Origin of the sequence: Rahnella sp. AA (genome assembly GCF_002834385.1) — a bacterium.
Taxonomy (GTDB): Bacteria; Pseudomonadota; Gammaproteobacteria; order Enterobacterales; family Enterobacteriaceae; genus Rahnella.
This window is the reverse complement of record NZ_PITQ01000006.1, coordinates 288358-344792: the sequence shown is the minus strand read 5'-3', so window position 1 is coordinate 344792 and position 56435 is coordinate 288358. Positions and strand designations below refer to the sequence as shown.

Below are 56435 nucleotides of genomic sequence, written 5' to 3'. Positions count from 1 at the left end.
TCGCCTGGCGAACAGCTGGTGTCAGCAAAATCATCAGAAAGACTTCCACGCGCTCTCCGATCAGGACAAAGACAACGCCCTGTCGCAGCTCCAGAAAAACGGCATCCGTTTTGCCGATATGGGCGAAGAGAACCTGGTCGCGTCGCAATTCTTCGGTGAGCTGCTTTCCGATACCAAACACGGTTATCTGGCAGACCCGATCTATGGCGGTAACAAAGGGATGAAGGCATGGATTGCCATCGGATTCCCCGGTGCACGCGCCAGTTTCACTGAATGGGTGAAACAGCACAACGTCCCGTATCCGCTTGGGCCTGTGAGCCTGCAGGGCGCACGTGCCTGAGTGCCGCGCCCTATTACCGTTTCTGATGAATGACAGGATAAAAGATGGCACAAGTAATTAAACCAGAAGTCGACGTTGTCGTCGTCGGCCTCGGCTGGGCGGGCTCTCTGATGAGCATCGAGCTGGCAATGGCCGGTCTGACCGTGCGCGCACTTGAGCGTGGCGGTGATCGCGGGTATGAAGAATTCGCATACCCGAAACCGGCGGATGAATACGCCTACGCCGTACGCAACAAAGTGATGGCGACGCCGGCAGAAGCCGCCGTGACCGTACGCTACAACATGAGCGAAACCGCGCTGCCGACCCGTAAATGGGGCGCATTTGCGCCGGGTACGGGCGTTGGCGGTTCCGGTCTGCACTGGACAGCCGTGCTTATCCGCCCTACGCCGACCGATTTAAAGCTCAAAACGTATGCCGATGAAGCCTACAAACCGGGCATTTTGCAGGAAGACATGCGGATCATGGATTTCCCGTTCACCTGGGATGAAATCGAACCGTATTACACCAAGTTTGAGCACATCTGCGGGCAGTCGGGCAAAACCGGTAACCTGCGCGGCCAGATTATGGAAGGCGGCGATCCGTTTGAAGGGCCACGATCCGAGCCTTATCCGTTGCCTGCGCTGGAAGACACGCTCAACAGCAGCATGTTTGCCGAAGTAACGAAAAAAATGGGTTATCACCCGTTCCCGAACCCGTCGGCCTGCGTGTCCCGCGCCTGGACTAACCCGTACGGCAACCAGATCGCGCCGTGCAACTACTGCGGTTATTGCAGTAAATATCCGTGCCTGAACTACTCGAAAGCCTCGCCGCAGACTGCCGTCATGGACGCGCTGAAACGCATGGATAACTTCTCTTATGAAGTCCACGCCAACGTGCTGAAAGTCGAATTGCATGACGACAAAAAAACCGCCAAAGGCGTGATCTACATGGATGCGCAGGGCAACGAGTGCTTCCAGCCTGCGAAAATCGTGGTGCTGAGCAGCTTCCAGTTCTGTAACGTCCGCCTGATGCTGCTTTCCGGGATCGGCAAACCTTACAACCCGATCACCGAAGAAGGCGTGATTGGCCGTAACTACGCGTTCCTGAGCAACGGCGGCTCAACGCTGTTCTTCAAAGATAAAAACTTTAATCCGTTCGCCACTGCAGGCGCAACCGGCCAGATGATCAACGACATCTCTCCGGGCAATTTCGACGGCCCTGCTCTGGGCTTTATCGGCGGTGCGAAAATCCACAGCTCTCAGGCCACCGGCACACCAATCAGCACGTCCCTGCCGAAAGGCACACCGGCGTGGGGCACGGGCTGGAAAGAAGGCATGGAAGAGTGGTACGGCCATTCGATGAAAATCAGTATCACTACGACCTGCCAGTCTTATCGCGATATTTATCTGGATCTCGATCCGAACTACAAAGATGAATACGGCTATCCGCTGCTGCGTATGACCTTCGACTGGAAACAGAACGAACTCAAACTTCAGCAGTACCTGAAAGGGATCGTGGGCAATATCACCAAAGAGCTGAACCCGGACAGCTACAGCGAAAGCTTCCTGCCGATGGACGCGCATTTTGACCTGACCAAATACGTTTCGACGCACAACGTCGGCGGCGCGGTCATGGGCGATAACCCGAAAACCTCCGCGCTGAACAAGTTCCTGCAAAGCTGGGATGTGCATAACGTCTTTGTGCCGGGCGGCAATGCCTTCCCGCAGAACTTCCAGGCGAACCCGACGGACACCATCGGGGCAATCACGCTGATGGCCGCGCAGGCGATTAAAGATCAGTATCTGAAAAATCCTGGTCCACTGGTTCAGGCATAAGCGGAGATGAACAGGATGAAACTCAAAAGTTTATTTATCGCGAACGCCATGCTGCTGGGCGCCGGGCTGATGGCAAATGCGCAGGCTGATGACGCCAATAACGCGCAACTCATCAAACAGGGCGAATACGTCGCTCGCCTCGGTGACTGCGGTGCGTGCCATACGGTGGCGGGTAAACCGGCGTTCTCCGGCGGTCTGGCGATTAACTCGAATCTGGGCACTATTTATTCGACCAATATCACGCCGGATAAAAACCACGGGATCGGCGGTTACACGGAAGCGCAATTTTCCGATGCCGTGCGTAAAGGCGTGCTGCCGGATGGCACCCGCTTGTACCCGGCGATGCCGTATCCGGACTACGCCAAAATCAACGATGAAGATATGCACGCGCTCTACGTTTACTTCATGCAGGGCGTGAAGCCGAGCGCGGAACAACCACCGGAAACTGACCTGAGCTTCCCGTTCAGCCAGCGCTGGGGGATGCGTTTCTGGAACTGGGCGTTCGCGTCGGATAAGCCATTCCAGCCGATCGGCGGTGCATCTGAACAGGTGAACCGTGGTGCGTATCTGGTGGAAAGCCTCGGCCACTGCGGCAGTTGCCACACGCCTCGCGGTCTGGGGATGAACGAGAAAGCGCTGGACAGCAGCGATTCTGATTTCCTCGCAGGCGGCAGTCTGAATCACTGGGATGTTCCGTCGCTGCGCGGCGTGGCGCACTGGAATGAACAGGAAATCGTCGATTATCTGGGTAAAGGGCGTAACGACAAAGCCGCCGTTGGCGGTGAAATGACGTCGGTGGTGGAGAACAGCACGGCGCACATGACCGATGAAGATCTGAAGGCCATTGCTGCGTACATCAAATTCCTGGGCGGCAACCCGCCGGTACCGGCTCCGGACACGCAGAAAGCCAGCGCAACCGAAGCCAAACTGACGGCAGCTAAAAACCTCAGCGAAGGCGAACGTTTGTATCTGGATAACTGCGGTGCCTGCCACTTTGTCACAGGTAAAGGTGCACCAGGCGTGTTCCCGCAGCTGGATCAGGCAACGATTGTAAACTCTCAGGATCCAACCGGGTTAATCCACACGATCCTCGCCGGTGCCCAGCAGCCGTCAACCGCACGCGCTCCTTCAACGCTGGTAATGCCAGGGTTTGCTGCCCGCCTGACGGATGATGAGGCTGCACAACTGGCAACGTTCATCCGCCAGGGCTGGAGCAACAACGCCCCGGCGGTGACGGCAAAAGAAGTGGGTGAAGTCAGAAAAACGCTGACGCACTGATTTCGTTACAAACCAAGAACCGCGTTCCAAAACAAAACGGCTTTCCTGCGGGAGGGCCGTTTTTTTGTGTCTGAAATATGTGATTTACATCACGGAAAAGTGATCTGGTTTTGAACACCAAAACTGTGACTCCCTCCCATCCCCTCTTCCTAAAAATTCCCTATCATTAACGCCATGTTGTACATGATTGTCTATAGACAACTCTAAACGTTCAGGTGCGCGCCATGAAAATGTTGAGTAAAAATTCGCAAACGCCGTTGTACCAGCAGGTTGTGGAGTGGATTAGAGAAAGCATTTATAGCGGTGAGCTGGTCGAAGATGACCGGATCCCCTCTGAGTACCAGATCATGGATATGCTGGAGGTAAGCCGCGGAACCGTTAAGAAAGCCGTTAATCAGTTAGTTCGGGAAGGCATTTTAGTGCAGGTTCAGGGCAAAGGAACTTTCGTGAAAAAGGAAAATGTTGCCTACCCGTTAGGTGAAGGGTTGCTCTCTTTTGCGGAAGCGCTGGCAAGCCAGAAAATAAACTTCACCACCAGCGTCATCACCTCCCGGCTGGAGCCGGCTAACCGCTTCGTGGCAGAAAAACTGCATATCAAACCGGGGCAGGACATCTTATTTCTTGAACGTCTTCGCTCAATCGGCGATGAAAAAGTCATGCTGATTGAAAACCGTATTAACGTTGAGCTTTGCCCCGGTATTATTGACATTGATTTCACAAAAGAAAATTTATTCCCATCTATTGAAAGATTGTCTGGTAAAAAAATAAGTTTTTCTGAAAGTCGCTATGCTGCCAGATTAATTGGTAAAGAAAGGGGCCATTATCTTGATATTGGCGAAGACGCTCCCGTTCTGCATCTGGAACAACTGGTATTTTTCTCAAGAGGGTTACCCGTTGAGTTCGGTAATGTTTGGTTAAAAGGCAATAAATATTATCTTGGCACTATTTTGCAGCGCCGGGAAGCAAACTAGAAAAGGGGAAATTATGCAGAATATTAATTTTCACCGTCATTATGTTCAACGCCTTTCAAGAGAGGTGAGTCAAAATGACATTATCAGGGCTCTTGCCAGTCCGTTAATTAACGATGAGAGGGTCGTCCCTGACTTTGCAGAACAGGTCATTGCACGGGAACAGGTTTTTCCGACGGGGTTACCGGTCGAACCTGTCGGGGTCGCCATTCCACATACTGACCATAAACATGTTCGTCAGAACGCAATCAGTATCGGAATACTGGCAGAACCCGTCAATTTCCAGGACATGGGCGGAGAGCCGGTTCCTGTTCCTGTCAGAGTCGTGTTCCTGCTTGCTTTAAGTGAAAGCAATAAACAACTCAATATCCTTGGTTGGGTTATGGACATCATACAGGACGGGCATTTTATGCAGGAACTGCTTGTCATGAATGATGATGATATCTTTCAGTCTATTTACAAAAAATTATCTGACAGAGGTGAATTATGAGTCAAATGATATTGTTCGTTTGTGCAACAGGTATTGCAACCTCCACAGCTGTAGCAGAAAAAGTCATGGAGTATTGTAAGGAGAACGGGCTTAACGTTAATTATTCTCAAACAAATGTCGCTTCACTGCCGAATAATACAGACGGAGCCACGCTAATTGTTTCAACAACCAAAGTCCCTTATGAACTGGATATTCCTGTCGTCAATGGCTTACCGATAATTACCGGCGTGGGTGAAGATAAAGTCCTTGAAAGAATTGTTTCTATTCTTAAAGACCTAGCCTGATTTTATAAAAATAATCCAGACAGATATTCCCAGGCGCTAACGCGAGGTCTGGTTATGTCGAAAGAAGAGGTAAAATATGAATGATATCGCGCATACTCTCTATACCGTTGTGCAATATGTATTAGGTTTTGGTCCAACAGTATTATTACCACTGGTTCTGTTTTTCCTGGCCTTATTCTTCAAAGTTAAGCCTGCAAAAGCACTCCGGTCTTCGTTAATTGTCGGAATAGGTTTTGTCGGGATTTATGCCATCTTTGACATTCTTACCAGCAACGTAGGACCGGCGGCACAGGCCATGGTTGAACGAACCGGTATCAGCCTTCCGGTGGTCGATTTGGGCTGGCCGCCACTGGCTGCAATTACCTGGGGGTCTCCAATCGCTCCCTTTGTCATTCCACTGACGATGCTGATTAACGTCGCCATGTTGGCACTGAACAAGACCCGGACTGTCGATGTGGACATGTGGAATTACTGGCACTTTGCTTTGGCAGGAACGCTGGTTTACTACAGCACAGGGAGTTTTGTGCTTGGGTTGTCTGCCGCTGGCATTGCAGCGATCGTGGTCCTCAAACTGGCCGACTGGTCCGCGCCATTGGTGGCTAAGTACTTTGGCCTGGAAGGCATTTCACTTCCAACCCTGTCATCCGTTGTCTTCTTTCCCGTGGGGCTGCTGTTTGACAAAATTATTGACAAGATCCCGGGGCTGAACCGCATTCACATTGATCCTGAGAACGTGCAGAAAAAGCTGGGTATCTTTGGTGAACCCATGATGGTTGGAACCATCCTGGGCCTCCTGCTGGGTATTATCGCCGGTTATGACTTTAAGCATGTCCTGCTTCTGGGTATCAGTATCGGCGGTGTCATGTTCATTCTTCCGCGTATGGTACGCATTCTGATGGAAGGCTTGTTACCGCTGTCCGAAGCTATCAAGAAATACCTGAATGCCCGATATCCGGGGCGCGACGATCTGTTTATCGGGCTGGATATTGCGGTAGCAGTCGGCAATCCGGCAATTATTTCCACTGCCCTGATCTTAACGCCAATATCAGTCTTTATCGCATTCCTTCTTCCGGGGAACAAAGTTCTTCCGCTGGGCGACCTCGCAAATCTGGCTGTAATGGCTTCGATGATTGTACTGGCTTGCCGTGGCAACATTTTCCGGGCGGTGATTACTGCCATTCCGGTCATCATTGCCGATTTGTGGATTGCGACCCAAATTGCGCCATTTATTACGGGCATGGCAAAAGACGTCAATTTCAAAATGGCAGAAGGGTCGAGTGGGCAGGTATCAAGCTTCCTTGACGGGGGCAATCCCTTCCGTTTCTGGCTGCTTGAGATCTTCAACGGAAACATGATTGCGATTGGTCTGGTCCCGGTCGTTGCACTGCTTATTTACGGCGTCTTTCGTCTGACAAAAGGAACGGTCTATGCCTGATTACTGCGCAGCGCTGGTCATCGATATTGGCACAACCAACTGCAAAGTCAGCTGTTACTCCTGCAATGACGCATCAGTACTGGAAGCCCGCAAATTCCCTACCCCTAAGAATGAATCGCAAACAGGGGAAGTCGATTTTGATATCGAAGCGTTGTGGCTTGCCTTGCGACGGGTAATAGCAGAGCTGGTATCTTCCTCGCCATATCCGGTGACAAATATCAGCATTGCAAGTTTTGGTGAGTCGGGTGTGTTTGTGGATAAAAAAGGAACCCTCCTGACCCCAATGCTTGCCTGGTATGACCGCCGTGGTGAATCCTACCTCTCATCGTTGAATGAGCAGGAAACTGCGGAGTTGTACGCAATCACAGGGTTACCCCCTCACAGCAATTACTCAGCGTTCAAAATGCGCTGGTTACTTGATAAGTATTCATTACATGAACGCAAAGACATCTGCTGGTTACACGCACCAGAAATCTTGTTGTTATGGCTGACGGGTGAGAGAAAAACGGAAGTCTCTCTGGCAAGCAGGACATTATGTCTGGACGTAACCCGTTGCACCTGGTCGCGCAAAGCTGCGGCGATACTCGGCATCCCTTTCACTGTCCTGGCTCCGTTGATTACGCCGGATGAAGTGGCCGGATGGGTTACGCCAGCGATCAGAAATGAGCTGGGGATGTCTCATGAAGTAAAAGTCACACTCGCGGGACACGATCACATGGTGGGAGCCCGTGCATTGCAGATGCAGCCCGGTGATGTTTTAAACTCCACAGGGACAACAGAGGGCATTCTGCTGCTAAATACCCAACCGACTCTTCATTCACACGCGAGAAGGGATAAGCTGGCTAATGGTTGTTATTCGACTGGCAGAACCTTTACGCTTTTCGCTTCTCTGCCGGTTGGTGGCTATGCGTTCGAATGGGTACAAAAAACGTTTCGTTTAACAGATGAGGAAACGCGCAATGCCCTGGAAAAGGCAATGGATAATTACCTTCAGCCCTCCTGGTCTGCTGATCAAGTCCCCGTGTTTATTCCCCATTTACGGGGCTCTGGCTCGCCAAATAAAAATCGTCATGCACGAGGCCTGATGTATGGCCTGACAGATTCATTGCCACCGGAAACTCTCCTCGAGAGCGTGTTTATCGGCCTGGTAATGGAGTTCGCACATTGCTACGAGTGCTTTAACATACCGGCAGGTAAACCCGTCAAAGTTATTGGCCCTGCTGTAAAAAACCCCTACTGGCTGCAATTGAAAGCTGACATGTTGCAGTGTCCGGTTGAGGCGATTGCTTTTGATGAAGCCGTATCCGTCGGTGCATTATTGATAGCGTGTCCGGAGGTGGAACTTCCGCCAATAAAACTAACCGCTCGTTATATTCCTGATCCGAATCGCTCGGCTGAGTTAAAAATATTTCAGCGGCAATGGTTGTCTTTTTATCGTTTTAAATTACAGCATGAGGGAGTTAATACTGAACACCCCTGAGATAAAGAAGTTGCTCGGTAATTAATTCATTCATATTTCCAAATAATCAGGAGTTAATATGCCTTTAGTTAATGGTAGGACCTTACTCAATTGTATTCATGAAAAACATGTTCTGGCTGGCGCATTTAATACGACAAATCTGGAAACAACAATTTCCATTCTTAATGCGATAGAACGTTCCGGATTGCCTAATTTCATTCAGATCGCACCAACTAATGCTCAGCTTTCCGGTTATGACTATATTTATGAAATCGTTAAGCGATATGCAGATAAAATGGATGTTCCTGTCAGTCTGCATCTGGATCACGGAAAAACGCTTGAGGATGTTAAGCAAGCTGTCAGAGCGGGCTTTACCTCGGTAATGATTGATGGTGCGGCGCTTCCTTTCGAAGAGAATATTGCGTTTACCCGTGAAGCTGTCGATTTTTGTAAATTATTTGGTGTACCGGTTGAAGCAGAATTGGGGGCTATTCTGGGTAAGGAAGATGATCATGTGAGCGAGGCTGATTGCAAAACCGAACCCGGGAAAGTTCTGCGTTTTGTCGAGGAAACAGGTTGCGACATGCTGGCCATCTCGATCGGCAATGTCCACGGGCTTGAAGATGTACCACGCATTGATATCCCGCTGTTACAACGTATCGCATCTGTGAGCCCGGTTCCTCTGGTTATACATGGTGGCTCAGGTATTGATGCAGATATTCTGAGAAGCTTTATTAATTATAAAGTTTCTAAGGTTAATATTGCGAGTGACTTACGAAAAGCCTTTATAACCTCTGTCGGCAAAGCCTGGGAAAGTAACAATAATGAGGCCAATCTGGCTGGCGTAATGGCTAAGGCTAAACAGGCTGTTGAGAATGATGTTTACTCTAAAATCCAGATGATGAATAAGCACCATCCGGCGTTGCGGAAAGTATCTTAAGGAGAAGATATGATCAGACAAAAAGTACGTGTTGTTAACAGTACGGGTTTGCATGCCCGCCCGGCTGCCACCCTGACAAAAATCGTCAAAAAATACCAGTCATCGCTGACACTGGTGAGTAATGATAAAGAAATTCCGATTAAAGGAATGATGAGTATTCTGGGCGCGGGCGTGAAGGGAAATACGATAATTGATTTAATTTGTGATGGCCAGGATGAACTGGCCTTTATGAATGAATTAAAAATCGCTTTCGCTGAAGGCTTTGGTGAACCCGGTTAATCAGATGAAAGATTTATAAGCGATACGGGAGATAATAAATAATTCCCGTATCGCTTATTACTGATGCTTAACACACGAGGACTCACCATCTTATAAAGATGAAATCCTGTGCATTTTGCCAGTTTGCCATTGAAATCAGCCCGCCGCCGTTTCATGCAGATGTCGCCACAGGATTTTGCCCTGCCCGTCCGCGCTGAATACCACCGTCGAATAGCGTAACGTCGCCGTCTGTCCCGGCAATTGCTGACGCTCCTGATACGTCACCACGGCGGATGATTCGCTTTCCGCAATCACAACCGGCTGCTCAATCTGGATCTCCAGACCGGATTTCGCGCCGTGCTGAGCCGTGAAAAATGCGCACAATGCTGCATAATCCAGCCGGTGACCGGTAAGCGTCACCATCGAATATTCCGCGTCAAACCTCGCCAGCAGTGCATCACAAATTGCCTGTGGCGAATGCGCATCGCCCAGCCACTGCCGGATAAGCTCATGCGCATCAAACACTTCTTTCACAAAACGATTCATCTTTCCTCCTGTTGTGTTTATCCCTTCACCACCGCCCCGCGCGGTAATCTCAGGCAAAATATGACCGGAACCAGCACGCTGGCCGCCGCCAGCCCGAAGCTCACTCCGTAGGCAAATTGCGGCATATGTGCCTGCAACAGATTAAGCAGAACGCTGATGACCGTCACGCCAAGGCAAAAACTCAGCTGACGGTTGATGTTCCATAACGCGCTGGCGTCGGCCAGCTGCGGCGCGGCGATATGTAAAAATGCGCAGCTCTGCGCCGTACTGCTACACAAACTGCTGCCAAACCCCATCAGCACGAACGCCATCACCGCCAGCCACGGCTGTTGATAAATAGTCATGAGGCTCAAAAGTGCAATACCGCCGCCCTGAACCAGACAGCCGGGGATAAACAACGCGCGCGGGCCGGTGCGGTTAAACATTTTTCCGGTTAAGCCGATAGCCGCAAACGACGCCACCGACCACGGCACCATCAGGCCGCCCGCCTGCGCGGCAGAAAACTGCATTTCATCCTGCAAAAACAGCATCGCAATCAGGCTCACGCCAGTAAAAATACCGGGAATGCACTGGTAAATTATCATCGCGGTGCGCAGCAGCGGTTCCCTGGTCAGTCGCAGATCCAGCAGCGGATTGTGTCGCCTGCGGGCATTACGCACAAAAGCGTAAAAACACGCCGCGCCCGCTAGCAGTAACGCGCTGCCCGCGGGCAATCCGCTGTATTCCCCCAGATGGGTCAGGCCGGATAAAACCAGCGTCAGCCCGAGGCTGGCGAGCAAAAAACCGCGCAGGTCAAAGCGTACCGCAGGTTCAGCCGGAACCTCGCGCAGCCAGCACAACGCCAGAATCCACGCGAGCAGCGCCAGCGGTAAACTGGCGACAAAAACCCAGCGCCAGTTCAGGTGATCCACAATGATGCCGCCTGCCACCGGCGACAGCGCCGGTGCCAGCAGTCCAACCAGCATAATCACCGCTGAAAGCCGCGCGCGCTCGTGGCTACGGTAAAGCGCGTACGCCAGCGTTTGCCCGACGGGGATCAGCAATCCGCCGCCCAGCCCCTGCACAATCCGCCAGGCCGTCAGCGACGCCAGGCTTTGCGCACCCGCCGCGCCGAGCGACGCCAGCATAAAAATCGCCAGCGACACGGTGAATACGCGACGGCCACCCAGCCGCGAAGCCAGCCAGCGGCTGGGCGGGATCACCAGCGTCAGCCCGAGAATATACCCGGAGCTGACCCAGGCCAGCGCACTGACCGGCGCGCCAAAATGCCGTGCGATGCCGGGATACGCCACGTTGGCGATAAACATGTTGATCAGATCAACAAAAAATCCCAGCAGATACACAATGGCTACACGCGTACGGTACTGCATTTGATTCTCTCCTTTATTCTGAATGGCGGGAATGTAACGGAGAAATAGCGGCTGATATACGGGCGGGTTGCCGTTACACTGTCAAAATAATTTTGACAATAAAAGGCTTCGGGATGCTGAATTTACAACGTCTGGAGATTTTCGTGGCGGTGGTGACAGCGGGGAGTTTCACCGCCGCAGCGGTAACGCTCGGGCTGACCAAAGCGGTGGTGAGCTTTAACGTTAAACAGCTGGAAGCTGAAACCGGCGTCGCACTGCTGACCCGCAGCACGCGGCGTCTGGCGCTGACTGATTCCGGCGAACGCTTTTACGAACGTTGCCGGATTTTATTACAGGACGCGGAATCAGTGCTCGACGATGTGCGGCGCGATCACGGCGGGCTGAGTGGTCAGTTGCGGATCACCAGTACGCCGGAATACGGCGCGCGCGTGGTCGTTCCGGCCCTGGCGGCGTTTGCGGCGCTACATCCGCAATTGCGCATTCAGCATGTGGCGTCATCGCATCACGATGATCTGATTTCAGGCCGGTTCGATCTGGCGATCCGCCTTGGTCAGCTGGCAGATTCCAGCCATCACGCCGCCACGCTGGGCAGTTTTGGCATACTGCCTGTGGCGTCTCCGGCGTTTTTACGCGGGCACGGCGACATCAGTAATCTGCAACAACTGGCCCAAACAAAGTGGATTGCCCACAGCCGCCTGCCCTTACCGGTAAGCTGGCCCGTGACGTCTCCGCAGGGAGAACAAACGCTTTTTCGCGTCACCACACCGCCGCTCGTGACCGCCGATAACGCATCATCGTTGCTGGCGTTCGCCCTGCACGGTGCCGGTGTCGCGCTGCTGCCGGACTGGCTGGTTCAGCCGGAAATCGAGGCGGGCCGCCTGCGCCATTTGCTGCCCGACCACCGTTTCCCGCCGCAGGGGATTTTTGCGCTCTACCCCAACACGCGACACATTCCCGAGAAAGTACGGCGGTTTATTGATTTTTTGAAGGGTCAGATAAATCCAGCATAAGTGAAAGAAATCTCTGATAATTTCCCCGCAGGATTAACTTACATTCTGTTCAGGATTAGAATCCGCTTCCGCCGTAAACCGGTTGCCTTTGCTCATTGTCAGACCGGTTCGGAATAGCATTCCCGCAGGGAAGGATGTTTCGCCCCTTCATCTGTAACCCGCGTATTACCATGACCTTGTTATTGGGAGATAATAATAAGGTCAGTTTGGTAGAGTTCCATTGTGCAGACTATGGAAATTCGCCAGCACTAATATGGCGTGACGCTATTATCGTTTGTTGTCATCAACTCGATAAGTTTCGGATGGACATACAGTTTTTCCCGCCCGACAGAAACCTCGTATAAAACACCGATATCGCAAAGCTGTTTAAGATAAACAGAGGCTGTCTGGCGTCGGGCTATGCCCAACTCAATCAGATTCGAAATCCGACAATAGGGCTGCTCAAAGATAATTTTCACCAACTCATAGCTATAAATTTTTGGCAGTGATTCACGGATATAGCCGGTGGTCATCTCAATGAGAATGCGGACAGCGGCGATTTTATCTGTCGTCCATTTAGCTGTTTGTTCAACCGCTGCGAGCATGAATAATATCCACGCCTCCCACTCACCCGATGCAGTCACACCACGAAGTAGCTGATAGTAATCATTTTTATTTGCGACAATGTACTGACTCAGGTACAAAATCGGTAAAGTCAGCAAATCTTTCTCCAGCAGGAACAAGATATTTAGAATGCGCCCTGTACGGCCATTACCATCTGAGAACGGGTGGATAGCTTCAAACTGGTAATGTGTAATTGCCATTTTCACCAGAGGATCCAATTCGTCTTCTGTATGAATAAATTTTTCCCAATTACTCAGCAAATCACGTATGACATTTTCACCAGCCGGAGGCGTGTAAACTACGCGTCGGTCATGACTTGTCAGGGCAGTGCCCGTAACCTTGCGGATATCCATTTCGCTATTTTTTAATGTGCTACAAATCCCAATCGCGGTTGATATACACAATGGCTTTTTTTTCAGAGACTTGAAAGCATCGTGCAGGGCTTTCCGATAACGTAACGCTTCTTTCGTCGCAGGGTCTGCCTGACTATCTTCCTGAGAAAACTGAAATAAACGATCGGTCGTCGTGACGATATTTTCGATTTCTGAAGAATCTTTCGCTTCAAGCAAAGGGAGCAGATTTATCAATATTCCCTGATTGGGTAATAAATTACCCGCCTGCTTCAATTCAGCCAGAGCCGCACGCGCTCTGATACATGCCTTTAATACAGGCACAGTTTCCACCTGGATATTTTCAGGCGGCAGAAGAGGAAGTTGGTTGAAAGGCTTTGCAGGATCCCATGACATAAGTTCATTTATCTCGTTTTTATCGACACGTTTTCAGGATATGTCGATACGATAAATACTTTTTGCTGATATGTCGATAAATTACGATTTTATAAATATATCACTGCATCATGTCGATGGCATGAACACATTCTCTTTTATTTTAAAGACCGTTTATTCCTTACAAACAGTGGCAGAGTTCTCCGCTCAGGCTAAGATTTATTTCAGCTAACGGGAGGAAAACGTTCACTATGCTCATCGAAACATCGCGGTTATTGCTCCGGCCGGTTGAGGCCAATGATGTCCATTCCCTTTTCGCGATCTATGGCGACCCGCAGACTAATCAGTTCAACCCGCGCGGCCCCTATCCTGACCTTGAATTTGCCCGTGAAAAACTGAACGGCTGGCTGCGCGAATGGCCCGATTATGGGTTCGGACACTGGGCTGTCGCGCTGAATACGCAGCCGGACAACATTATCGGGTTCGGCGGGCTAAGCATTCGTGAAGGCTACGAAAATCACCGGGTGTTTCTCGGCTACCGGTTCGCCACGTCTGCGTGGGGAAAAGGGCTGGCGACCGAATTTGCCAGTGCGGCGCTGAATTCCGGCTTTGAGCATTTTGGGATCCCGCAGATTTCCGCCACCGTGCGTGAAAATCATCTGGCGTCACAGCGCGTTCTGGAAAAAATCGGTATGCAGAAAGTCGGTTTTCAGGGCGATCCGGTTCACAGTATCGGCAGTTATATTTTCCGGCAAACCAACCCGCGCGCACATTAGCGACACCTTATCAAGCCGCCGGGATCGCCATATCAAGATATGCAGTGACTGCGTTACTGGGTTCTGTTACGCGGCTGATGATCACCAGATTCGCCATCATCTCAGGCGCATCCAGACGGCGGTAGAGCAGACCGGGAATGTTCACCTGCTGAACCGGCGCGGGGATCAGCGCCAGCCCAAGCCCGGCGGCGGCAATCGCCAGTACGCTCAGGGTGCTGGCGGAACGGTGTGCAACGCGGAATTGGTCGCCCAACCTCTGCGCAAACATCAGATAAACATGCTCATGAGTGTCGTGGGCGTCGTACAAAATCAGCGGCTGCTCCGCGAGCATCTCAAGGGTGATGCAGGCGTGCGCCGCCAGCGGATGATCGTCCGTCAGCGCCACCATAATTTCCCAGCTTCCGGCCTTTTGCACCCGGATGGCAGCGACGGACGTCGTGCTGTTATCCGGCGTGTAACCAATATCCAGTTGCCCGGCGAGGATCGCTTCCACCTGCTTTTGCGGCGCGACTTCCTGAATCACAATCTCCGCGTCGGGATACGCTTTATGGAAACGACGTAAATCGCGGGTCATTTTACCGCTGAAAATGGCATTGCCCGCGAAACCTACCCTAACACGCCCGGTTTCCCCGCGCAGGGAACGTTCAACGGCCAGACGGGTATGCTCCACCTGATCCAGCGTGCGCTGCGCTTCGGCCTGCAGGAGAATTCCGGCTTCTGTGAGTTCAACGTGACGGCTGGTGCGGATAAATAATGCGCCGCCCAGTTCGGCTTCCAGCGCTTTGATTTGCATACTTAACGCGGGCTGAACGATGTTAAGCCGCTCAGCCGCACGCCCGAAATGCCGTTCTTCGGCGACGGCCAGAAAATACCGCAGATGACGCAAATCCATAATCGCCCCATCAATCATTAAAAGTGATTGTTCAGTCAGATCTATATATTTGAGTTTAACGCCTCCCACGACCAAACTGAACACCGTCAACCTACAGGAGTCACCGAAATGCAAAATCAGCTTGAAGACCGTCAGCAACTTAATGATCTGATGAATGGCTGGATGCACCGCGACCTGGGTAACTGGGACGGGCTGCGGAATTTATTCCACCCGGACGGCACGATTGAAATCACCTGGTTTGAAGGGCTGGCGAGCGATTTTGTCGATGGCTCAATGCGTATGGGCGCGTCGGATTTGCGCACTAAACACCTTATAGGCTCCCCAGCCGTCACGTTTAATGCCAGCGGAAACAAAGCGATTCTGGAAACCAACGCGATGATCATCGGCGAGAACGTTAAACTGAATCTGGGCTGTGAATGCCATAACCGTTTTTACGATCTGGCCGAAAAGCGCGACGGCGTCTGGAAACTGTTCCACCGACAGAGTGTTTACGATATGGGAACGTTCACTTTCCCGCTGGGTCCGGTGGAAATAGACCAGAGCATCGTGACGAAGTATCCGCGTGAATATGCCGCACTGGCTTATCTGCTGGCACAGAGCGGCTTCCCGCTGAGCCGCATCTTTGCCACACGCGGCAGCGAACTGGAACAAAAAATGAAAACCAGCGCGCAGATCTGGCTGAACGCTGAATGATCACTATGGGTAATGGTGCCGGAATCATTTTGGGGGATAATAGCGGATATTCGATTCACTATTAGAGGAAACCAGGGATGACTCAGCCCATTGCGCACGAAGATTATTACACCGAAAAATACGGCCTGACCCGCACGCACTCTGAAATCATCAACGCCGCAAACTATGTTCAGCCGGGCAAAGCGCTGGATTTAGGCTGCGGCAGCGGGCGTAACTCGCTTTATCTTAACCTGAAAGGTTTCGACGTCACCGGGTGGGATCACAACGCGATGAGCGTCGCGAAAGTGAATGAAATCATCGCTGCGGAATCACTGAAAAACATCGCAATCAGCGAGGCGGATCTCAATTCACACCGTTTCAGCGGCGAGTATGATTTCATTTTCTCCACCGTGGTGATGATGTTCCTGCAACGCGACAGCATCCCGCACATCATCGAAGACATGCACGCGGCGACCAAGCCCGGCGGCTATAACCTGATCGTCGCTGCCATGGACAGCCCGGATTATCCGTGTCCGTTGCCTTTCCCGTTTACCTTTAAACCGGAAGAGTTGCGTAATTATTACGAAGGCTGGGAAATCGTTAAATACAACGAAGACGTCGGCGAACTGCATAAACGTGACGAAAACGGCAACCGCTACAAACTACGTTTTGCCACGCTGCTGGCGAGAAAGCGTTAATTAAGCATTAAAACGTTTATTGCGAAAAAAGAGCCGGCAGAGAAATCTCCGGTTCTTTTTTATTTCCGTTTACGCCCGGCAATTTAGGATTTCCTTTAACCTGTTTCACTCTTCCAACAGCGTGAACAATCTTGCCAGAATGTCGAAGTGTGTGTGATAATACGCCGCGTTATTTACGACAAAAACAGCGTAAAATCAGATTGTTAGGGTTTTGACGGCTATTGGGCGATGTGTAACAAAGCATCCGGAGATGGCTTCTATCTATCGTTTACTGCCGCTGCGGCAACATTCAGAGACATCTATGAACTGGGACGTAATGAAGTGGTTGATTGGTATTTATCTGGGCTGTTTTTTGGGTCTTCTCAAAATGGCCTATTCAGATCCCAAGTTCTACCTTGATTATATTGATAAAAAATTCTCGTACGTCTGTTATACCTGTTTCATTATCTGCGGCGCGCTATGGGCCGGGCTCTTTTTGTCCCGGGGTTATGTCATGGACAACATTGATTTAATTTCAGAACAGCAGACATTAATAGATAAAGAATATAATTACGTCACTTCTTATCTGCTTTCTTTAATCATTGGTTCTGGAATTTCGTTCGCGGCCAGCATTCTGTTTATCGACATTGCCCGCAAAAAGAGCGCGACGTCCGGCGAAGCGTAACGACCGCACGGCAGCTTCGGGAATAGATTCAATAATATGAGCTATCATTAGGGTTTAACTGATGAGGGCTCATACATGACTTCAGTTGCCAGTCTGACCGGCGGGATAATATTCATACTCATCGCGATTGTGATGATCTGGATACTGTTCCGAAACCACCGAAGCAAAACCAACAGCAAGTTGCTGACCCCCGGCAACTGCTTACTCGCTGCCCTGACGGTCGTCTCGTTCATTATCGCCATCATATTCCTGAGCAGTTCATCGTAGACTCCGCTTCAGAAACGCTAAAAGGCCGCCCGATGGCGGCCTTCTGCATTTGAACAATCAACGCCTTCTTAGTGTTTTATCATCACATGCCTGATCGCCGTGTAATCCTCCAGCCCGTACACCGACATGTCTTTGCCATAACCGGATTGTTTCTGGCCGCCGTGTGGCATTTCGCTGACCAGCATGAAGTGCGTATTCACCCAGGTGCAGCCGTATTGCAGGCGGGCGCTGAGGCGGTGCGCGCGGCCGATGTTTTGCGTCCAGACTGACGAAGCCAGCCCGTAGTTTGACTCGTTGGCCCAGTCGAGAACCTGCTCTTCGGTATCGAACTCCGTCACGCTGACGACGGGGCCGAACACTTCGCTCTGAACGATTTCATCTTCCTGCCGTGCGCCTGCCAGCACCGTGGGCTGGAAGTAATACCCTTCGCCGGAGACGCGCTCGCCGCCGGTCACGACCTCAATATTCGGCACCTGTTTTGCGCGCTGCACAAAACCTTCTACACGTTCGAGATGCGCCGCAGAAACCAGCGGGCCCATTTCACTGTTTTCATCGGTGCCTAATTTCAGGGTGGAAACCGCATCGCCCAGTGCTGCGACCAGCCGCGCATAAACGCCTTTTTGCGCGTAAATGCGGCAGGCGGCGGTACAGTCTTGCCCGGCGTTGTAGAAGCCAAACGTGCGCACGCCTTCCACCACCTGGTCGATATCCGCGTCATCAAATACAATCACCGGCGCTTTGCCGCCGAGTTCCATGTGGGTACGTTTGATGCCACTGGTGGCCTGCGCAACAATTTTTTCGCCCGTTGCGACCGAACCGGTCAGGGAAATCATGCGGACTTTATCGTGATGCGTCAGCGCGTTACCCACCGTCTGACCGTCGCCAAACAGCACGTTCAGCACGCCAGCCGGGAAGAGATCCTGTGCCAGTTCGCCCAGCTTCAGCGCCGTCAGTGGCGTGATTTCGGAAGGTTTGATCACCACGCAGTTGCCCGCCGCCAGTGCGGGCGCGATTTTCCACGCCGCCATCATCAGCGGATAGTTCCACGGCGCGATAGACGCCACCACGCCCAGCGGATCGCGGCGGATCATCGACGTATGTCCGGCCAGATATTCCCCGCTGGCTAAGCCGTTCAGGCAACGGCTGGCACCGGCGAAATAGCGAAACACATCGGCCACCGCCGGGATCTCATCGCCCAGCGCCAGATGATACGGTTTCCCGCAGTTCAGGGACTCGAGTTTCGCCAGCGCTTCGGCGTTGGCTTCGATGCGGTCGGCCAGCGCTAGCAGCAGTTCGGCGCGGGTTTTCGGCGTGGTTTGTCCCCACTGCGTGAATGCGCGATGCGCCAGATCGACGGCCTGTCTGGTCTGCTGCTCGCTGGCCTGCGCCAGACGCACAATTTCCTGTCCGTTATGCGGGTTGAAAACCGGCAATGACGCCCCTTCTCCGGCAACCAGCTCACCATTAATCAGCATGTTCGTTTGCATCATTTTTCCTTATTATTTGCCGTCACCGGCCACATCAGACCCGTTTCTTGTCAGATACCACGCCCCTAAAATCGGGAACATGGTCAGTACCATCAGGCTCAGCACGACGACGTTCGTCACCGGCACTTCACGCGGCCTGCCCAGCTGATTGAGCAGCCAGATCGGCAATGTCCGTTCGTGCCCGGCGGTGAATGTCGTCACTATGATTTCATCGAAAGACAGCGCGAACGCCAGCATTCCGCCCGCCAGCAGCGCCGTGCTGAGGTTGGGCAAAATGATGTAGCGGAAGGTCTGCCAGCCGTCCGCCCCGAGATCCATCGACGCCTCAATCAGGCTGTGCGTAATCCGCCGGAAGCGCGCAATCACGTTGTTATAAACAATCACCATGCAAAACGTGGCGTGGCCGATAACAATCGTCAGCATGCCCGGTTCGATCTGCGCGGCGTGAAAGGCGTTGAGCAGCGCCAGCCCGGTGATGATCCCCGGCAGCGCGATCGGCAACATGAACAATAATGTGATGCTGTTTTTGCCGTAGAAATTCCGGCGATACAGCGCCGCAGCCGCCAGCGTGCCCAGCACCATCGCGATAATCGTGGCGTAGCAGGCGATTTGTACCGAGAGCCAGACGGCGTCGAGAATGTCGTGACGCCCGGCTGCCACGGCGAACCAGTGCAGCGTGAAGCCTTTCGGTGGAAAACTGAACGCTGCGTCTTCGGTGTTAAAGGCGTAGACGGCAATAATCAGCAGCGGGAAATGCAGGAAAACCAGCCCGCCCCACGCGGAAAGTTTCAGTAACCAGGGTGCGCGTTTAGAGTGCATCGAAAGCCCCCAATCGTTTAACCATCGACAGATAAAGCGCGATCAGCACGATAGGCACCAGCGTAAACGCCGCAGCCATCGGCATATTGCCGATCGAACCTTGTTGTGAATACACCATGTTGCCGATGTAATACCCCGGCGGCCCCACCAGTTGCGGGATGATGTAATCGCCCAGCGTCAGCGAGAAAGTGAAAATCGACCCGGCGGCAATGCCCGGCACCGCCAGCGGAAAAATCACGTAGCGCAGCGTCTGCCACGGCTTAGCGCCTAAATCTTCCGATGCCTGGATCAGCGACAGCGGCAGGCGTTCCAGCGCGGCCTGAATCGGCAAAATCATAAACGGCAACCAGATGTAGACGAAGACCCAGAAGCGGCCAATCCCGGACGTCGATAACGTGTTACCGCCAATCCCCGGCAGGCTCAGCACCGCCGTCAGCAGGGGTTCCAGCCCGAGATGCTCCAGGAACCATTGCAGCACGCCGCCTTTGGAAAGCAGCAGCGTCCACGCATAGGCTTTGACGATATAGCTCGCCCACATCGGCATCATGATGGCGATATAAAAGAACGCCTTTTTCTTGCCGGTGATGTAGCGCGCCATGTAATACGCAATCGGAAACGCCAGCACCGCGCTGAAAAATGACACCAGCAGCGCCATCGTCACGGTGCGGATAATGATGTCGGCATTCACCGGATCAAACAACGCCTGCAGGTTGACCAGCGTCAGCGTATTGGACACCGTCATGGTGAAGTCATCGAAGGTATAAAAACCCTGCCACAACAACGCAAACAGCGAGCCTAAATACACCGCGCCGAACCACAGCAGCGGCGGCACCAGCAGCAGCGCCAGATAAAATCCGGGGCGACGATGCAGGAATGTCACCAGCGCCCGGCAACGCCGCGATCGCTTCTCATAAGGAGTCATACTGATATCCATCGTTTAACCCTCAAGCAGCGCCACCATGGCATCTTTGTCCCAACAGGCCACCACCGGCTGTCCCTGATGGAAGGTGTTTTTCGCGCTGACCGCAAGGTTATTTGCCTCACTGACAAACAGCTTTTCACCGCCTTCGAGCGCCAGCTCGTAGCGCGTTGCGGCGCCCTGGAAATGAATATCTTTGAGAATGGCGCTGACCTGCACCGTGTCCGTTCCGGCCACCGGTTGCGGCGTCAGGCGGATATGTTCCGGGCGGATGGAACGGCTGCCTGAAAGGCCGGTGAGTTTGAGGGAGAGATCGGAAGTGAGCACGTTCGCGGTGCCGACAAACTGCGCGACAAACGCGGTACGCGGGTTGAGATACAGCTCGCGCGGCGTATCGACCTGCTCGATGCGGCCATTGTTGAACACCGCGACGCGATCCGACATCGACAGCGCTTCGCTCTGATCGTGGGTAACAAAAATAAAGGTGATGCCCAGTTCACGTTGCAGCTTTTTCAGCTCGCCCTGCATCTGCTCCCGCAGTTTGAGATCAAGCGCGCCGAGCGGTTCATCGAGCAACAACACGCCCGGCTGATTCACCAGCGCCCGTGCCAGCGCCACACGCTGACGCTGGCCGCCGGACAAAAATGCCGGTTTACGGGCGGCGGTAAAGCCCAGCGCCACGCGTTCCAGCGCTTCCATCGCCTTGTGCGTTCGCTCCTTTTTCCCCACGCCTTTGACCATCAGGCCATAAGCGACGTTATCAAGCACCGTCATGTGCGGAAACAGCGCGTAATCCTGAAAAACGGTGTTCACGTCGCGCTCATATGGCGCAAGCTGCGACGCTTCCTGCCCGTGAATGCGGATGGACCCTGATGTCAGCGTTTCAAAACCTGCGATCAGACGCAGGCAGGTTGTTTTCCCCGAGCCCGACGGCCCGAGCATAGAAAAAAACTCGCCGTCCTGAATATCAATCGACACATTATCGACGGCTTTCACATCCCCGAATAAACGGGAAACATTGATGAACTGTACGGCAGGCATAAAGTGCTCCTGGATTTTTTCACCGAAACCAAACGCAAAATCATTTGAGTTGTATCAAGGCGGCAACTGAGTGAATCCCCGGGAGCTTACTGAAGTAAGTGACCGGGGTTCGCGAACGCAGCCAACGCAGAGACGGCTCAAAGGATGAAGCGGATTATCTGCCGCCCATGATGGCGATATAGTCTTGCGTCCAGCGGCTGTAAGGAACGAACTTCCCGCCTTCGGCCTGCGGCGTTTTCCAGAAGGAAATGGACGCAAACTTATTGAAACCGTTGGTTTCGCAGCCTTCCGCGCCTAAGAGCGGGCTGGCTTTGCATCCGGCCGGAACCGCAGGCACGGAGCCAAACCAGGCGGCAACGTCGCCCTGTACTTTTGGCTCAAGCGACCAGTTCATCCACTGATACGCACAGTTCGGATGCTCAGAATCAGCTGCTAACATGGTGGTATCCGCCCAGCCGGTGACGCCCTCTTTCGGGAACACGGTGGCAATCGGCTGTTTCTCGCCTTTCAGCGCATTGGCCTGATACGGCCAGGAAGAGCTGGCCACCACGCCTTCGTTTTTGAAATCACTCATCTGCACCGACGCATCGTGCCAGTAGCGGTGGATCAGCGGATGTTGTGCGCGCAGCAGTTTCAGCACAGCGGCATACTGGGTTTCATTGAGCTGGTACGGATCATCGATTTTCAGATCCGGCTGGGTGCTTTTCAGATACAGCGCGGCATCCGCGATGGCGATCGGGCCGTCATACGCCTGCACCCGTCCCTGATTCGGTTTGCCGTCCGGCAGATTTTGCGGGACGAAAATGACCGCCCAGCTGTCCGGCGCGGTCGGGAAAGTTTTGGTGTTATACATCAGCAGGTTTGGCCCCCACTGATACGGCGTGCCGTACACTTTCCCGCCAACGTTAAACCATGCGCCCTTCGTCAGACGCGGGTCGATACTCTTCCAGTTGGGGATCAGCGCCGGATTGATTGGCTGGACGCGTTTACCGTAAATCAGACGTAACGACGCATCACCGGACGCCGTCACCAGGTCATAGCCGCCTTTCGCCATCAGGCTGACCATTTCATCGGACGTCGCCGCGGTTTTCACATTCACCTTGCAGCTGGTTTGCTTTTCAAACCGGGTCACCCAGTCGTAATTTTTGTCGCTTTCACCGCGCTCGATATACCCCGGCCAGGCCACAATATTTAACTGGCCTTCGCTTTTACCCAAACTTGCCGGTGTTTCCGCGGCCAGAGCGGTATTTAAAAAACTCAGCAGGCCCAAACAAATAGCAGATAGCTTTTTCATCGGTTACTCCTGTCCTGTCGTCGTAGATATGTTTTTAGAATTGTGGTTTGAACTTCGCCATGATGTGTCTGACTACGCTGTAATCCTGTAATGAATAACTGGAAAGATCGTTGCCGTACCCGGAGCGTTTTAATCCGCCGTGGGGCATTTCGCTGACTAAAGAAAAGTGGGTGTTAATCCAGGTGGTGCCGTATTGCAGGTGGGAAGAGATTTGCATTGCAAGGTCGATATTTTGCGTCCAGACCGACGACGCCAGCCCGTATTCTGATTCGTTTGCCCAGCTGACAACCTGGGCAATAGTATCGAACCGCGTCACGCTCACGACCGGCCCGAACACTTCGCGCTGGACGATTTCATCACTTTGCAGACAGCCCGCCAACAGCGTCGGCTGGTAATAAAAACCAGGGCCGGAATGCGACGCTGCGCCGGTAATACGCTCGATGTGCGGCTGGCTCAGCGCCCGCTCTACAAAGCTCGACACGCGATCCCGCTGGCGGCTGCTGATGAGCGGCCCCATAAAGTTTTCGCTGTCGTTTTTGCGCGCGAAAGATAACTGCGAGACCGCCTCGCCGAGTTTTTCTACCAGACGCTCATAAATCCCGGCCTGCGCATACACGCGGCAGGCGGACGTACAGTCCTGCCCCGCGTTGTAATATCCCCACTGACTGACCGCCTCCACCACATCGTCAATATCGGCGTCATTGCACACAATCACCGGCGCTTTACCGCCCAGTTCCAGATGCGTGCGTTTCACGGTTTTGACCGCAGCCTGAAGAATGCGCTGGCCGGTGACGATATCGCCGGTCAGGGAAATCAGACGTACGTGCGGATGGCTGACCAGCGCATTACCGACGCCCTCGCCGCTGCCGGTGATCACGTTCAGCACGCCGGGCGGCAGGATTTCCTGTAACGCAGGCAGCAGCGCAAGAATGGTCAGCGGTGTGTGTTCGGAAGGTTTAAAAACCACGGTATTTCCCGCGGCCAGCGCCGGTGCAATTTTCCACGCCGACATCATCAGCGGGTAATTCCACGGCGCAATAGACGCCACCACGCCAAGCGGATCGCGGCGCACCATCGACGTATGGCCGGGCAGATATTCGCCGGAAAGCTGCCCCTGCTGACATCGCACCGCACCGGCAAAGAAGCGAAAAACGTCGATGGCCGCGGGCAGATCGTCTTTCAGCGCCTGATGAAGCGGTTTCCCGCAGTTTATGGATTCCAGCTGCGCCAGTGACGATGCCTGTTTTTCGATGGCGTCGGCAATGCGTAAAAGCACCGAAGCGCGTTCGGCTGGCGTGGTGCGTGACCAGCGCAGAAAAGCATTATTAGCGGCGGTGACGGCCTGATCGACCTGAGAAAGCGAGGTTTCAGCGATTTCGGCAATCACTTCACCGGTGGCAGGGTTGAAAATACTTTGCGTGGCGCCCTCGCCGGTCCGGAGGTCGCCGTTAATCGCATGTTTTTCAGAAAAACGGGCAACAAATTCTGCATCCGACATCGCTTACCCCACAGAGAAGACAATCATCGTGAATTAACAAAAATGTTATTTGTTAGTAACAATTTGTCTATTCACATTAGGTAATTTCTCTGAGGGCAACAAATAGCAATTACTGAAGGCTGCGTTCGGAAAAAGCGAATGCCCCGCTAAGCCGGACGTCGCTTGGCGCTGTTCTCCCGCGCAATGGTGAGAAACGGCGTCACCAGCTCAGGTCGCGCACTGCCGCGCCGCCAGGCCAGCCCGATATCCAACGGTTCGATGGAGTCCTCCAGTTTGCTGGCTTCGATCATATTGCCTTCCAGCGACCACGCGCGGTACGCCATGTCCGGCTGAACGGACACGCCAAGCCCTGCCGCCACCAGGCTGCGCACGGCTTCGGTCGAGGCGGTTTTCATCGCGATATTCGGTTTCAGCCCCGCCCGCGCCCACAGCCGCTGCGCGTGCTTTTCCATTTCATCCACATTGAGCTGGATCAGGGGTTCGTTGGCGATATCGGCCAGAGAAATGCTTTCACGCTCCAGCAGCGGATGCAGCGGCGGCAGCCACAAGCGGTAAGAGGAATGGGTCAGCACTTCGGTCTGTAGCGCATCGCGGTCTTCAAGATTTGAGAGGATCAGCACACCGATATCAATTTCGCCGCTGACCAGCAGATGTTCGATGTACTGGCGCTCATCCTCGACGACTTTCACCTCAACGTTCGGGTAATACGCGTTGAACTGCTTGAGTAAATCCACCAGAAAATACCCGGCCACCAGGCTGGTTACGCCCAGCGTAATTTGCCCGGTCACGTTTTCGGTGCCCAGTTGCAGGCTGCGTTTGGCGTTATCAACGGTTGCGAGTATCAGATACGACTGGCGCAAAAACTGATGCCCCTGATGCGTCAGCGTCATCCCCTTCGCGTGACGGTCAAACAGCCGGGCTTCGGTTTCCACTTCAAGTTGCTGAATCGCCTGCGTTAACGACGATTGCGAAACAAACGAGGCCTGCGCAGCCGCAGAAATCGAACCGGTCTCAGCGACGGCAATAAAATGGCGGATCTGGCGTAACGTCAGCATGGCGCGATCAAGACCTCTACATATAATCGAACGCTATCGCTCAGCATTCGGTTTAAGGGAATGATCAAGTAATGGCAGGCGGCGGATTTTTGTCAAACGGGTAGGAAATTATGTTTTCGAGGTGTGATGGGAAACAGGAAAGTTCTTTTTGCATGAAGTCTGTAAAAGAACTATATTTAGACCTCAATAAGCTTGGCGGCCGGAGAAACAAACATGCAAATACAGACCATCAGCTTCGTGAAGAAGCATGCCGCTGTACTTGATCTTTCACAACCGATACTGGTCACTCAGAATGGTGAACCGGCTTATGTGATTGAATCCTTTGAAGACAGACAAAAAAGGGATGAAACCATCGCTTTACTGAAACTGCTGACACTGGCAGAAAATGATAAAGCAGAAGGTCGGACATTCACGAGAGAACAGCTTTTAGCAGACTTACACCGCTAATCCGGTCGGGTTTGCTAAACACTGGGATCCCCTATGTCAGCAACGAAAAGTAAAATAGCAATTGAATACCTGCAGACCGTAAAGCTGTCCATTGATGAAATTGCGAGTTACCAAACTTCCCAAGGTAACGATCCGCTAAAAATCATCAATACCGTGTTGGATGAGTTTGAAGAAAAAGTGAAAGTCTTTCCCTTGTCTTGCCCGATATCACCCGACCTGGCGGCTTTGGGGATCATCAAATATCGTGAATGCAATACCTTAAACGGTTACCGGATCATTTATACCTATAACGAACCGGCAAACATGATTTCTGTGTATGTGCTGCTTTCGCAGCGGCAAAACGTCCAGGAGCTGTTGTTTAAAAAGCTGATCATGGGCTGACAATACAAAAGCCACGCAATATCGCGTGGCTTTGTTTGTTTCAGGCCTTGACGACTCAACAGAGCATCAGTTTTCCAGCTGATAACTCAGCGTGATTTCCGCTTTCAGCACCTGTGAAACCGGGCAGCCGGCTTTGGCTTTTTTGATGATTTCGTCAAATTTGTCTTTATCGATACCCGGCAGTTTGATTTTGCTGTCGAGCGCAATCTTAGTGATGGCAAATCCGCCATCCACTTTATCCAGTGACACATCTGCAACGGTATCGATACTTTCCGGCGTGTGCCCTGCTTCGCCGAGCATCAGCGATAACGCCATTGAGAAACAGGCAGAGTGTGCTGCGCCAATCAGTTCTTCGGGGTTGGTCCCGACTTTGCCTTCGAAGCGGGTGTTAAATCCGTACGGCTGATCCTTCAGGGCGCCGCTTTCAGACGAGATGTAACCCTTACCGTGTTTAATATCGCCTTCCCAGTGCGCCGATCCTTTCTTATGAATGGTCATGTTTTTCCTCCGGTTTGTATTACATTGACTATAAGTATAGCTTTAGCACTGCGTTTCGCGAGGATCGCCCGGCTATGCGGCTTCACCGTGGTTTCAACGCAAACGACGGAGTTCATTCACCCACATAAAAAACAGAGAGAAAAACATGTTTAAACCCCAGGATCTGGTTCAGCCAAAAACCGGCGGACCTAAAATGATTGTATTGCGCGTTGATGGCGGGACGTTGTGGTGTGCCCGTGCGGATGATTTTTCGAAAAAAGAGATCGAAGTGAGCGCAGATTCCGTGAATTTGTATCACGAAGACGGTGATTTCGGCGTTTGTTGAAAGCCGGGTCTACAGTATATTGATACACAAAATCCTGAGATTGTGAAATCTCAGGATTCAAGAATTACTTATTAATTTCTGTAAGATTACCAACCTTTCACGGCATCACCGTGATAGATGGCGTCTGCCGCTTTGACTGTCGCATCCGTGTGATAAGCCTCAACCAGTTCCTTCACGGCCTGGCTGTCTTTGTTATCTTCCCGCGCCACAATAATGTTCACGTAAGGCGAATTCTTATCTTCGACAAACAGCCCGTTTTTGCCCGGCGTGAGACCAACCTGGCCGGAATAGGTCGTGTTGATAATCGCCAGTTCAATTTTGTCATCGTCAATGGCGCGGGTGAGCTGTGGTGCTTCAATCTCAACAATCTTAAGATGTTTCGGGTTCTCGATGATATCCAGCGAAGTTGGCAGCAAGCCCACACCTTCTTTCAGTTTGATTAACCCCTGTTTTTGCAGCAGCAAAAGTGAACGGCCGAGATTGGTCGGGTCATTCGGCACCGCCACCTGCGCACCGTCGCTCAGTTGATCGATAGATTTGATTTTGCGGGAATATGCCGCGATCGGGTAAACAAAGGTTTTGCCGACTTCAACCAGTTTGTAGCCACGTTCTTTAATTTGTTTATCGAGATACGGGCGGTGCTGGAAGGAGTTAACATCAATATCGCCACTGCTTAGTGCGGAATTAGGCAATACGAAATCGTTGAACGTCACCACTTCAACATCCAGATTGTATTTATCTTTGGCCGTTTTCTTGATGGTTTCCCACATTTGCTGATCGATACCTGCACTGATACCCACCTTAATGTGGTTCTCTTTGGATTTTTGATCACAAGCCGTCAGCGCCAGTGCGCCAACCAGGGATAGTGCCAGAATTGAAAGTTTTAGTGCTGTGCGCATAGAGGCTTACTCTTTCCGTGAATAATTTGACGAATGAAACAGCGTCTTTAAAGACCTCAGTGTTTCAAAGCGTTACACGATGGGCAAATACGAAAAAGAAATAACCTAATGCAAAAATGGATTCATCCCCTGAAAAACAGAGTCACTGACGGCCCCAGAATGATATTTTAACTTTTAAGTTACATTATTTCATTTTTATTTCTATAAAACATAAAGTAAAACATGGCCGAAATCATTACCCATCCGGCCATGTTTTATAAGATAAAAAACCATAAAATAAGCTCATTAACGGATATTTAATTCCACTACCCACTCCGATAGCATATCCTTTGATATATAATTTACATCGTAAATACAACCACTTGCTGTAGATACAAAATAACCAATGCAGGGAAATGATTTTGGATGTAATTCATTAAGAGCCTCTTCAATTTCCGCATCACTCATTAAAGGTGAAACGGCAGCTTCAGACAGCCGGAAGTAATCTTCAAACATCGACGATATATAGTCCGTTTCACTTTTAAGTACTCTCATATAGCGCTCTCCCTCAGGTTCAACTCCTTTTTAAAAAATAGCAGGGAGCTGAAGTTCAGGCGAACAATTAATCGACAATAGTTGAGAGTTATTTGCCTTATATCAAATTAAGCCCGCAATCAGCGGGCCTTTGGTAGCGGCAAGATTCTTACGTGGAGAGATTTCCTGTAAGCAACCGATCATTCATTGGCGGAATGCAGCGCAACAGGCTGAGGACGCGAAAGGAAAATGGTGATGCCTGCCAGCAGCGTCAGCGCGCCGCCGAGCAGAAATGCACTGCTGACACCGCGGCTATCCGCCAGGATCCCGCCAAACAAGGCCCCCAGCGCCAGTGAAGTCTGGAATACGCACACAAGCAACGCTGAACCGGTTTCAAACAAGGCAGGCGAAGCCTGATACGTCCAGATATTCAGGCACACCGGCAACGCACCGAATGCCAGCCCCCACAAGATAACCAGTGCAGCCGCCAGCGGTAACGGCACATTAAATACTGACAACACCAGCACCGAGACGCTGAGCAACAGCATATTAAACATAAACGCTTTTTTAACGCCAAACTCACGCACGGTAATCTCAGTTGTCAGAGTACCAAGCAGGCCTGCAAGGCCATAACCCATCAGCAGCAGAGAGATATTGCTCGCAGACAGTTGCAAATTAAACCGTAGCCAGGGTTCGAGGTAGGTGTATGCCGCAAAATGACCACCCGCCATAAACACGCCGATAATCAGCGCATAACGGATACCCGCGACTTTCGTTACCCCCAGCATTGCACGCAAACCTATAGATTGTTGCGCGGGTAAAGAAGGGAGTGCCAGCCATTGCAGCACAAAGAAAGCCAGCGCCAGAACGGCATTCAGGGTGAACGCCATCCGCCAGCCAAACAGATCGCCGATAAATGCCCCGGCAGGCACCCCGGCAACGGTTCCAACCGCAACGCCTGCGGTAATCAGCGAAATGGCGCGAGCGCCCTGCTCTTCGGAAACCAGACGCCTTCCGGAAGGAATAGCGAATGACCAGAACCCCCCGACGCCGACCCCCAAAATAATGCGTCCGATCAGCAAAACGTTGAAGGACTCCGCCATCACGGCGATACCATTTGCCAGAATTACCGTCGCAGAAAGCAACAGCAGCAGATGGCGGCGATCTATTTTTCGGGCAAACAGCATAATCAGCGGAGCAGAAATTGCTGCGATTAATCCCGGCAACATCACGGCCAGACCGGCGTGGCCTTCCGTCACGCCCAAAGACTGCGCAATCGGCGAAAGCAGCCCGATCGGCAGAAATTCAGTATTAACCAGCGCGAATGTACCGCAGGCCAGAGAGAAAACCGCCAGCCAGCGGCGGAACGCAGAAGTATCTGGCCGGGTGTCCAGCGATGAGCACTCAGTCATTATAGTTATCCTTAGCAGGGTGAATTATTACGGACATGAAGTTTGATCGTAATAAAACGTGATCGCCGTCACCAGGTCAAGATTTTTTATAACGACCGTTAGGGTATTTCTAATCACCATTTGGACTAAGCCAGACCCCGCCTGCGATGCGGCTTACAGAGGCATCTCAGGCCGCCGGTTTGCAGGGCACATACAGATAACTCGGACAGAAAATCTCTCCACATATAAAGTATGTTGTAACTAATCTGGTTAAAATCAATCTTTATGCAAATAACCGGTCAATACAGGGATAAGGAGAAAGGAAAACACTGAACGACTGAATATGATAATCAGCTTCTCCTCGTCTCCGAAGTCTGCAATATCTCAAATATTAAGCGAAAGAAATACGATGAACATGGCTGATATCTATCGTTTTACGTGCCTGCGCAAGGCTATAGGCATTCTGAATGTTAAGCCATGTCTCCGCAGTGCCACCGACGGCTACTGCGAGTTTTAACGCCATTTCTGGCGTAATATTTACCTTGCCATTGAGAATGCGACTGGCGGTCGATGGTGCTATATCCATCGCGGTTGCAAACTGACGAAGGCTTACGCCAGCATCTTCTAAAATTTCGCCAATGACTTCCCCAGGAAATGCCGGATTAAACATAGCCATTAGTGGTAATCCTCCAAGTTAAGAATATCAACGTCGCCATTTTCAAAAATAAATGTCAAACGCCAGTTACCAGAAATACTGATTGACCATGTATTAGCACGGTCCCCTTTTAGCTCATGAAGATCATAGCCAGGCAGGTCTATGCCATCGATTGTGACTGCATTATCCAGGACGGTCAGTCGTGGCCGGATGCGCTTAACGAGCCCCTGCTCCAGGCCGCTGCTATCGCCTTTCTGATAGAATTTTTTCAATCCCTTATGTTTGAAAGTCTTTATCATCGGTACATCCACTGTTCCTAAGTAAGGAACAGTATAACGACTGTTCCCACCTATGCAACAGTGGCATTACATTAAAAGTAACCTGATAATTTATATCTGATCTGTAGCGCATGACGTTCGTTCCCGCTTTGAGCCAGTTTGTCAAACCTGCACAAAATGCCCCGCTCTGACTTCGCGGTAATGCCGGGCGGGCGGCAGATAGCTGGCGCCGCGCAGCGGGCTGGCGAGTTCTTCCGGCGCAACGGCTCTTTTGCGGCGGACATCCGGGTCGGGCACCGGCACGGCGTCCAGCAGTTTGCGGGTATAGATGTGTTGGGGATTTTCGAAAATATCCGCACGGGACCCCATTTCCACGATTTCCCCCCGATACATCACCGCCACGCGATGGCTGATGCGTTCCACGACAGCCATATCATGGGAGATAAACAGATACGCCAGCCCGAGCTCCTGCTGGAGATCGAGCATCAGATTAATGACCTGCGCTTTTACAGACACGTCCAGCGCCGAAACGGCTTCGTCGGCGATAATCATTTTGGGTTCCAGCGCCAGCGCGCGCGCAATGCAGATCCGCTGGCGCTGACCGCCGGAAAACTGATGCGGAAAACGCGACGCCATATTACTTTGCAGCCCGACCTGTTCAAGCAGTTGCGCGACGCGGCGTTTCGCGCCTTCTGCGTTGTGCAGGCCGAGACTTATCATCGGTTCGGCAATCGCCTGGCCGATTCGCATACGCGGATTCAGGCTTTCATACGGATCCTGAAAAATCATCTGCGCCTGCGTGCGGATTTCCGCCAGATGCGCCGGATCGGCACGGCGGATGTCCTGGCCGGTGATCAGCACCTCGCCGGAGGTGGCTTCGGTGAGACGCAAAATCGTGCGGCCGGTGGTTGATTTCCCGCAGCCCGATTCCCCGACCAGCGAGAGCGTTTCGCCCGGTTGCAGGGTGAACGAGAGATCTTCCACCGCATGCACGCGCGCCGTCACCCGCCGCAGCAGGCCGGATTTCACATCAAAGCGCGTAATCAGTTTTTTTACATCGAGCACCGGCTTTCCGGCGCGTAACGTGTTGACCGGTCCAGCCACAGGCTGCGGTTCTCCGGTGCGCATGTCCGTCAGCGGAAAACGGGTGGGCAGCGTCGTACCCTCCATCGCGCCGAGCCGTGGCACTGCCGAAAGCAGCGCGCGGGTATAAGCGTGTTGCGGCAGATGAAAGATTTCGCGTGTAGACGCCAGCTCCACCGCTTCGCCACGGTGCATCACCAGCGTGCGGTCAGCGACTTCCGCCACCACGCCCATATCATGCGTGATGAACAACACCGACATCCCCTCTTCTTCCTGAAGCGATTTTATCAGCGCCAGAATTTGCGCCTGAATAGTGACATCCAGCGCCGTCGTCGGCTCATCGGCAATTAATAAACGCGGATTACAGGCCAGCGCGATGGCAATCACCACCCGCTGGCGCATGCCGCCGGAAAAGCTCAGCGGATATTCATTGAGCCGGGACGTAGCCGCCGGTATGCGCACCTTTTCCAAAAGCCGGACGGCTTCGGCGCGCGCGGTGACATCGTCCATGCCGCGATGACGTTTGAGCACTTCGGTAATTTGTACGCCGATTTTCAGCACCGGATTCAGGCTGGTCATCGGCTCCTGAAAAATCATCCCTATGCGGTTGCCGCGAATACTCTGCATCTGGCGCGGGCTCAGGCTGAGTAAATCTTGTCCGCCGAACTGAATTTTTCCCGAATAGCGGGTCTGTTTTTCATCCAGCAAACGCATGACCGACATCGCCGTCACGCTTTTCCCTGAGCCGGATTCGCCCACCAGCGCCAGCGTTTCTTTCGGGCCAATCGAGAAGGAAAGATCCCTCACCACGTTCAGCCATTCGCCGTCTGCGCTGAAAGCGGTATTAAGGTTTTCGACCTGTAAAACCGGATTGTGCATCTTCAATTCTTATTCCGTGGGTTAAGGATGTCGCGCAGCGCATCGCCGACTAAGTTGATGGCGACAATCAGCACCAGCAACGTCAGGCCGGGGAAAACGCTGATCCAGTAATCGCCGGACATCAGGTAATCAAAACCGTTGGCGATGAGTAAACCCAGCGAAGGTTCGGTGACCGGCAGGCCGATGCCGAGAAACGAGAGCGTGGCCTCAAGCATGATCGCGTAGGCAATGCGCATGGTCGCGACCACAATCAGAGGCGGCAGGCAGTTGGGCAAAATGTGGCGAAACAGAATGCGCGGATTCGACAGCGCCATGCTGCGCGCGGCATCCACGTAACTTTTTCGGCGTTCGAGCAGCGCCGAACCGCGCACCGTGCGCGCGTAGTACGCCCACTGCGTGACGATCAGCGCCAGAATGATTTTATCGACACCCTGCCCGAGCACCGCCAGCAAAATCAGCGCGATTAAAATCGGCGGGAAACTCAGCTGGATATCGACAACGCGCATGATCAGCGCATCGGTTTTGCCGCCGGCATACGCGCTGGTCAGCCCCAGCGCAGCACCGATAGCCAGGGCGATCAGCGCACTTGAAACACCCACCAGCAGGCTGGTTCGCATGCCATAAAGAATGGCGCTCAGTAAATCACGCCCCTGATCGTCCGTGCCCAGCCAGTAAATCATGCCGCTCATGCTGGCCGTGCCTGGCTTGAGGCGGCCATCCATAATGTCGAGCTGTGATAAATCGTACGGATTTTGCGGTGAAATCCACGGCGCGAACACCGCCAGCAAAATAGCGATCCCTAAAATAATCAGGCCGCAAAGGGAGAATTTATTGCGCAGTAGCGCGCGCACGGTGTGGTAAAACGCCGAATGCGCTTTGCCCTGCACAACAGTTCGGGTATGTACCGAATCAGACGCCATCAGTTTTCGCCCCCCAGCCTCACGCGTGGATCGGCCAGCACGTACAACACATCCACCAGCAGGTTGATCAGGCTGAACATCACCACCGTGATCATCAGATACGCCAGAATCACCGGCCGGTCGAGCACCGCAATCGAGTCAATGATCAGCTTGCCCATTCCCGGCCAGGCGTAAATAGTTTCGGTGACGACGGCAAACGCAATCAGCGATCCCAGCTCCAGACCGATGACGGTAATGAGTGGGATCAGCGTGTTTTTCAGAACGTGAACCAGCACGATGCGGCTTTCAGAAAGCCCTTTGGCGCGGGCAAAACGGATGAAATCCTGTTGCAGGCATTCGAGCACACCGGCGCGGGTCAGGCGGATGATCAGCGAGATCTTGAACAATGCGAGATTGAACGCAGGCAGGAGCAGATGCGCGAGGCCATCGGAGGTAAACAGGCTGACGGGTACGCCAAAAATGTCCACCGTCGCGCCACGCCCCGACGCAGGCAGCACACCCAGTTTGACGCTGAAAAACATAATCATCATCAGCCCGATCCAGAATGTGGGCAGGCTGAAACCTAAAATCGAGACGGTCATGATGGATTTGGAAAGCCAGCCGTCCGGGCGCAAACCGGCATAAACGCCGAGCGGAATACCAATCACCAATGCCAGCACAAAGGCCACCAGCGCCAGTTCGAGCGTGGCGGGCATCCGCTGGAAAATCAGGTGCAACGCGGGCTGGTTGTAGATAAAGGAGTTGCCCATGTCGCCGTGCAGCGCGTTCACCAGAAACAGGCCGTACTGTTCCCACACCGGTTTGTCGAGGCCGAAGGACTGGATCACACTGAGCCGCTCGGCGGGCGTTGCGGTGGTGCTGAGCAGCAGGTCCACCGGATTTCCCACCAGATAAACGCCGCCAAACACCAGCAGCGACATCACAAACAGCGTGAGCAGCGTTTGCCCGAAGCGCCCGAGCAGATACCGGCTCATTTTTGCGCTGCGCCGTAACGGGAAATGACGCGACGCAGCAGGCTGAAGAAACCGTATTCATCGACACTTTGCATGACGTGCGCATTGGGCGGTGTCGCCAGTTTTTGCCAGAAATCAGCATAGGTATAACCGGCGGTTTTGCCGGAGATCTCAACGCCCACGCGGGCAGGTAAACCGTCAAACAGCCCCGGCTGTAGCAGCCAGGCGATCACGGTCGCGTCATGAACCGGTCCGCCGTCGCGGCCAAAACGGCGTAAATCACTGCGATCAAACGCGCCCAGCAGCGCCGCAATGGCCTGCCCCGGAAGGCCGCCGTCCTGTTTTAGTGCTTCAATATCACCGGTGCCAATCAGCGCCTGAAACGTCATATCCAGCGGCATGATCACCAGCGGAACGCCGCTGTTAAACACTTTTTCGGCCGCGTGCGGATCGGCATATGCGTTAAATTCAGCCCAGGGCACGCGGTGCCCGAGCGCGGTAAACGCGCAACTCATGGTGACGATTTGTTTAATGCCGCGCGCCACGTCCGGGTGCATCCCGAGCGCCAGCGCAATATTGGTCATCGGGCCAATCACGCACAGCGTCACCAGGTCGTTGTCATCAGCGGCTTTTCGCAGCGTACGCACCAGAAAATCAACAGCGTGTTCCGCCTGCGGTTGCAGCTTGCTGTCAGGCACCAGCTCATTTCTGAATGCGCCGATATGCGCGTATTTGCCGTAAACCTGTTCACGCACCAGCGGACCGGGCGCACCGGCAAACACCGGCGTCGCGGTTTTTCCCGAGAGCGCGACAATTTTGCAGGCATTCTGCACGGCGTCTTTCAGCGCCACATTTCCGGCGACTACCGTCACGCCGAGCACGTCCAGCTCCGGCGAAGCCAGCGCCAGCCACAGCGCAATGGCGTCATCCACGCCCGGATCGGTATCAATAATGATGCGCTGCGTCATAGGATTATTTCCCGGCATAGCGTGAGAGCAGTTCGTAAAACAGCGCGAAGACTTTGTTCGCATCCACGCGTGTCACAATATCGACGTTCGGGGTTTCGCCCGATTTTCCGTACCAGTCGGCGACGGTCTGCCCCATACATAACTCACTGTTATGTTCGATAAAGACCCGCGCTTTTTCCGTGCCGAACAGCTCCGGCGCAAGGACATAGGCGATCACCAGCGGATCGTGCAACGGCCCGCCGCGGGAACCATAACGGCGCACGTCATTGCGATCCCAGAATGCCATCAGCTCACCGAGTTGCGCAGAAATACGGCCGGAAACTTTGACGAACTTCGCCACATGTTCCGGCGTCAGAATGACCTGATGCGTCGCGTCGAGTGGCAAAACCGTAATGTTAAGCGGGCTGGAAAAAACGATATGCGCGGCGTGCGGATCGGCCAGCATGTTGAATTCGGAAGTCATGGTGCGGTTACCGGCTTCGCGGTACGCGCCGCCCATCAGCACCACGCAGGAAATACCGGCGGCAATGTGCGGTTTGATGCGCAGCGCCGTGGCAAGGTTGGTCAGCGGCCCAAGCACGCAAAGCGTCAGCGGCTGATTATCGGCAATTGCCTGTTCGCACCTGTCGATCAGAAAGTTAACCGCATGCTGAGTTTCAGGCAGTTTTTTGGGGGCCGGAAACGCGGTATTGCCCAGTCCGTTCTCACCGTGAAACTGGCCGTGGAGCGGCGCGCGCAGCATCGGCTGATGGCATCCGGCAAATACCGGAATGTCCATGCGGTAACCCAGTTCGGTAATTTGCAGCGCGTTGCGTAAGGTATTTGCCAGCGGCTGATTACCGCAAACGGTGCAGATACCGATGATATTTAGCTGTGGTGCAACAAAAGCGCTGAGTAACGCTATGGCATCGTCGATGCCCGGATCGCAGTCAATAATCACCGGCAGCGTTTTCATAAAGCACCGACCGAACGCAGGACTTCTGCGATTTCCTGACGCGCCGCATCATTGAGCGGAATTTGCGGCGGGAGCGGATCACCAACCTCAAACCCCTGCAATTGCAGTGCGGCTTTGATGCATCCGGCAATCGAATATTTGGCGAAGATTTCGTTGATGCGCCACAGCGGTCGTTGCAGTTCCATGGCCTTTTTCCAGTCGCCCTGACGTGCGGCCTCGTAAAGCGCGAGACTCTGTTTCGGGACAATACAGGCCGGTCCGGCCATCCAGCCCACGCCACCGATCATCATGACACACACCGGAATATGCGCCGACGCGGCAAAGACCTGCATCCGCCCTTGTGTGCGCTCTATGATCGACAGCAGCCGCCCGGTATTGGTCGACGCATCTTTAATATAGTTAATGTTCTCAACATGGCTCAGCCGCTCAATCACCGGCAGGCTGAGATCGGAACGCTGGAATTGCGGATTGGTGTACAGCACGACCGGCAGTTTTCCGGCGGCCAGCGCGATGGCGCGGAAGTAATCTTCCACACCCTGTTCGGGCACCGGGAAATACGCTTCCAGGATCGCCAGAATACCGTCGACACCCAGAGCGGCGTAGCGAGCGGTTTGCGCGACAGCGTCCTGGATGGTGGTGGCTGCGACTCCGGCAATGACCGGAACGCGGCCCCGAGCGGCTTCAACGACTGTTTTGACAACCTCAGTGCGCTGCTCTGCGCTGAGATAAGCAAACTCACCTGTACTGCCCAGCGGCGTCAGACCGTGCACGCCGCTATCAATCAGATGCCCGACCAGTGCCGTAAGCACCGGTTTGTCTATCTGGCCGTCGGGGGTAACCGGCGAAACCAGATAGGGATACACACCGCTAAAAGAAGTCATAGCTTCTCTCTCTTTTCTTAGAACAACCCTGGTGTTGGTGCTCTATTCCCGCCTTGGTTCGGTATGTACGTTGTCCGTGTTCTTATGCCGCTGAACACTTACTTTTGATGGACAAAGTACGGCAATGTGTAGCCATCAGATCGGCCTGTGTAGCTGTAAGGGGTTTTCATTGCCCAGGTATACGAGAGGAACAGCAGCGGAATGGTGCCTTCGTCCTTCATCGCAATCTCTGTGGCCTGTTGCAACAGCTTTTCACGCTGGCCGTCGTCGAGGGTTTCCCGCGCTTTGGCCAGCGTTTTATCAAATTCAGGATTCGAATAACGCCCGCGGTTACCTTGCCCGCCGTTCGGCCCGAAAGTCTCGAGCAGCGGCCCGAGCACGCCCGACGCTTCGCCGGTTTCAATCGCCGCGCCGCCCATAATCAGGCTGAAATCACGCTTCGAGGCCCGCGAGAAATAGACGCTGCCCGGCATGGTCACGACATCAGTTTTGATGCCCACGCGGCTGAACATCTGGCCGAGCGCCTGCGCAATTTTAGAATCGTTCGGATAGCGGTCGTTTGAGGCGTGGAACGTCAGGGTGAAACCGTCCGGATATCCCGCCTGCGCCAGCAGCTGTTTGGCTTTCGCCGGATCATAAACCGGTGCGGCAATCGACGGCGTGTAGCCGAAATACCCTTTCGGCACCAGCTGCGAGGCCGGAACGCCCTGCCCGTCCATAATGCGGTCAACGATTGCCTGACGGTTAATCGCCAGCGACATCGCCTCACGCACTTCCCGCTTTTTCAGCGGATTGCTGCCGTCCGGCCCTTTGGCAAACGGCGACACATCGCGATCCTGATCCGGGTGTAAATACAAAATGCGGTTACCGGCGACAGATTCCAGATGCAGGCTGGTTTGTTTCGCCAGATCCCGCCCGTCCGCCGTCGGCACGCTTTCAATTAAATCCACGTCACCGGAACGCATCGCGGCCACGCGTGCGCTCGGGTTTTTGAAGACGCGCAACGTGACTTTGTCCCACTGCGATTTTCCGCCCCAGTACTGGTCATTGCGTGCCAGCACCACGTTGTCGTCCGGCGTCCAGCTGACAAATTTGAACGGCCCGGTGCCGATAACGTCTTTCCCTTCGTTCAGGGTTTGCGAGGGCACCGTTTCCAGACGCGCCGGTAAAATTGCCACGCGGCTCAGGTTGTTGAGCAATAAAGGTGTCGGCGTTTTGGTGACAATTCTCACCGTTAGCGGGTTCACTTCCGTGACGTCAGCAATGTCGTTGACGTACGGCGTGTAGGCGCTAGGGCTGTTTTCAGAGGCCAGCGCCACGCGTTTGATGCTGGCGATCACGTCTTTGGCGGTGAAGTCACTGCCGTCGTGGAATTTCACGCCGGGACGCAGGGCGAATTCCCAGGTGGTGTCGTTGATGACTTTCCACGAGACGGCAAGTGCAGGCGATATGTGTTGTTTTTCGTCCTGATTCACCAGGCCGTCAAAGATATTGCGGGCCATCGCGCTGTTGGCGCCACCCACATAAAACTGAGGATCCATCGAAGTCGTTGACGCAGCAAGACCAATATTCAGGTCAGCGGCCTGTGCTGCAAAGGTTTGAAACCCTGAAATGGTGGCCAGCGCCGAGGAAAGCACTGCGGCCAGAACGGACTTTCTCATGCATTTAACCCTTAATTATTTTAGATTTTCAGGCAATGTGTGTCAGATCGTAAATCGGAGTCTAGGGGGTGGACTTCTGGATTGAAAATTGTATTTTGTGTTACATCCATAAACAAATGTTATGGATTCTGAGGAAATATTATGAAAATTAATCCCCGACAGGTCGAAGCCTTTCACAAAGTGATCCTCACTGGCGGGATTACGGCGGCGGCGAATATGATGAATATCACGCAGCCCGCGGTCAGCAGGCTGATCCGTGACTTTGAATATGCCATCGATCTGAAGCTGTTTGACCGCGACGGTCGCGGGCTGATCCCGCGCGACGATGCCATCAAGTTGTACCGTGAAGTCGAACGCCTTTACCTCGGACTTGAACATATTTCACGTATCGCCGACGAAATCCGCCACTCTAAAGGCAGCGTTTTGCGTATCGGCAGCGTCGCGGCACTTTCGCCGCTGTGTGTTGAGCACGTGCTGCCACCGCTGATTGAAGAGATTGCGGATATCTCACTGTTTCTCGATATCGAAAGCACGACGCACATTATGGATGTGGTCACCGGCAACCAGTACGACGTGGGGTTTATCTTCGGAAAGCCCGATGTAAAGGGGCTGGAAGCCGAAATGCTGGCGCAGGCCAACGCGGTAGCGGTGATGTCGCCAAGGCATCCGCTGGCAAAACAGGACGTGGTGACTGCGATGGACCTGACCCGCTATCGCCCCATTATTCCTGGCCGGAAAACGCCGCTGCGCGAACAGCTGGATCAGGTCATGAGCCGTCTCGACCTGTATATGAACAACCCTATCGAAACGTCGCTTAATAATTGCTGCATCATGGCGGGGAATAATCTGGGCATCGGCATCGTCGATTACATTACGGCGCGCAGCCACAAGAGCGATATTGTGCTCAAGCCATTTACGCCAGATATAAGTATTGCCTATCTTGCCGTATTCCCGCCGCAGATCCCGAAAAGTCGTCTGGTAGAACACATTACTCAAGAAATGAAGACGTTAATCGAAGGTTATCTGTGATCCTTTGTGACAGCCCCCCCGAAAACCCACCAAAAGGTTCACACAAAGTCACATTTCTTTGTGATTGCTGTCACACTCTCCATTCTGTTTAAGCCATTTGTGGGTAAATAGCGCGCCCAAATAGACTTAAAGGCTATATAAACTTCCTGCAACATCATTTATTTGAATAAGTCGTTTTTTTTATTCCATTTAAATCAATACACTAACAATTAGCCGTACAAAGAGTAATCTCACTTATAATAATTTACCTAATTTCAAACTCTTCGTTACACATTCACAACCCCGATGAGAAGTATTACTATTTGCGCGAAATTGTCCTATCTGGTTCATTTGATAACAGGTGTTCATTACGTGTTTCCAGCTTTTCACACATCTTGACTACAATAATTTTGTCTACAACATATGTGCAGTGAGATAAATCATGCCAACAATTAAGAGTAAATGGACCTGGCTCCTCTGGCTGCTGAGTGCGCTGATGGCCGTTATCGGCCTGACACTCGGCATCGGCGGTGCGTATCTGGCCACATTGGGAGGAAGCATTTACTTCCTGCTGATGGGTCTGGCGCTCGTCGTTTCCGCCGTTTTAATTTTCAAAGGCAAGCCTTCGGGCGCGTGGCTCTACGCCGTCGCCTTCGTGCTTTCTGTTATCTGGGCTATCTGGGACGCCGGTTTTACCTTCTGGCCGCTGTTCTCCCGCCTGTTCACCTTTGGTGTTCTGGCCTTCCTCATCGCACTGGCTTATCCGCTACTGAAATCGCGTGCGGGCCTTGTTGCCCGCAAAGGCCCGAGCTTCTCGCTCGCCGCCGTGCTGGCGGTAGCCCTGATTGCGGCATTCGGTAACACGTTCGTGCCGACGCCAATCATCAGCGCTGATAACGATCAGGTTCCGGTCAAACCGGTTGATAAAGATGCGGAACAGAAAAACTGGGCGAACTGGGGCAACACCACCGCAGGCGATCGTTTTGCTGCACTGGATCAGATCAACAAAACCAACATCGATAAATTGCAGGTTGCGTGGATTGCGCATACCGGCGATATCCCGCAGAGCAACGGTTCCGGTGCAGAAGACCAGAACACACCGCTGCAAATCGGTGACAAGCTGTTTGTGTGTACCGCGTACAGCAAAGTGATCGCGCTTTCTGTGGATGACGGTAAAAAGCTTTGGGCTTACGACTCCAACTCTACCGCGCCGAACTGGCAGCGTTGCCGTGGTCTGGGCTATTACGAAAACAGCAGCGAGAACAGCGCGGCGCCACAGGCACCGGCAGCTCAACCGGCAGCCGTTCCTGCGGCCGAGCCGGTAACACCAGCGGCTTCCGAAGCGGCCGCGCCGGTTTCTGATGCGCCACAAGCGCCAGCGGCCACCGGCGGTACCGTGAGCGGAACCTGCGAACGTCGTCTGTTCCTGCCAACCATCGATGCGCGTCTGATCGCCATCAACGCCGACACCGGCAAGCCTTGTGCTGATTTCGGTGACAACGGCGTGGTTGACCTGAAAGTCGGCATGGGTGAAGTGAAACCGGGCTACTACCAGCAGACCTCTACCCCGCTGGTCGCGGGTAATGTGGTCGTGGTCGGTGGCCGTGTCGCCGATAACTTCTCCACCGGCGAACCTCCGGGCGTGGTGCGTGCGTTTGACGTTCACACCGGCGCACTGGTTTGGGCATGGGATCCGGGTAATCCGAACATCACCAAACTGCCACCGGAAGGTGAAACGTACACGCGCGGTACGCCGAACGTCTGGTCAGCGATGTCTTATGATCCGAAACTGGGTCTGATTTATATGCCAACCGGCAACGCCACGCCTGACTTCTTCGGCGGCACGCGTACCGAGCTGGATGATAAATACAGTTCATCCGTGGTCGCTGTTGAAGCCACAACCGGTAAAGTTCGCTGGACGTTCCAGACCACACATCACGATCTGTGGGACTTTGACCTGCCGTCTCAGCCGCTGCTGTATGACCTGCCGGACGGTAAAGGTGGCAGCACGCCGGTTCTGGTGCAGACTTCCAAACAAGGCATGATTTTCATGCTGAACCGCGAAACCGGCCAGCCGGTCGCGAAAGTGGAAAACCGCGAAGTGCCGCAGGGTAACGTCCCTGGCGAACGCTACTCCAAAACGCAGCCTTTCTCCGTCGGTATGCCAAACATCGGCAACCAGACTTTGAAAGAGTCTGACATGTGGGGCGCAACGCCGATGGACCAGTTGCTGTGCCGCATCGAGTTCAAAGGCATGCGTCACGAGGGCGTTTATACGCCTCCGGGTCTGGATCGTTCCCTGCAATTCCCGGGTTCTCTGGGCGGCATGAACTGGGGTAGCGTGTCGGTTGATCCGAACAACGCCATCATGTTCGTGAATGATATGCGTCTGGGTCTGGCGAACTACATGGTTCCGCGTGCCAAAGTGCCAACCGGCGCGAGCGGTATTGAGATGGGGATGGTGCCGATGGACGGTACGCCGTTCGGCGCAGTCCGCGAGCGTTTCCTGTCTCCGCTGGGCATTCCCTGCCAGAAACCACCGTTCGGTACGATGTCTGCGGTTAACCTGAAAACCGGTAAAATCGTCTGGCAGGTTCCTGTCGGTACGGTGAAAGACACCGGTCCGCTGGGCATCAAAATGCGTATGCCAATGGAAGTCGGTATGCCAACGCTGGGCGCGAGCCTGTCAACGCAATCCGGCCTGCTGTTCTTCGCCGGTACGCAGGATTTCTATCTGCGCGCGTTCGATACCGCAACCGGTAAAGAAATCTGGAAATCCCGCCTGCCGGTGGGCAGCCAGTCCGGCCCGATGACTTACGTTTCCCCGAAAACCGGTAAACAGTACATCATCATCAGCGCCGGTGGCGCACGTCAGTCCGCAGAACGCGGCGACTACGTGATTGCCTACGCATTACCAGATCAGAAGTAATTCGATTTAATTTTGTCGAAAAACAAAGCCCGCCGGTGTGAACTGGCGGGCTTTTTTGTTTCGGGGATGTTTATGGGGTGTTCAGGGAAGCCTTGATGCCTGACTCTTTAATCCTGCGAATATTGCTTCGCTGATTTTTACAGGAAAACCGGCGGGCAATAAAGCCGCGACGTCCTTAATCACCTGCGGAGTTTTTTCTTTCATTTCCGCCATCATACGGACCACACTCTCTTGCGGAAAATCGACCCGCTGCGCCGTTGTGCCAAAATGCCGGGGAAGGATCCTGTCCCAGTGAAAATGCCGGTTTTTCCCCAGAACAGCCATCGCCATTTTGGCTTTTTTCGCCGGTATACCTTGCGGATGCATAAGCGGGAAAGCAGACATCACATCATACAGTGGCGTCATCCGGTATGCGCTTCCGGGTTCTATATACACGCTAAAGTTCTTCGCATGACCGTCAATGGCAGCGAGCATCCAGAACAGAATCTGACTCTTAAAAAACAGTTCCCGATCACGTAAAACCTGCTGTGAGCCAAGCAGAAGTTTCATTGCCGCCGCGATGCCCGGACCACCGTCAGACTCGTATTTCAGCGCCGGAGCCACGCCCAGCGCCTGACAGAAATCTTCCTGCGGCAACCGCATCAGCCAGGAACCATCCTGTGACCAGCGGCGATCAAAGCGCTCAACCACTAACACTTTTTGCGTACCGAAACGGGCAATTTCGGCACGGGCGGCGGGGAGCCCAAACTGTTCCGCAATCTTCAGGCACAACCATTCATTTTCAACACTTTCGCTTAAATCGATTCCATTGTTTGCTATATAGCCAATGGGAAGTTTAAGAATATGGCTCGTCGGCGTGCTCCCCTGCGGACGATGCCACTGGTCGCGATACCATAACAGGGCTGTTTTTTCCTGAGCTCCGGCCAGCGAAATACGAAAGTCATCGACTTCCGCTTCCATGCCCAAAGGGGCTTCTTTATAGCCCTGAAGAAGATGTTCCACTTCTTCATCGCTTAGCGGTTGCGCATGAATTTCAGTTACCGGCGTGACTTGGCTGTTCTCCGGATACAACTGAACTGCACCGACACAATCGCCCCCAATGCGGGAAAGCAAATCGAAAGGCTGCTTCGTCGGAATGGCAAAACGCGCCTGAATACGGCTGCGGATTTGCTCATTATCGGGGAGAAGGTTATCAAAAAAGTTGTATACCACGGCACCACGAAACTTTGCAGTTTGCAGCGGAAGCGATAACGAAATAGCACGAGCTCCCGCCCGGTTCAGCCAGCTTTCGTGATACATAAATGACATTTCACCGCCACTGGCTTTCTCTAACGTCCCCACCGTAATGCCATTTAACGCGAGCGTTAACTTATCCATGTATTACCACTCCTGATCCCACGACGTCTTGTCCTGTGGATCACTGTTTCTTGGTGCTATCTGCAGCTCTAAATCCAGCGCAGCGAGCAGTTTAAACAGTGTTTCCAAGCGGGTTCCATCCGGGTAATTTTCAAATTCAGAAACCGTGGACTGTTTCAGGCCCATTGTCTCAGCGGTTTTACTCTGGCTCAGTTTGCGCTTTTTACGCTCATTCCGCAGTGCACTGGCCAACATTTTTGTTGAAGTTATATTCATATTATCCTCCATGGCGGATATTTTCAGTATATCCCCTGTAAGGGATAAATCAATTTCTATCCTCTAAAGCGGATAATATTAAAATATCCTCTACACCCTATAAGCTGTAAAAATCTAATACAGCCTTCAGGCTGTAATTTGCCCTTTCTGCCTGTCACATGTTTCAATGCGTTCCCGTTCTCCCGGTCTCAAATAAGCCAGACGCCGATGAAAAAAAGTGAATTTATCGCTCAGGATTTGCTGAGCAAGATTTATCAGCACAGCGGATCTCTGCCGGAAAAGTTGCCGCCGGAGCGCCAGCTGGCGGAAGAGTATGGTGTGTCACGGTTTACCGTGCGCAAGGCGCTGGAAAAACTCGTGAGTATCGGCGCGGTGCGCATCGTGCAAGGCTCGGGGATTTATATCAATGCGGGCGTCGGCAGCAATCCGCTGGTATACAACTCGATTACCGAGAAGAAATTCACCGACATCAGTTTCAAAATGCTGGAGTTGCACAAACGGCGGCCTGACCGCGAAGAGCAGCAGGTTTTCGATTTAACCGCGGATGATTTTATCTGGGCGTTTACCCGTCTGCGGCGCATCAGCCAGCGCAACGTACAGATTGAGTATTCGCGGATGCCCGCCGAAGGTTTTGCGGATCTGAATCAGAAAACGATCGAGCATTCCATTCAGCAATACGTTCTGAATAAAGGCTTCGCGATTTCGCATTCCCTCACCCGTTATCAGGCGGTCACCGTCAGCAAAGAACAGGCGCAGTTGCTGGGCTGCAAGAAAGGCATCGCCGCCATGCAGATCACCAACAGAGGGATTTTGCAGGGCGGCCGCGTTTACGCGTTCAGCGATATCCTCGATATCGACTATTCATGCACTTACGTTATCCCGTTTAATCAGGATAATCTGGCGTTTCGCCAGACTTAAGGCGTGTGGATCACGCCGTCGGGCAGGCGGCTTTGCGTCCATTCATGCGGACGATACACCACCGGAAATTCATTCGCCGCCTCGCTGTTGAAATCCACGCCGATCCCGGCTTCTTCACACGGATAAAAATACCCGTTCACCGGTGTCTGTGCGCCGGGGAAAACCTGCTGCGTATTAGACGGATAAGCCACAAATTCCTGAATTGCAGAATTGTGCAGATGAATATTCAGGTGCGTATTCACCGCCGCGCCGATCGGCGTCATGTCCGGCGGGCAATGCCAGGCCAGACGCACGCCAAAACTCTGGCAAAAATGCGCCAGTTTCAGCGCGGGCGTGATACCGCCGATTTGCGAAACGTGGCAACGGATAAAGTCGATCCTGCGGTTGATGATCAGATCCTTCCATTCTGCCGGATTATTAAAAAGCTCGCCGGTGGCCAGCGGCACGGCGGTCTGGCTGCGGATCTGCGCCAGCCACTCGTTTTGATCGGGTGGCAAAATATCTTCAATAAAATACGGGCGATATTGTTCTACCGCTTTGGCAAACTGCACTGCCTGTTGCGGGAACAGACGCTCGTGAACGTCATGCAGAATGTGGAACTGATTGCCGTACTTTTCACGCAGCGCTTTAAACATGGCGAGCGTGTTATCCATGTACCGATCCTGATCGTAATACGCACCCGCCGCCGGTTCGCGCGTGGTGTGGAAATCGCGCGCGTTGCCACCGTAAAAGCCCAGCTGGCAACGGATGTGGCGATAACCTTCGGCCAGAAGACGATCCACTTCGCCGTAAAGATCTTCCAGCGTTTCCCCCGCCGCGTGGCTGTACGCGGTTACCGCATCTTTCGATTTACCGCCGAATAAATGATACAGCGGCATATTCGCCAGCTTACCTTTGATATCCCACAGCGCCATATCGATGCCCGCGATGGCGTTGTTGATCACCGGCCCGTTACGCCAGTACGCGTTCACCATCATCATCTGCCATATATCTTCGATGTGATTTGCATCGCGGCCTAACAGCAGAGGTTTGAGGTATTCATCAACCATCAGTTTCACCGCCAGCGGACGCTGCTGGAATGTGGCGCAGCCGAGCCCGAAAACACCGCAATCAGTTTCAATTCTGACAACCACTAAATTATGGCGATCGGGCCGCGTTATCTGGCATTCAATATGTGTAATCAGCACAGGTTTCATGGAAAATCCTTAATAATGACCTTCAGCTCTTTTAAGGAAAAGAGTGCGGGAATATTCGTATTTCGGTTATTTCACCGTATTTTACGCCCGGCTGTAAACCTTAATTTTATGCATTTATTTTGGTTTAAAAGACCGGCTAATTACCGGTAAAAACCAGACCAATTCTCGAGCAACCCCACTTAATCAGGCTATAAACACGGATTATGTGACCAAGATCCTGTTTTATTGGTTTGTTTTTGAAAACCACGCTCATTACACTCCCTTCCCATCTGAGAATAAAAATACAATTTTCGTCGCGGGGTTCAGGGTGAATATAGAAATAATGCAGTCCGTTATTAGCGGCGTCGGCGGTGCAGAAAATATTAATAAAGTCTGGCATTGCATGACCCGTCTGCGTTTTGATTTAGCCGACGAAAATAAAGTGGCGTGGGATGAGATAAAAAATCTGCCCGGCGTTTTAGGTGCGCAAAGCCAGAGCGGTCAGGTGCAGATTATTGTCGGCCCGAAGGTGAACACCTGGTACGAAGCGATAGTTTCGCAACTGGATCCGTCGTCAAAGCCAACAGGAAATGTTTCCACAAATGCGCGCAAAAGCTTGATCTCGATGTTCATGGATACGGTGTCCGGCGTGTTTGGCCCGATCGTTCCGGCCATTGCGGGCGCAGGGATGATCAAAGGTTTGCTGGCCGGTTTAATCGCTCTCAAGGTGATTTCAGCAAAAAGTGAAACCGTGATGATCATCGATCTGATTGCCAGCGGCGTTTTCTATTTTCTGCCGTTCTTCCTCGCTGTCTCTGCCGCCAGAATATTCAAAACCAACGAATATCTGGCCGCCGCAGTCGCCGCCTGCCTGATGTATCCGACGCTGATTGATGCCGCAAAAGCGCTCGCCAGCCATACTGCGGGTGCGCCAACGGCGTTGTATTTCATGGATATATTACCGGTTTCGGTATTTAACTATTCTGCCAGCGTTATTCCGGTGATTTTCTCAGTGCTGGCGCTGAGCTACATCCACCGCTGGGTGGACAAAATCATGCCAGACGTGCTGAAAACTGTTTTCACGCCAACGCTGACATTATTTATTGCGGCGCTGGTTTCGCTGACGGTGATTGGCCCGGCCGGAATTTACCTCGGTAAACTGCTGGCGCTGGGTATTCAGGGGCTGTTTGAAGTGTCATCGGTGTTTGCAGGCTTTATTGTCGGCGCGATCCGCCCGGTGGCGATCCTCACCGGAATGCATCACGCCATGACGCCGATCGCTTTGCAGAACTTCACCGATCAGGGCTGGGACATGCTGATGCCGATGATGTTTATGGCCAACATGGCGATTGCCGGTTCGACCTTCGCGATTTATTTCCACGTAAAAACCCGCGAGCAGAAATCGGTGGTGCTCTCAGCGGCGATTTCCGGGCTGCTGGGGATCACTGAACCGGCGTTGTTTGGTGTGCTGACACGTTACAAGAAAGCATTTATCGCCACTACTCTCAGCAGTTCTGTGGCGTCGGCGTTTATCGCGTTCTTCGGTGTGAGGTTGTACGGCTATATTCTGTCGAGCATTTTCAGCCTGCCCGCCTACATTGGCCCGTACTTCATTTATATCGTAATGGGCGTGGTGTTATCGCTGGGGCTGTCATTTACGCTGACCTATCTGATGGTCGTAAAAGGAAAAGGCACCGATTTCCCGGTGCCTCTGGTGAACCAAACCCGCTGATATCATCAGGCCGCTGTTTTTGAATGCACTATTTCAGACAGCGGTGAATTTTCTATCCGGTTGGTCAGACGACCAATGTTTTCGATTTCCACTTCAATGACGTCATCTTCATGGAGGAACAACGGCGGAACGCGGGTTTTACCGACACCACCCGGTGAGCCTGTCATGATCACATCGCCAGGCGAAAGCTGGGTAAACGTGCTGATATAGGCGATGATTTGCGGAATGGTGTGAACCATATTGGCGGTAGTGTCATCCTGGACCAGCCGGTTATTGAGCCAGGTTTTAATGCTCAGATTCTGCGGATCGCCCACTTCATCCGGCGTCACCATCCACGGGCCAAAAGCCCCGGTCGACGGCCAATTTTTACCGGCGGTGTACCATTTATGCTGCCAGTCGCGTACCGAACCATCCATATAGCAGCTGTAACCGGCGATATAACTCAGCGCATTGTCCGCGGAAATATTGCGCCCCGTACGCCCGATAACAATCGCCAGTTCACCTTCATAATCGAATTCATTCGTCGACGCCGGTTTGAGGACAATACCGTTATGCCCGACTTGCGAATCGGCAAAGCGGACAAACAACGTCGGCGCATCGCTCGTTTCGTTAAACTCTTTGCGCTTTTCCGCGTAGTTCATGCCCACGCCAAAGATTTTTCCCGGACGGTCGATCACCGGAAGGAAGCCGATCTCGCTCAGTTGCAGGTCAGCAGGAAGCTGCGCGTATCGGTGCAATTCTTCCAACTGATGGTGTGCCATGAATTCGTTAATATCCCGGCATCCCGAATGGCGACCAACGTCAACGATGCCGTCTGCCCGGAAGAGACCGAAACTTTTAGTTTGTTCTTTACTGATGATGAAATTAACAATTTTCATAGATGCACTTAGAGTCTTATTTTACTTAAAACAGGTGAATTCGCTGGTGTTACCTTCGCGGTTATGTCGCTTGCGCCGCAAAGTTGGCGAGATTATTGACCCTACTTCTCATGCCTTCTACTATATTTTATTATCAAATCAATGAATATCAGGAATCAATGTTAAATAACAGAGACTTAGATTATTTTGTGGTGGCAGCGCAGATGATGAATTTGAGACTTGCGTCACAAAATTTAAATATAACTCAGCCTGCACTTTCCAAATCTATTACCCGTTTGGAGAAAGAACTCAGGATAAAACTGTTTAAACGAGCAGGTCGTGGACTGGAGCTGACTGAGGCGGGCCGCATTCTTTATCAGCGAGGGCTGGCGCTGCAAAGTTCCTATCTGGAAATTGGCGAAATCATGAACGAGTTAAGCAGCGGCGCGGGTGGGATCGTCCGTGTCGGTGTCTCGGGTTCAGCGACACAATTCTTACTGCCTGAAATCTGCAAAATGCTGCAATCTCAGGTACCGAACATGAAGCTGGAAATTCAGATCGGTATGAATGATGTCCTGTTTAACCTCCTGGAACGACATGCGATCGATATCATCATCGGGCCACTGGTGCACTATGAAAGCCCGGTCGTCCAGTTGCCTGTGACCGCTGACCGTGTCGTCGTTGCCGCATCACGCGACCATCCGCTGGCAGGCAAACCGGTATCCTTGCGCGACCTCAGCCATTACGGATGGATCTTGCCCGCCAAAACCGTTTCGATGCGCCAGTGGCTGGATAAGCTATTCTATGAAAACCACTGCCCGCCACCGGCGGTTAAAGTAGAAATCAGCTCACTGGCCTCAGTCCCCGGGCTCATCGCCAAAAGCGGCCTGCTGAGTTTTATTTCAGAAAATATCCTGGCGGAAGAGGAATTTGTTTCACGCCTGACCCGGATAGATAACGATCAGCTTGTCATGGAGCGCCGTGTCGGCATCACGTGGCTTGAAGGCGCGTTTCTTTCCCCGGCGACGCAGAAGGTCATCGAAGTGACGCAAAGCGTAGGGCAAAAAATGCAGAACGAAGCCCGCCGGATGCCGGACGAATAAAACCAGCACCGGCGGCACAAGGCGGGTATCAGACAAAATGGCAGGCGACGCGGTGGCCGGTTTCCACTTCACGCAGTAACGGAATTTCGGCGCGGCAACGTTCGGTGGCGCGCGGGCAACGGGTGTGAAAACGACAGCCGGATGGCGGTTTTGACGGATCCGGAATTTCACCGCTGACCATCGCTACCGGCTCGCAGTCAGGATCGAGCGTCGGTACTGCTGCCAGTAACGCCTGCGTGTACGGATGCAAAGGCTGGTGGAACAGCGCATCGCGGCTCGCAGCTTCCACCAGTTGCCCCAGATACATCACCGCCACGTCGTCACACAAATGTTCCACCACGCCCAGATCGTGCGAGATAAACAAAAACGTCACGCCGTGATCGTCGCGTAAATCCGAGAACAAATTGATGATCTGTGCCTGAATCGAGACGTCGAGCGCAGAGATCGGTTCATCGGCAATAATGAATTCGGGCTGAAGGATCAGCGCCCGCGCTATGCCAATACGCTGGCGCTGTCCGCCGGAAAACTCATGGGGAAAGCGGTTGTAATGCAGCGGCGAGAGGCCGCAGATTTTCATCACTTCCACCACTTTGTCGTGCAGTTCAGCGCGTGAGCAGAGTTTATGTTCCAACATCGCTTCGCCGATCGCGTCACCAATACGAATACGCGGATTCAGCGAACTGTAGGGATCCTGAAAGACCAGCTGGATTTTAGGCCGCAGCGCTTTCAGCTGTTTCGGCTTGAGGCGGTGCAGGTCTTCGCCGCGAAACTTCACGCTGCCCGCCGTTTTCTCGTACAAGCCGAGAAGCGTTCGCCCGACGGTAGTTTTGCCGCTGCCGGATTCACCCACGAGACCAAAAATCGTACCTTTGCGGATGTTAAAACTAACGCCGTCTACCGCGCGAAGCTGGCCTGTTTCCTGCCCGAATACGCCGTCGCGGACTGGGAAGTGTTTCTTCAGGCCATCCACTTCTATCAGGTAGTCGGTACTCATCAGATTTTCAGCACTCATGGCTGCAACTCCTTCTGCGTCATTTCATTTGCCGGACTCAGCCCGCTGTAAAAACATGCCGCCTGCCGTGACCGCCCTTCAAGCAACGGGATCCCCTGACGGCAACGCTCTGTGGCGCGTTCACAACGATCGGTAAAAGCACAATACGGCGGCAGCGCGGCCAGATCCGGTACCTGACCAGGAATGGAATACAACCGCCTGCGGCGCTCGCCCGGCGTAGGCCGCGACGCGATCAGCCCCTGCGTATACGGATGCAGCGGATTGCGCAGCACGTCAGCCGTCGCGCCCTGTTCGACGATTTTCCCTGCGTACATCACCACCACGTGATCCGCCATCTGCGCGATCACGCCTAAATCATGTGTGATCAGCATCAGCGCCATGTGATTTTGCCGCGCCTGATCGCGTAACAGCCGCAAGATCTGCGCCTGCACGGTGACATCCAGCGCCGTGGTGGGTTCATCGGCGATCAGCAACTGCGGCTTACAGCTCAGCGCCATCGCGATCATGATGCGCTGCAACATACCGCCAGAAAGCTGATGCGGATAACTGGACATCAGGCTTTCCGCGCGCGCCAGCCCGACGTCAGTGATCATCTTCGTCGCCTTTTTCCAGGCCGGTTTTGGCGATTCCCCGAGATGGCGGATCAGCGGCTCAACCAGCTGTTCACCAATGGTCAGCACCGGATTGAGCGCAGTCATCGGTTCCTGAAAAATCATCGCCAACTGGTTGCCACGTAAATCCGCCATCTGCGACGGGCGTAGTTTCAGTAAATCGCGCCCCTGAAACAGGATTTCCCCGCCATCAATGCGTGCCGCCTGTGGTGGCAATAACCCCATCAGCGACATCGCCGTGACGCTTTTCCCGCAGCCCGACTCACCCACAATGCCCACGGTTTGCCCGGCCTGTACGTCAAACGAGACATCCTGCACCGCACGCACGCGCCCCTGATCGCTGGCGAAAGACAGCGAAAGCTGGTTAAAACGGATCAACGGTTCAGTCATTTTTTGCTCCGTTTCATCTTAGGATCAAGCGCATCGCGCAGGCCATCGCCCAGTACATTAATCGCAATAACGGTGATAAAAATTGCCACGCCCGGCGGCATCCATAACCACGGACGGCGCTGGAAGTCGATCAGGCTGTTAGCCGCGTCCATCATGTTTCCCCATGAAGGCGTCGGCGGCACCACACCCAGGCCGAGATAGCTGAGCGCCGATTCACTGAGAATGGCGTTTGCCACCGCCATCGTCGCCATCACCACCAGAATGGGGACCGTATTGGGCAGCAGATGGCCGAACAGGCGACGGCGTGCAGACAACCCAAGCACCTGCGTCGCCAGCATGAAATCACGTTCACGCAGTGAGAGAATTTGCCCGCGCACCAGACGCGCCAGTTTCGGCCACTCCAGCAAGCTGAGCATCACAATCACCATGTAGACGCGGGAATCCGGCGAGAAATCCAGTTCCGAAAGCATCGCGCCCATCACAATCAGCAGCGGCAGGCTCGGAATAGTCATCACCAGATCGGCGAAACGCATGATGATTTTGTCAGCAATTCCGCCCAGATAGCCAGAAACTGCGCCCATCAGATACCCGAGAGTGACGGAGAGCAGCATGGTGAGCAGGCCGATAATCAGCGAAATGCGCCCGGCCAGAAGCAAGCGCGTGTAGACATCGCGTCCCAGAAAATCCGTTCCCAGCCAGTGTTCCGCGTTCGGCGCTTTATTAATCATCAGCGCATCGGTGGCGTCATCGCGCCACGGCGAATAGTAAGGGCCCGCTACGCACCAGACCGCCATGACCAGCAGCAAGATCAGGCAAAGCATCGCCAGCCGGTTCTGCCGTAGCGATTTCCAGGCCTGCTGCCACGGTGACGGTGTCACCTGCGCCATCGCCGGAATTTCCGCTTCGCGCAGCCGGCGGTTGGTGGAAAATAATGATCCAAACATCACGACCTCACACGAATACGCGGGTCAGCCCACGCATAAAGCACATCGGCAATCAGGTTGCCCAGAATGGTCAGAACCGCCAAAAACAGCGTGAATCCCATCAGTACCGGATAATCACGCGCCGCCAGCGAATCAATATGAATGTGCCCCGCGCCCGGCCAGTTAAAAACTTTTTCGGTAATCAGCGCCCCGGAAAACAGCCCCGGCAGCTCGAATCCTAACAGCGTGATAATCGGCAACAGTGCGTTTCGCAATGCGTGTTTGAGGATAACGGTGCGCTCGCGCAGCCCCTTTGCACGCGCGGTGCGGATGAAATCCATGCGTACGACGTCCAGCATGCTGGCGCGAAAATAGCGCGTCAGGCTGCCTGCCTGAAGCATCACCAGCGCCATCACCGGTAACACCAGATGCGCCGCGACCTGCATCACCCAGGCCCAGCCAGTGGCATCGCTGCCGGTATTCGTCATCCCCCCAACGGGCAACCAGTGGAGATCGACCGCAAACCATTTGATCAGCAGGAGACAGAGGAAGAAGGTCGGGAATGACATCGCCGCGAAAATCACCACGCTGACGCCGTGATCAAACAGAGAATAGGGTTTCATGGCAGAAACAATGCCCACCGCCAGCGCGATACCCCAGTACAGCACCATCGCGATGGTCGCCAGCAGGAAGGAGTTCCAGATGTACTGATTCAGCAACTGACTCACCGGGATCTGATATTGCAGTGAAAAACCCAGATCGCCCTGGAGCAAGTTCCCCAGCCAGTGCACATAGCGGCTAAGCAGCGGCTGATCGAGACCGTATAACGCTTTGAGTTCGGCGGCACGCTGTGCGGTCAGGGTGATATTGCCGTCGATAAAATCGCCCGGCGTTTTGGCAAACAGCATAAAGATGAGCAGCGAAGCGAGGAACAACATCGGGATGGTTTGAAGCAAACGACGCAGAATGAAATTTCTCATGACTTTCTCATTGAAGCTGCCGGTAAAGACCGGCAGCAACGTGATTTCTGATTATTTGACGATTTTGACATCCGGCAGGCTGCCGGTCAGGCCATTGTAAATATCCGGTTTGAAACCGGTCACGCGGGCACTGCTGGCCGACAAAATCTTACGGTTGCCGAGCAGGATCACCGGCGGATCGTTCGCCAGAACTTTGTACAGTTCGTGGTAAACCGGCTTACGTTTTTCGATGTCGAGCGTCGCATTACCTTCGTTGATCAGCTTATCCACTTCCGGATTGTTGTAACCCTGCTCCGTGGCCTCGGTGCTGTAGTAATCCCAGACGCCGTCGTGCGGATCGTTGAGCGTGCTGGTGCTGAATGACGCCAGATCGTAATTCCCCGCTTTACGTTGCGACATCAGCGCGTTGAAATCCACGACCTGCGGTTTCAGCAGCACACCTATTTTCTGGTAATCCTCTTTGGCAATCGGGATCAGCGCGTCGTTCAGCACTTTTTTGCTGACCAGCAGCGTCAGTTCCAGGCGTTTGCCGTCTTTCACACGAATGCCGTCAGCGCCGGTTTTCCAACCCGCTTCATCCAGCAATTTATTCGCCTGCGCCGGATCGAATTTGTACGGATTCACGCCATCCGTGTTATACGCCCAGGAGATTGGCGCAATCGGCTCGATAGCCACGGTGCCGTAACCCTGATACACCACGTCGATCAGTTTCTGGCGATCCAGACCGTAGATCAGCGCCTGGCGAACTTTCACGTCCTGCAATACCGGGCGATGAAGATTGAACTCAATCTTGCTGTAATCGCTGGATCCGTACAGGTTGATGTTCGCAAAACCCAGTAGTTTCAGCTGTTCGATATCATCCGGGCGCGACGTAAAGGCGTCGTAATCGGTATCACCGGTCTGGAATAACTGGAAATTGGTCGACGGATTAGTGACACGGTAGATGAAGCGAGGCGTCGGCGGTGTACCACGGTAATAATTAGTGTTGGCGTGGAAACGGATCTCCTGCCCCGGGATGTATTTGTCGTAAACGTACGGGCCGTTACCCAGCGGTTTGCCGTGCAGCGTGCGCAGCGTGTCGAGATTTCCGCGCTGATAATCTTTGCCGTAATAGGCTTTCGACAGCACCGGCCCGCCGATTTTTTGTAGTGTGGTCGCACCTGCCTGAGTCGTCGTCACCTGTAACGTCAGCGGGTCGATGACTTTCAGGCCACTGACGCTGTCCGCTTTACCCTGCTTGTATTCATCACCACCGGCAATATGCGCCAGCGTAATATCGGTATCGCCATCATATTTCGGGTCATACAGCACGGTCAGTGTGAACGCGACATCTTCCGCCGTCAGCGCAGAACCGTCGCTGTACTTCAGGTTCGGACGCAATTTGATGGTGTACGTTTTGCCATCCGGGCTGACTGTCCAGCTTTCTGCCAGACCTGGCACCAGTTTGCCCTGACTGTCCCAGTCAATCAGACGGGCGAAGATCACGTTGGTGACGTTTTCATCCCAGCCATTCACGAAAAAGTAAGGGTTAAAAATCCCCTGCGGTTCGGAGATCCCGGCGATCACGGTGTCTGTACGCAGTTTAGCGGCAGCAGGAACCTGGCTGGCGTCTGTGGCAGGCGTGATGCCTTCTTTGAGGACATCGTCCGCAAAGGATAAAGAAGAAAACATCACGGCGCTGGCCAGCAATGCGATTTTAAAAGAAGCGGTACGGCGCGCGCGGGAGACGGATTGCGCGGGAGCAGAAGTGAGTAACGTAGCCAAGTGACATCCCTCATCAATAAGTGTGCAAAAGGTTTGCAAATCATGACGAAGAGTAAGGTTGGGGTTTGTCATTGTCTAACAACGAAAAAATATGGCTTATAGCTAATTTATA

General features: G+C 53.2%; 57 protein-coding genes (1 of these 57 running past the window's edge). 24 read left to right on the top strand and 33 right to left on the bottom strand.

From position 1 onward, the window contains the following. The 10 genes from CWS43_RS16700 to CWS43_RS16655 all read left to right on the top strand — a co-directional run. A protein-coding gene (locus CWS43_RS16700) for a gluconate 2-dehydrogenase subunit 3 family protein (protein ID WP_101078212.1) crosses the window boundary here: on the top strand, nt 1-340 show its end. It extends 386 nt beyond the left edge of the window; 340 of the gene's 726 nt are visible here — the last part of the coding sequence; its start codon lies beyond the left edge, outside the window; it ends in the stop codon at nt 338-340. Nucleotides 341-384: 44 nt separating this feature from the next. Next, nucleotides 385-2154, top strand: coding sequence for a GMC family oxidoreductase (locus CWS43_RS16695; protein WP_101078211.1), 1770 nt, complete (start codon nt 385-387; stop codon nt 2152-2154). A 6-nt stretch (nt 2155-2160) separates the two neighbouring features. Then, a complete protein-coding gene (locus tag CWS43_RS16690) occupies nt 2161-3432 on the top strand; it encodes a cytochrome c (protein WP_101078210.1) in 1272 nt (423 codons plus the stop codon). A gap of 224 nt (nt 3433-3656) precedes the next feature. Next, nucleotides 3657-4403 (top strand): GntR family transcriptional regulator, encoded by a 747-nt coding sequence (locus tag CWS43_RS16685; protein ID WP_101078209.1) that lies wholly within the window; start codon nt 3657-3659, stop codon nt 4401-4403. Between the two features lie 13 nt (nt 4404-4416). Beyond that, nucleotides 4417-4890, top strand: coding sequence for a PTS sugar transporter subunit IIA (locus tag CWS43_RS16680; protein WP_101078208.1), 474 nt, complete (start codon nt 4417-4419; stop codon nt 4888-4890). After that, nucleotides 4887-5174 (top strand): PTS sugar transporter subunit IIB, encoded by a 288-nt coding sequence (locus CWS43_RS16675; RefSeq protein WP_101078207.1) that lies wholly within the window; start codon nt 4887-4889, stop codon nt 5172-5174. Before CWS43_RS16680 ends, CWS43_RS16675 begins: the two co-directional genes overlap by 4 nt. 76 nt (nt 5175-5250) lie before the next feature. Then, a complete protein-coding gene (locus CWS43_RS16670) occupies nt 5251-6609 on the top strand; it encodes a PTS galactitol transporter subunit IIC (RefSeq protein WP_101078205.1) in 1359 nt (452 codons plus the stop codon). After that, nucleotides 6602-8089 (top strand): L-fuculokinase, encoded by a 1488-nt coding sequence (locus tag CWS43_RS16665; protein ID WP_101078203.1) that lies wholly within the window; start codon nt 6602-6604, stop codon nt 8087-8089. The genes CWS43_RS16670 and CWS43_RS16665 overlap by 8 nt, the downstream gene beginning before the upstream one ends. A 58-nt stretch (nt 8090-8147) precedes the next feature. Continuing rightward, nucleotides 8148-9008, top strand: coding sequence for a class II aldolase (locus tag CWS43_RS16660; protein ID WP_101078201.1), 861 nt, complete (start codon nt 8148-8150; stop codon nt 9006-9008). A 9-nt stretch (nt 9009-9017) separates the two neighbouring features. After that, the gene (locus tag CWS43_RS16655; protein WP_101078198.1) at nt 9018-9287 is read left to right on the top strand and encodes an HPr family phosphocarrier protein; all 270 of its coding nucleotides are present in this window, start codon (nt 9018-9020) and stop codon (nt 9285-9287) included. A 135-nt stretch (nt 9288-9422) separates the two neighbouring features. On the opposite strand, the gene CWS43_RS16650 is transcribed toward CWS43_RS16655, so the two are convergent. Together CWS43_RS16650 and CWS43_RS16645 are read right to left on the bottom strand one after the other, a co-directional pair. Further along, nucleotides 9423-9812 (bottom strand): DUF4440 domain-containing protein, encoded by a 390-nt coding sequence (locus CWS43_RS16650; RefSeq protein WP_101078196.1) that lies wholly within the window; start codon nt 9810-9812, stop codon nt 9423-9425. Nucleotides 9813-9829: 17 nt separating this feature from the next. Further along, the gene (locus tag CWS43_RS16645) at nt 9830-11182 is read right to left on the bottom strand and encodes an MFS transporter (protein ID WP_101078194.1); all 1353 of its coding nucleotides are present in this window, start codon (nt 11180-11182) and stop codon (nt 9830-9832) included. A 113-nt stretch (nt 11183-11295) separates the two neighbouring features. Between CWS43_RS16645 and CWS43_RS16640 the strand changes: the two genes are divergently transcribed. Then, the gene (locus tag CWS43_RS16640; protein ID WP_101078192.1) at nt 11296-12192 is read left to right on the top strand and encodes a LysR family transcriptional regulator; all 897 of its coding nucleotides are present in this window, start codon (nt 11296-11298) and stop codon (nt 12190-12192) included. Between the two features lie 248 nt (nt 12193-12440). Here the strand turns inward: CWS43_RS16640 and fic are convergent, their stop codons facing one another. Further along, on the bottom strand, nt 12441-13541 hold the full coding sequence (fic, locus tag CWS43_RS16635; protein ID WP_101078190.1) for a protein adenylyltransferase Fic: 1101 nt from the start codon (nt 13539-13541) through the stop codon (nt 12441-12443). A 230-nt stretch (nt 13542-13771) separates the two neighbouring features. Between fic and CWS43_RS16630 the strand changes: the two genes are divergently transcribed. Beyond that, nucleotides 13772-14296: a GNAT family N-acetyltransferase gene (locus CWS43_RS16630; protein WP_101078188.1), complete on the top strand. Its 525-nt coding sequence runs from the start codon at nt 13772-13774 to the stop codon at nt 14294-14296. Between the two features lie 10 nt (nt 14297-14306). Here the strand turns inward: CWS43_RS16630 and CWS43_RS16625 are convergent, their stop codons facing one another. Continuing rightward, on the bottom strand, nt 14307-15188 hold the full coding sequence (locus CWS43_RS16625) for a LysR substrate-binding domain-containing protein (protein ID WP_101078240.1): 882 nt from the start codon (nt 15186-15188) through the stop codon (nt 14307-14309). 108 nt (nt 15189-15296) lie between these two features. Between CWS43_RS16625 and CWS43_RS16620 the strand changes: the two genes are divergently transcribed. The 4 genes from CWS43_RS16620 to CWS43_RS16605 all read left to right on the top strand — a co-directional run bounded on the left by CWS43_RS16620 (nt 15297) and on the right by CWS43_RS16605 (nt 17489). Continuing rightward, nucleotides 15297-15881, top strand: coding sequence for a nuclear transport factor 2 family protein (locus CWS43_RS16620; RefSeq protein WP_101078186.1), 585 nt, complete (start codon nt 15297-15299; stop codon nt 15879-15881). Nucleotides 15882-15958: 77 nt separating this feature from the next. Beyond that, complete coding sequence (gene tehB, locus CWS43_RS16615) at nt 15959-16558, top strand: tellurite resistance methyltransferase TehB (protein ID WP_101078184.1); 600 nt, start codon at nt 15959-15961, stop codon at nt 16556-16558. 493 nt (nt 16559-17051) lie between these two features. Beyond that, nucleotides 17052-17222, top strand: a complete 171-nt coding sequence (locus CWS43_RS27265; RefSeq protein ID WP_157825407.1) for a hypothetical protein — start codon at nt 17052-17054, stop codon at nt 17220-17222. Between the two features lie 75 nt (nt 17223-17297). Further along, nucleotides 17298-17489, top strand: a complete 192-nt coding sequence (locus tag CWS43_RS16605) for a hypothetical protein (RefSeq protein ID WP_101078180.1) — start codon at nt 17298-17300, stop codon at nt 17487-17489. A gap of 68 nt (nt 17490-17557) precedes the next feature. Here the strand turns inward: CWS43_RS16605 and CWS43_RS16600 are convergent, their stop codons facing one another. The 7 genes from CWS43_RS16600 to CWS43_RS16570 all read right to left on the bottom strand — a co-directional run bounded on the left by CWS43_RS16600 (nt 17558) and on the right by CWS43_RS16570 (nt 25602). Next, on the bottom strand, nt 17558-18976 hold the full coding sequence (locus tag CWS43_RS16600) for a gamma-aminobutyraldehyde dehydrogenase (protein WP_101078178.1): 1419 nt from the start codon (nt 18974-18976) through the stop codon (nt 17558-17560). A 12-nt stretch (nt 18977-18988) separates the two neighbouring features. Further along, nucleotides 18989-19795 (bottom strand): ABC transporter permease, encoded by an 807-nt coding sequence (locus CWS43_RS16595; protein ID WP_101078176.1) that lies wholly within the window; start codon nt 19793-19795, stop codon nt 18989-18991. After that, nucleotides 19785-20717 (bottom strand): ABC transporter permease, encoded by a 933-nt coding sequence (locus tag CWS43_RS16590; protein WP_198555858.1) that lies wholly within the window; start codon nt 20715-20717, stop codon nt 19785-19787. Before CWS43_RS16590 ends, CWS43_RS16595 begins: the two co-directional genes overlap by 11 nt. Nucleotides 20718-20732: 15 nt before the next feature. Then, nucleotides 20733-21755, bottom strand: coding sequence for an ABC transporter ATP-binding protein (locus tag CWS43_RS16585; RefSeq protein ID WP_101078172.1), 1023 nt, complete (start codon nt 21753-21755; stop codon nt 20733-20735). Between the two features lie 154 nt (nt 21756-21909). Continuing rightward, nucleotides 21910-23049: a putative ABC transporter substrate-binding protein YdcS gene (ydcS, locus tag CWS43_RS16580; RefSeq protein WP_101078170.1), complete on the bottom strand. Its 1140-nt coding sequence runs from the start codon at nt 23047-23049 to the stop codon at nt 21910-21912. Nucleotides 23050-23083: 34 nt separating this feature from the next. Continuing rightward, a complete protein-coding gene (locus CWS43_RS16575) occupies nt 23084-24547 on the bottom strand; it encodes a gamma-aminobutyraldehyde dehydrogenase (RefSeq protein WP_101078168.1) in 1464 nt (487 codons plus the stop codon). A gap of 146 nt (nt 24548-24693) precedes the next feature. Further along, nucleotides 24694-25602, bottom strand: a complete 909-nt coding sequence (locus CWS43_RS16570) for a LysR substrate-binding domain-containing protein (protein WP_101078166.1) — start codon at nt 25600-25602, stop codon at nt 24694-24696. 213 nt (nt 25603-25815) lie between these two features. Between CWS43_RS16570 and CWS43_RS16565 the strand changes: the two genes are divergently transcribed. Together CWS43_RS16565 and CWS43_RS16560 are read left to right on the top strand one after the other, a co-directional pair. Beyond that, entirely contained in the window at nt 25816-26049 is a 234-nt protein-coding gene (locus CWS43_RS16565; RefSeq protein ID WP_101078164.1) for a type II toxin-antitoxin system Phd/YefM family antitoxin, read from the top strand. Nucleotides 26050-26082: 33 nt separating this feature from the next. Further along, on the top strand, nt 26083-26430 hold the full coding sequence (locus CWS43_RS16560) for a type II toxin-antitoxin system RelE/ParE family toxin (protein ID WP_101078162.1): 348 nt from the start codon (nt 26083-26085) through the stop codon (nt 26428-26430). A 66-nt stretch (nt 26431-26496) separates the two neighbouring features. On the opposite strand, the gene CWS43_RS16555 is transcribed toward CWS43_RS16560, so the two are convergent. Beyond that, nucleotides 26497-26928 (bottom strand): OsmC family protein, encoded by a 432-nt coding sequence (locus CWS43_RS16555; RefSeq protein ID WP_101078159.1) that lies wholly within the window; start codon nt 26926-26928, stop codon nt 26497-26499. Between the two features lie 145 nt (nt 26929-27073). On the opposite strand from CWS43_RS16555, the gene CWS43_RS16550 reads away from it, so the two are divergent. Continuing rightward, nucleotides 27074-27253 carry a DUF2158 domain-containing protein gene (locus tag CWS43_RS16550; protein WP_101078157.1) on the top strand — a complete coding sequence of 60 codons (180 nt, stop codon included), beginning with the start codon at nt 27074-27076 and terminating at the stop codon, nt 27251-27253. An 86-nt stretch (nt 27254-27339) separates the two neighbouring features. Here CWS43_RS16550 and metQ read toward each other — a convergent pair whose 3' ends face one another. The 12 genes from metQ to CWS43_RS16495 all read right to left on the bottom strand — a co-directional run bounded on the left by metQ (nt 27340) and on the right by CWS43_RS16495 (nt 39289). Beyond that, nucleotides 27340-28152, bottom strand: a complete 813-nt coding sequence (gene metQ, locus CWS43_RS16545; RefSeq protein WP_101078155.1) for a methionine ABC transporter substrate-binding lipoprotein MetQ — start codon at nt 28150-28152, stop codon at nt 27340-27342. Between the two features lie 285 nt (nt 28153-28437). Then, nucleotides 28438-28686, bottom strand: a complete 249-nt coding sequence (locus tag CWS43_RS27260) for a hypothetical protein (protein WP_157825406.1) — start codon at nt 28684-28686, stop codon at nt 28438-28440. Nucleotides 28687-28865: 179 nt separating this feature from the next. Next, the gene (locus tag CWS43_RS16540) at nt 28866-30077 is read right to left on the bottom strand and encodes an MFS transporter (protein ID WP_101078153.1); all 1212 of its coding nucleotides are present in this window, start codon (nt 30075-30077) and stop codon (nt 28866-28868) included. A 370-nt stretch (nt 30078-30447) separates the two neighbouring features. After that, nucleotides 30448-30732, bottom strand: a complete 285-nt coding sequence (locus CWS43_RS16535) for a HigA family addiction module antitoxin (protein WP_101078151.1) — start codon at nt 30730-30732, stop codon at nt 30448-30450. Next, nucleotides 30732-31010: a type II toxin-antitoxin system RelE/ParE family toxin gene (locus tag CWS43_RS16530; protein WP_101078149.1), complete on the bottom strand. Its 279-nt coding sequence runs from the start codon at nt 31008-31010 to the stop codon at nt 30732-30734. The genes CWS43_RS16535 and CWS43_RS16530 overlap by 1 nt, the downstream gene beginning before the upstream one ends. 141 nt (nt 31011-31151) lie before the next feature. Beyond that, nucleotides 31152-32951 (bottom strand): ABC transporter ATP-binding protein, encoded by a 1800-nt coding sequence (locus CWS43_RS16525; RefSeq protein WP_101078148.1) that lies wholly within the window; start codon nt 32949-32951, stop codon nt 31152-31154. 2 nt (nt 32952-32953) lie between these two features. Next, nucleotides 32954-33871: an ABC transporter permease gene (locus tag CWS43_RS16520; protein WP_101078146.1), complete on the bottom strand. Its 918-nt coding sequence runs from the start codon at nt 33869-33871 to the stop codon at nt 32954-32956. After that, the gene (locus tag CWS43_RS16515; protein ID WP_101078144.1) at nt 33871-34845 is read right to left on the bottom strand and encodes an ABC transporter permease; all 975 of its coding nucleotides are present in this window, start codon (nt 34843-34845) and stop codon (nt 33871-33873) included. The genes CWS43_RS16520 and CWS43_RS16515 overlap by 1 nt, the downstream gene beginning before the upstream one ends. Next, complete coding sequence (locus CWS43_RS16510) at nt 34842-35792, bottom strand: nucleoside hydrolase (RefSeq protein ID WP_101078142.1); 951 nt, start codon at nt 35790-35792, stop codon at nt 34842-34844. The genes CWS43_RS16515 and CWS43_RS16510 overlap by 4 nt, the downstream gene beginning before the upstream one ends. A gap of 4 nt (nt 35793-35796) precedes the next feature. After that, on the bottom strand, nt 35797-36747 hold the full coding sequence (locus tag CWS43_RS16505) for a nucleoside hydrolase (RefSeq protein WP_101078140.1): 951 nt from the start codon (nt 36745-36747) through the stop codon (nt 35797-35799). Then, on the bottom strand, nt 36744-37628 hold the full coding sequence (locus CWS43_RS16500) for a dihydrodipicolinate synthase family protein (protein ID WP_101078138.1): 885 nt from the start codon (nt 37626-37628) through the stop codon (nt 36744-36746). The genes CWS43_RS16505 and CWS43_RS16500 overlap by 4 nt, the downstream gene beginning before the upstream one ends. Nucleotides 37629-37726: 98 nt before the next feature. Continuing rightward, on the bottom strand, nt 37727-39289 hold the full coding sequence (locus tag CWS43_RS16495; protein ID WP_101078136.1) for an ABC transporter substrate-binding protein: 1563 nt from the start codon (nt 39287-39289) through the stop codon (nt 37727-37729). Between the two features lie 141 nt (nt 39290-39430). Here CWS43_RS16495 and CWS43_RS16490 point away from each other — a divergent pair, with 141 nt between their 5' ends. Together CWS43_RS16490 and CWS43_RS16485 are read left to right on the top strand one after the other, a co-directional pair. Beyond that, nucleotides 39431-40318 carry a LysR family transcriptional regulator gene (locus CWS43_RS16490; RefSeq protein WP_101078134.1) on the top strand — a complete coding sequence of 296 codons (888 nt, stop codon included), beginning with the start codon at nt 39431-39433 and terminating at the stop codon, nt 40316-40318. Between the two features lie 421 nt (nt 40319-40739). Then, entirely contained in the window at nt 40740-43226 is a 2487-nt protein-coding gene (locus tag CWS43_RS16485; protein ID WP_101078131.1) for a membrane-bound PQQ-dependent dehydrogenase, glucose/quinate/shikimate family, read from the top strand. Nucleotides 43227-43307: 81 nt separating this feature from the next. Here the strand turns inward: CWS43_RS16485 and CWS43_RS16480 are convergent, their stop codons facing one another. Next, nucleotides 43308-44603: a type II toxin-antitoxin system HipA family toxin gene (locus CWS43_RS16480; protein ID WP_101078129.1), complete on the bottom strand. Its 1296-nt coding sequence runs from the start codon at nt 44601-44603 to the stop codon at nt 43308-43310. A gap of 3 nt (nt 44604-44606) precedes the next feature. Continuing rightward, complete coding sequence (locus CWS43_RS16475; RefSeq protein WP_101078127.1) at nt 44607-44858, bottom strand: helix-turn-helix domain-containing protein; 252 nt, start codon at nt 44856-44858, stop codon at nt 44607-44609. Between the two features lie 207 nt (nt 44859-45065). On the opposite strand from CWS43_RS16475, the gene CWS43_RS16470 reads away from it, so the two are divergent. Continuing rightward, nucleotides 45066-45776: a GntR family transcriptional regulator gene (locus CWS43_RS16470; protein WP_101078125.1), complete on the top strand. Its 711-nt coding sequence runs from the start codon at nt 45066-45068 to the stop codon at nt 45774-45776. On the opposite strand, the gene CWS43_RS16465 is transcribed toward CWS43_RS16470, so the two are convergent. After that, nucleotides 45773-46972: an enolase C-terminal domain-like protein gene (locus tag CWS43_RS16465; RefSeq protein ID WP_101078123.1), complete on the bottom strand. Its 1200-nt coding sequence runs from the start codon at nt 46970-46972 to the stop codon at nt 45773-45775. The two genes, CWS43_RS16470 and CWS43_RS16465, sit on opposite strands and share 4 nt — an antisense overlap. A 322-nt stretch (nt 46973-47294) precedes the next feature. Here CWS43_RS16465 and CWS43_RS16460 point away from each other — a divergent pair, with 322 nt between their 5' ends. After that, nucleotides 47295-48683, top strand: coding sequence for a PTS transporter subunit EIIC (locus tag CWS43_RS16460; protein WP_101078121.1), 1389 nt, complete (start codon nt 47295-47297; stop codon nt 48681-48683). 5 nt (nt 48684-48688) lie between these two features. Here CWS43_RS16460 and CWS43_RS16455 read toward each other — a convergent pair whose 3' ends face one another. Beyond that, nucleotides 48689-49561 (bottom strand): fumarylacetoacetate hydrolase family protein, encoded by an 873-nt coding sequence (locus CWS43_RS16455; protein ID WP_101078119.1) that lies wholly within the window; start codon nt 49559-49561, stop codon nt 48689-48691. Between the two features lie 158 nt (nt 49562-49719). On the opposite strand from CWS43_RS16455, the gene CWS43_RS16450 reads away from it, so the two are divergent. Then, nucleotides 49720-50643: a LysR family transcriptional regulator gene (locus CWS43_RS16450; RefSeq protein ID WP_101078117.1), complete on the top strand. Its 924-nt coding sequence runs from the start codon at nt 49720-49722 to the stop codon at nt 50641-50643. A gap of 28 nt (nt 50644-50671) precedes the next feature. Here the strand turns inward: CWS43_RS16450 and CWS43_RS16445 are convergent, their stop codons facing one another. From CWS43_RS16445 to CWS43_RS16425, 5 genes are read right to left on the bottom strand one after another with little or no spacing between them, the layout of a single operon-like run. After that, nucleotides 50672-51637 carry an ABC transporter ATP-binding protein gene (locus CWS43_RS16445; protein ID WP_101078239.1) on the bottom strand — a complete coding sequence of 322 codons (966 nt, stop codon included), beginning with the start codon at nt 51635-51637 and terminating at the stop codon, nt 50672-50674. Between the two features lie 14 nt (nt 51638-51651). Then, on the bottom strand, nt 51652-52656 hold the full coding sequence (locus CWS43_RS16440; RefSeq protein ID WP_101078116.1) for an ABC transporter ATP-binding protein: 1005 nt from the start codon (nt 52654-52656) through the stop codon (nt 51652-51654). Next, nucleotides 52653-53600, bottom strand: coding sequence for an oligopeptide ABC transporter permease (gene opp4C, locus CWS43_RS16435; RefSeq protein WP_198555851.1), 948 nt, complete (start codon nt 53598-53600; stop codon nt 52653-52655). The genes CWS43_RS16440 and opp4C overlap by 4 nt, the downstream gene beginning before the upstream one ends. Further along, a complete protein-coding gene (locus CWS43_RS16430) occupies nt 53600-54559 on the bottom strand; it encodes an ABC transporter permease (RefSeq protein WP_101078238.1) in 960 nt (319 codons plus the stop codon). The genes opp4C and CWS43_RS16430 overlap by 1 nt, the downstream gene beginning before the upstream one ends. Before the next feature lie 51 nt (nt 54560-54610). After that, complete coding sequence (locus tag CWS43_RS16425) at nt 54611-56230, bottom strand: ABC transporter substrate-binding protein (RefSeq protein WP_232777031.1); 1620 nt, start codon at nt 56228-56230, stop codon at nt 54611-54613. Between the last annotated feature and the right edge of the window lie 205 nt (nt 56231-56435).

Excerpts from the sequence above, each read along its gene's own strand:
- CWS43_RS16665 (WP_101078203.1), top strand. The coding sequence starts at position 6,602 with ATGCCTGATTACTGCGCAGCGCTGGTCATCGATATTGGCACAACCAAC.
- CWS43_RS16600 (WP_101078178.1), bottom strand. The coding sequence starts at position 18,976 with ATGCAAACGAACATGCTGATTAATGGTGAGCTGGTTGCCGGAGAAGGG.
- CWS43_RS16540 (WP_101078153.1), bottom strand. The coding sequence starts at position 30,077 with ATGACTGAGTGCTCATCGCTGGACACCCGGCCAGATACTTCTGCGTTC.
- metQ (WP_101078155.1), bottom strand. The coding sequence starts at position 28,152 with ATGCGCACAGCACTAAAACTTTCAATTCTGGCACTATCCCTGGTTGGC.
- fic (WP_101078190.1), bottom strand. The coding sequence starts at position 13,541 with ATGTCATGGGATCCTGCAAAGCCTTTCAACCAACTTCCTCTTCTGCCG.
- CWS43_RS16690 (WP_101078210.1), top strand. The coding sequence starts at position 2,161 with ATGAACAGGATGAAACTCAAAAGTTTATTTATCGCGAACGCCATGCTG.
- CWS43_RS16455 (WP_101078119.1), bottom strand. The coding sequence starts at position 49,561 with ATGAAAATTGTTAATTTCATCATCAGTAAAGAACAAACTAAAAGTTTC.
- CWS43_RS16645 (WP_101078194.1), bottom strand. The coding sequence starts at position 11,182 with ATGCAGTACCGTACGCGTGTAGCCATTGTGTATCTGCTGGGATTTTTT.
- CWS43_RS16585 (WP_101078172.1), bottom strand. The coding sequence starts at position 21,755 with ATGCCTGCCGTACAGTTCATCAATGTTTCCCGTTTATTCGGGGATGTG.
- CWS43_RS16655 (WP_101078198.1), top strand. The coding sequence starts at position 9,018 with ATGATCAGACAAAAAGTACGTGTTGTTAACAGTACGGGTTTGCATGCC.
- CWS43_RS16625 (WP_101078240.1), bottom strand. The coding sequence starts at position 15,188 with ATGGATTTGCGTCATCTGCGGTATTTTCTGGCCGTCGCCGAAGAACGG.
- CWS43_RS16680 (WP_101078208.1), top strand. The coding sequence starts at position 4,417 with ATGCAGAATATTAATTTTCACCGTCATTATGTTCAACGCCTTTCAAGA.
- CWS43_RS16555 (WP_101078159.1), bottom strand. The coding sequence starts at position 26,928 with ATGACCATTCATAAGAAAGGATCGGCGCACTGGGAAGGCGATATTAAA.
- CWS43_RS16630 (WP_101078188.1), top strand. The coding sequence starts at position 13,772 with ATGCTCATCGAAACATCGCGGTTATTGCTCCGGCCGGTTGAGGCCAAT.
- CWS43_RS16445 (WP_101078239.1), bottom strand. The coding sequence starts at position 51,637 with ATGAGTACCGACTACCTGATAGAAGTGGATGGCCTGAAGAAACACTTC.
- CWS43_RS16490 (WP_101078134.1), top strand. The coding sequence starts at position 39,431 with ATGAAAATTAATCCCCGACAGGTCGAAGCCTTTCACAAAGTGATCCTC.
- CWS43_RS16670 (WP_101078205.1), top strand. The coding sequence starts at position 5,251 with ATGAATGATATCGCGCATACTCTCTATACCGTTGTGCAATATGTATTA.
- CWS43_RS16590 (WP_198555858.1), bottom strand. The coding sequence starts at position 20,717 with ATGACTCCTTATGAGAAGCGATCGCGGCGTTGCCGGGCGCTGGTGACA.
- CWS43_RS16640 (WP_101078192.1), top strand. The coding sequence starts at position 11,296 with ATGCTGAATTTACAACGTCTGGAGATTTTCGTGGCGGTGGTGACAGCG.
- opp4C (WP_198555851.1), bottom strand. The coding sequence starts at position 53,600 with ATGTTTGGATCATTATTTTCCACCAACCGCCGGCTGCGCGAAGCGGAA.
- CWS43_RS16440 (WP_101078116.1), bottom strand. The coding sequence starts at position 52,656 with ATGACTGAACCGTTGATCCGTTTTAACCAGCTTTCGCTGTCTTTCGCC.
- ydcS (WP_101078170.1), bottom strand. The coding sequence starts at position 23,049 with ATGAAAAAGCTATCTGCTATTTGTTTGGGCCTGCTGAGTTTTTTAAAT.
- CWS43_RS16460 (WP_101078121.1), top strand. The coding sequence starts at position 47,295 with ATGCAGTCCGTTATTAGCGGCGTCGGCGGTGCAGAAAATATTAATAAA.
- CWS43_RS16430 (WP_101078238.1), bottom strand. The coding sequence starts at position 54,559 with ATGAGAAATTTCATTCTGCGTCGTTTGCTTCAAACCATCCCGATGTTG.
- CWS43_RS16500 (WP_101078138.1), bottom strand. The coding sequence starts at position 37,628 with ATGACTTCTTTTAGCGGTGTGTATCCCTATCTGGTTTCGCCGGTTACC.
- CWS43_RS16505 (WP_101078140.1), bottom strand. The coding sequence starts at position 36,747 with ATGAAAACGCTGCCGGTGATTATTGACTGCGATCCGGGCATCGACGAT.
- CWS43_RS16695 (WP_101078211.1), top strand. The coding sequence starts at position 385 with ATGGCACAAGTAATTAAACCAGAAGTCGACGTTGTCGTCGTCGGCCTC.
- CWS43_RS16675 (WP_101078207.1), top strand. The coding sequence starts at position 4,887 with ATGAGTCAAATGATATTGTTCGTTTGTGCAACAGGTATTGCAACCTCC.
- CWS43_RS16475 (WP_101078127.1), bottom strand. The coding sequence starts at position 44,858 with ATGAATATAACTTCAACAAAAATGTTGGCCAGTGCACTGCGGAATGAG.
- CWS43_RS16570 (WP_101078166.1), bottom strand. The coding sequence starts at position 25,602 with ATGCTGACGTTACGCCAGATCCGCCATTTTATTGCCGTCGCTGAGACC.
- CWS43_RS16575 (WP_101078168.1), bottom strand. The coding sequence starts at position 24,547 with ATGTCGGATGCAGAATTTGTTGCCCGTTTTTCTGAAAAACATGCGATT.
- CWS43_RS16520 (WP_101078146.1), bottom strand. The coding sequence starts at position 33,871 with ATGGCGTCTGATTCGGTACATACCCGAACTGTTGTGCAGGGCAAAGCG.
- CWS43_RS16620 (WP_101078186.1), top strand. The coding sequence starts at position 15,297 with ATGCAAAATCAGCTTGAAGACCGTCAGCAACTTAATGATCTGATGAAT.
- CWS43_RS16535 (WP_101078151.1), bottom strand. The coding sequence starts at position 30,732 with ATGGCTATGTTTAATCCGGCATTTCCTGGGGAAGTCATTGGCGAAATT.
- CWS43_RS16605 (WP_101078180.1), top strand. The coding sequence starts at position 17,298 with ATGACTTCAGTTGCCAGTCTGACCGGCGGGATAATATTCATACTCATC.
- CWS43_RS16660 (WP_101078201.1), top strand. The coding sequence starts at position 8,148 with ATGCCTTTAGTTAATGGTAGGACCTTACTCAATTGTATTCATGAAAAA.
- CWS43_RS16595 (WP_101078176.1), bottom strand. The coding sequence starts at position 19,795 with ATGCACTCTAAACGCGCACCCTGGTTACTGAAACTTTCCGCGTGGGGC.
- CWS43_RS16465 (WP_101078123.1), bottom strand. The coding sequence starts at position 46,972 with ATGAAACCTGTGCTGATTACACATATTGAATGCCAGATAACGCGGCCC.
- CWS43_RS16560 (WP_101078162.1), top strand. The coding sequence starts at position 26,083 with ATGTCAGCAACGAAAAGTAAAATAGCAATTGAATACCTGCAGACCGTA.
- tehB (WP_101078184.1), top strand. The coding sequence starts at position 15,959 with ATGACTCAGCCCATTGCGCACGAAGATTATTACACCGAAAAATACGGC.
- CWS43_RS16425 (WP_232777031.1), bottom strand. The coding sequence starts at position 56,230 with ATGTTTTCTTCTTTATCCTTTGCGGACGATGTCCTCAAAGAAGGCATC.
- CWS43_RS16565 (WP_101078164.1), top strand. The coding sequence starts at position 25,816 with ATGCAAATACAGACCATCAGCTTCGTGAAGAAGCATGCCGCTGTACTT.
- CWS43_RS27260 (WP_157825406.1), bottom strand. The coding sequence starts at position 28,686 with ATGAGAGTACTTAAAAGTGAAACGGACTATATATCGTCGATGTTTGAA.
- CWS43_RS16650 (WP_101078196.1), bottom strand. The coding sequence starts at position 9,812 with ATGAATCGTTTTGTGAAAGAAGTGTTTGATGCGCATGAGCTTATCCGG.
- CWS43_RS16685 (WP_101078209.1), top strand. The coding sequence starts at position 3,657 with ATGAAAATGTTGAGTAAAAATTCGCAAACGCCGTTGTACCAGCAGGTT.
- CWS43_RS16515 (WP_101078144.1), bottom strand. The coding sequence starts at position 34,845 with ATGAGCCGGTATCTGCTCGGGCGCTTCGGGCAAACGCTGCTCACGCTG.
- CWS43_RS16510 (WP_101078142.1), bottom strand. The coding sequence starts at position 35,792 with ATGACGCAGCGCATCATTATTGATACCGATCCGGGCGTGGATGACGCC.
- CWS43_RS16550 (WP_101078157.1), top strand. The coding sequence starts at position 27,074 with ATGTTTAAACCCCAGGATCTGGTTCAGCCAAAAACCGGCGGACCTAAA.
- CWS43_RS16450 (WP_101078117.1), top strand. The coding sequence starts at position 49,720 with ATGTTAAATAACAGAGACTTAGATTATTTTGTGGTGGCAGCGCAGATG.
- CWS43_RS16530 (WP_101078149.1), bottom strand. The coding sequence starts at position 31,010 with ATGATAAAGACTTTCAAACATAAGGGATTGAAAAAATTCTATCAGAAA.
- CWS43_RS16495 (WP_101078136.1), bottom strand. The coding sequence starts at position 39,289 with ATGAGAAAGTCCGTTCTGGCCGCAGTGCTTTCCTCGGCGCTGGCCACC.
- CWS43_RS27265 (WP_157825407.1), top strand. The coding sequence starts at position 17,052 with ATGGACAACATTGATTTAATTTCAGAACAGCAGACATTAATAGATAAA.
- CWS43_RS16525 (WP_101078148.1), bottom strand. The coding sequence starts at position 32,951 with ATGCACAATCCGGTTTTACAGGTCGAAAACCTTAATACCGCTTTCAGC.
- CWS43_RS16480 (WP_101078129.1), bottom strand. The coding sequence starts at position 44,603 with ATGGATAAGTTAACGCTCGCGTTAAATGGCATTACGGTGGGGACGTTA.
- CWS43_RS16485 (WP_101078131.1), top strand. The coding sequence starts at position 40,740 with ATGCCAACAATTAAGAGTAAATGGACCTGGCTCCTCTGGCTGCTGAGT.
- CWS43_RS16470 (WP_101078125.1), top strand. The coding sequence starts at position 45,066 with ATGAAAAAAAGTGAATTTATCGCTCAGGATTTGCTGAGCAAGATTTAT.